Raw genomic sequence first — 57,057 nt, forward strand, 5'->3', positions numbered from 1 at the left:
AACCGATGATGATCAACTCTCCTCGGACCGGCGACCCGGTCAGGGAGGAGCCCATCGGTTCCACCGGTCGCGTCTACGTGGGTGCCACCCGCTTCCTCACCCGTTGACGCGAGCCCTTGGGCTGCCTGTTCCCACCCGGCGGTCTGGCCCGCACCGCCGCCGCCTTCGCGCGGACGCCGGTGTGTGACTGTCAGCGCCGACGTGCGAAGGGGCCCCGACCAGCCGGGGGGGGAAGGCTGGCCGGGGCCGGCCCTGGCACAGCCGGGGGGGATGGCCGGCCAGGGCGTATGGGGGCGAGGCGAACGCGGCAACGGATCTCGTGCTGCCAGCACGTCCACCGACCCTTGTCACGGTACTCCTCGCAGGCGAGATCACCCTCCCGCCGCACCCGGGCGTTCCGGCAGGATCCCGGCGGGCTGGCTCCGGGCAGGCCGGGCGGCAGCGAATCCGCACAACGCATCCGCGCACACCGCCGGCTCCGACGTACCCGCCAGAGCCGACGGCTACGGGCACGGGTACGGCGCTGCGGCTACGGCCAACGGCCCCGATTACGGCCGAACCGGTGCCCGCGCAGCGCACGTCACCCGACCGGCCGATCCCGGGAAGGCGGCAGCGGCCCGTCCGTGGCACCGTGGCAGGGCGAGGTGAGGTCCACGCACGCGGGGTCCGGCCGGTCGAAGAAGCCACCCCGGCCGGGCCCCGCACCGGACCGACCCCGCTCCCGGCCCGCGACATCACTGTCGCCCGCTCTCACCGGTGAGGGCCGGACAGGTTACCGACGTAAGGGCCACCGGCCGTGTCCCACTGCGGCCTGCCGTCGCCCGCGCGACGATGCCCGAGCCCGCCCCCGACCGCCTATGGCTGGAGAACATCGTGCTGGAACGCAAGACGGCCAAGGGCCGCACCAAGGTCACCTTCGTCCTGCCCGACACCGACCCGGACGGCCCGGTCAGCGTCGTCGGGGACTTCAACCACTGGAACCCCGCGGCCCACCCCCTCCAGTCCCGCGGTGACGGCACCCGCATCGCCGAGGTGTCCCTGCCCGCCCACAGCACGCACTCGTTCCGCTACCTCGCGGCCGGCGACTACTGGTTCAACGACGAACACGCCGACGGACACGACGGCACCAACAGCCGCCTGCACACCTGACCCGACAGGACTCGGCTTCGGCCTGTCGGCTATCGCTCGGCGGGCTTCCCGGCGTGGTCGCCGAGCGTGAGCAGGACGCGGCGCAGCAGGCCGGTCAGCAGGGTGCGTTCGGCCTTGGTGAGCCCGGCGAGCTGGAGTTCCTCGCCGGCGAGGTGGTGCTCGACGAGGCGGTGTGTCAGTTCCCGGCCGGTGTCGGTCAGGGAGATCAGCACTCGGCGGCGATGTGTCGGGTCGACGGCCCGTTCGACGAAGCCCTTCTTCACCAGGTGGTCGATGCGGTTGGTGAGCGCCGCGGAGCTGACCATCGCGGCCGAGCTGAGCTCACCGGCGCTGAGGACGTGCGGCGGGCCGGAGCGCAGCAGTGTGGCGAGGACGTCGAACTCCCAGGGTTCGACGCCGTGGGCGGTCAGGTTCTCCTTGATCCCGGCTTCGAGCAGGCGCGAGGCGCGGGAGAGGCGGCCGATCACGTCCATGGGTGAGGTGTCGAGGTCGGGGCGGACCGCGCGCCATTGTTCGGTGATGCGGTCGACGCCGTCGGTGCCGCCGACCCCGCCGTGCTTCTCTTCCGTCTCCGTCATACCCCCAGCCTAACATTTCGACATGGAACTATTTGACGCACGGGATCACCGGAGCTATAGTTTCGACATCGAAATTTTCGACGTAGGGGGATGCTGTGAAGGTCTTGCTCACCGGTGCCACCGGCTACATCGGTTCCGCCGTCACCGACCACCTCACCGGCGCGGGCCACCAGGTCATCGCCCTCACCCGCGGTACGCAGCCCCGGCCCGGCCGGTCCTGGCACGCCCAGGTGGCCGGCGACACCGCCGATCCGGCCTCGCTGACCGGTGCGGTGACCCCGGACATCGAGGCCGTGATCCATCTGGCCCCGCCGAGCGGCGAGGCCGACGTCGACGCCGCCGTCATCGAGGCACTCGCCGCTCCGCTGCGCGGTACCGGCCGCCCCCTCGTGTACACCAGCGGCATCTGGGTGCTGGGCGCCACCGGCGAGCGCCAGGAGGTCACCGAGGAGGCGCCGACCAACCCGATCGGCATCGTCGGCTACCGTCCGCAGATCGAGCGGCAGGTGCTGGCCGAGGCCGCCAAGGGAGTGCGGGCCGTCGTCATCCGGCCCGGGATCGCGTACGGACGCGGCGGCGGCATCCCCGCTCTCCTCGTCGCGCGGGCCGGCGAGCAGCAGGTGCCCGAGTACTACGGCAAGGAGGACGTGCGCTGGCCGATGGTCCACGTGGACGACCTGGCCGAGCTGTTCGTGGCCGCCGTCGAGCGCGCCGGGGCCGGCACCCTCTGGCACGGCGTCGGCGAATCGGCCGTCCCGGTCCGCGACCTCGCCCGGGCCGCCGGCCGCGCGGCCGGGGTACTCGCCGCCCCGCACGCGATACCGGCGGAGCAGGCGGCGCAGGCCTTCGGCCCGCTCTTCGCGGACGCACTCGCCCTCGACCAGAGCATCAGCGGCGCCACCGCCCGCACCGTCCTCGGCTGGAACCCGGACCGGCAGGGCGCGGTGGCCGAAGTCGCCTCGGGTTCGTACCGGCCCGTCGCGGTGTTCGGAGCCCCCGAAGGTCCGGAGACCGACGCCGAGGTGGCCTCCATCCGCCGCCTGGTCGCCGAGATCGAGCACGCCCAGCAGAACGAGCTGGTCGACCAGTTCCTGAGCCTCTTCCGGCCGCAGGACCCGGTGTGGACCACCGGCCACGGCAAGCGCCTGTCGGGCCTCGAAGAGATAGCGGCCTTCACCGGGCAGGTCCTGCCCGGGGCGACGGCGGATTCCACCGCCGTCTACGACGTCGAGCGCATCCTGTTCCTCCGGCCCGACGTCGCCGTGGTGAACGTCCGCCAGCAGCCGATCGGCCACGACGGCACCCGGATCGCGGACCGCCCCGAAGGCCGCCCCCTCTACATCCTCGTCAAGGAGGACGGCGTCTGGCGCGTCGGCGCGGCCCAGAACACCCTCGCCGTCAGCTGACCCCCCGCCCCCGCATACCCCCACCGACCGGTCCGGGGCACCCCGCCCCGGACCGGCGTGGGCGTGCGGGCCCGCACAGGGGTCGGGCCCGCACAGGCGGTTTTCCGGTGGGCGGTGGGTCAGGGGCAGGTGGCCAGGAGGACGGAGACGACCGTGCAGCTGGCGGTCGCGCTGTCGTTGAGGGGGTTGGGGTCGGCCGGGGCGGACACCGTGCGGGTGGCGGTGACCGAGACGCGGCCCAGCGAGAGCAGGCCCAGCGGTACCCGGAAGGTCTTGGCCGAGGCCGCGCCGGCGGCGATGGTTCCGTAGGCGCAGGTCACCGTGGCGCCCATGGCGGTGCATCCCGGCGCGAGGGAGGTGGCGGAGGAGCCCGGCGGCAACGTCGCGGTGAGGGTGGCCGAAGTGAGGCTGCCAGGGCCGGTGTTGTGGGCCGTCAGGGTGTAGGTGAGGTACGGGACGAGCAGGCTCAGGCCCGGCTGCGCGGACAGGTCCACGTCGATGTCGGCGGGCGGGAGCTGGTAGGTGTAGCGGCCCGCGGGGGACGCGGCGCTGGTTCCGCCGGGCGTGGTGACCTGGACGTCGACGGGGCCCGCGGCGTGCGCGGGTGCGGTGGCGGTGCAGGTGGTGGCGGTGCAGGACAGGGCGCCGGCCGGGTTGCCGGGGCCGAAGGTGAGCGCGGTGGCGCCGGCCAGGCCGGTGCCGAGGACCGTGACGACGGTTCCGCCGTCCGTGGTACCCGAGGTGGGGCTGAGCGAGGTCACCACGGGCACGGGGAGGTAGGTGTAACGGGCGGCCGGGGATGCGGCGCTGGTGCCGCCGGACGTGGTGGCCCGGACGTCGACCGTGCCGGTGCCGGCCGGCGCCGTGGCGGTGCAGGAGGTCGGGGTGCAGGTGACGCCGGTGGCGGGGTTGCCCGGACCGAAGGTGAGGCCGGCGCCGGCCAGGTTGGTGCCGGTGACCGTGACCGGCGTGCCGCCCGCGGCGAGGCCGGTGTCCGGGCTGATGCCGGTGACCGTGGGCGCGTCGGGGAGGAAGGCGAACACGATCCGGCCGTCCCCCGCGTTGGCCCCCTCGGTCAGGGTGAGCGGCGAACCGGGCACGGTGCCGGAGACCAGGCTGGATCCGCCGCCCCCGCCGCCTCCCCCACCGCCGGTGGTTCCGTACCGGCCGCCGGCCCCGCCCCGGCCACCGCCGCCGTACCCGGCGCCTCCGCGCCCACCCGCGCCGGTCGGGTTGAAGACGCCCTGTGCGGCGGCTCCGCCGGGGCCGTTCGGGTAGGCGCCGGGAGAGCCGTTCGCGCCCTCGTTGTCCGTGCCGAGCCCGCCGGTACCCGCCGCGCCGCCGGTGGTGGCGGTGCCCGGGCCGCCGCCCGTACCACCCTGTGCGTCCGGGACCAAGCCGTTGCCGTCGGCTCCCGCGCTGCCGCTGTCACCGCCGGCTCCGCCCCGGTAGGACGGGGAACCGATGCCCGGGCCGCCCGCGCCGCCGCCCGAACCCGCCGTCAGCAGGGGGGCGTTGGTGTCGGTGGTGACCGCGACGAGGGCGCCGCCCGAACCGGAGGCGCCGAACTGCGCGTTCGCCGTCGCGTTGGCGCCGCGTCGGCCGACGGTGACGTCGAACGTCTGCCCGGGGGTGGTGGGGAGCGTCGCCACCAGGTGCGCGCCCTTGCCGCCGGGTGTGCCGTCGTAGGCGTTGCCGCCTCCGGCTCCGTCGAGGGTGACCACGGCGCCTGAGGCGCCCTGGGGCACCGTGACGCTTCCGGAGCCGCCCGCCGTGCAGGTGATCGTGGTGACGCCGTCCGCGATGACCGGTGCGGCGCACACCCCTTCGGCCGCCGCCGGGAGCGCCAGGGCCGTCAGGCCGCCCGCGGCGAGCGCGGACGAAGCCGCGACGGCCAGCAGCCGGTCGCGCCACCGGGATCTCGGTCCGTGGAGTACCGCTTTCGATGCCATCGACGTCTCCCCCTCTTCGTTCCGCCCGGCGGCGGCCGGAGGCGAAGCCTCCCGGGGAACCGCTTCCGGACATTCCGGCACGACGAACCGGAGGCCGCACCCGTGGCGCCGCCGACGTTCGCCGTCATCGCCGAGCCGCTCGTGGGAGCGGGGCCCGGCGACGACGGCGGAAGCATCGCAGCGGGCGGCGCGCGGCGAGGGAGAAATACGAAATCGCCTCCGTGCCGGTGCCGGGAGAGGTACGGGAGGGGCGGCGCGTAGGGGTCGCACAGGCCGTGTACGGGCTCCGGCCGCCGGGGGCGCGCCGTCCGGGACCGGGGGCGAACCTGTGCCTCTGGCCTCCGGTGGCGGGGATCATCGGCCGGTGGGCGGTCGCCGGAGACTCGGACGGCCTGGGACACGTAACCTCGGCCCCATGGAGAGTTTCCTGCCGCTGCTGGTGATCTTCGGGGGCTTGGCTGCCGTCCTCGCCGCTCTCGTATGGCTGGCGCGCCACGTCCGCCGCCGGGGAACGGCCGGCGCGGCGATCGCCGGGGCGCTGGCCTCGTGGGAGGAGGCGTATCGCGTGACCGCCCACGAGTCCCACTGGGAGATCAAGGCGCAGGCGGAACGTCAGGCCCCGTCCCTCTCGCCCGATGGGCACTGGCCACAGAACGGCCATGGCGCGAGGAGCGTGAGCGCGAGGAGCCGACACCTCTCCGCTCCGCGCCCCCGCCGCGCAGGCACGAGCCTGCGCCGCCTGGTCCGCCGATGGCGGCAGCGAAGCTGAGCCCATGCCGCGCCGGGCAGGACTCGGTACGGAATGCGGGGTGCGGGCTGCGGGGCGCGGGGTGCGGCGATAACGCCCCTGCCAAGAGCCCGAGTTCACCCCGCGACGACGGCCGAGCCGGTGCGACGACGGCGGCACTCCGCCGTACGGCACGGGACGCTTGGCCGACGCCGGTCTCCCGGGCCTCGCCACGGCGTGGGAACTGCGCCTCCGACACTGGAGTCGACCGGGCCGAGCGCGCCCCCTTCGCTGCACTTCGCGCTGCGCGTGCTCGGCCATCCCGCCGGCCGGACGCGGCCGGGGGTACCCGGCCATCGCTTCCCCGGCGGCGGTCCGGGCGAACCCGTGCCGGAAGGTCGCTCCCGAAGGATCCCGCGTTCTCCGGCAGGCTGGATGTGCTGCGGGAGGGTCAGGCCATCGGCGATGAACCGGCCCGCGTCGGGTGCGCCCCGTCCGCCGCTTGCGCGGGGAGCGTCGGCAGCGCCTGAAGGTGCAGGCCGGCCTCGGCGGCGGTGTAGGAGGAGGCGAAGGTGAACGCCCGCGGTGAAGGGCCGTGTTCCCGGAGGTCCGCCAGCCGCTCCAGCGCCTCCTCGATGGTCGGGAGGTGACCGGCGGGCACCCACCAGAGGACCAGGTGTGCCTCGACGTGGCGTTCGAACCATTCACGGCGGCGCCGCATGACCTCCAAGTGCCCGCTGCGGTAGGCGAAGTCCCACAGTGCTTCCCGGGTCTCCCACACGGACATGTTGACGATGACGTCCTCGCCGGCCGGACGCAGTTCGGTCGCGTCGGCCGCCCCCTCCTCCACCAGCCGCCACACGAACCCCGGCGTGGCATCGGCGGCGGCGTTGACCGGGTCGAGCAGCTCGACGAACGCCGCCATGCGCGGGTCGTCGAGCGGGTACCTGAGCGTGGCGACGTTGAGCTGGGCGAGGTGAGCGGCGCGCGGAACGTGCTGGGATGCGGTCATGACCGCATCCCAGCACGCCACTTGTTTCTATGTCAATGGATATTGTTTTTAGAAGCCTCGACCACCACGCAGCACTCCCCCGGCCGGGCGTCCATCCGTGCGCGGACCGGACCGTCAGCGCCGAGCAATCCTTCGAGCAGCGCGAGGTTCATGCCGCAGACCAACGGCGGGAAGCGCTCCGCGACCGCGTGGAAGGGGCAGTTGCGCATACGGACGACGGGTGCGGCCGCCCCGCCCTCCCCCTCGGGGCCCTCAGGGCCATCGGCCACCTGGCCGCTCCCCGCTCCTTCCAGATGGGGTTCGTAGCCGCGGGCGGCCAGCACGTCCATGGCGTCGGCGAGGCCGGCGCAGGGCGCGGCCGACCCGCGCAGCACCTCGCCCCGACGCCGCGCCGCGGCACGGAGCCCGACGTCCAGCCCGGCCTCCTCGGCGGCCTCGGCGAGCAGCTCGGCGGCGGTGCGGTAGTCCCGGCCGGGCAGCGACACCGACCGCTCCGCCCGCGCCCGCGTGTACACCTTCGCCGGGCGGCCCGCGCCCGGCCCCGAGCGGCCCGTCAGGCGACGGCTGCCGCTCTCCAGCAACCCGGACTCGGTCAGCCTGTCCAGGTGGTGCGCGGCGAGCGTGCGCGCCACACCCACCGCCTCGGCGGCCTCGTTGCGGCCGACTTCACGGCCTTGCGCCGCCACGTACTCGTACAGACGGCGCCGCACCGGATCCTGCAACGCCGCGATCGCATCGATGTCCCTCACCCGGCCATTCTAGGAACAACACAGATTGGAGATAGAACGAGCGAGCTCAGCCGAGAGCGCGGTCGAGGTTGAAGGCGGCGCTGATCAGGGACAGGTGGGTGAAGGCCTGGGGGAAGTTGCCCAGTTGTTCGCCGGTCGGGCCGATCTCCTCCGCGAAGAGGCCGAGGTGGTTGGCGTAGGTGAGCATCTTCTCGAAGGCGAGCCTGGCCTCCTCCAGCCGCCCCGCGCGGGCCAGCGCCTCCACGTACCAGAAGGAGCAGATCGAGAAGGTGCCCTCGGGGCCGTGCAGGCCGTCCGGGCTGGCCGTGGGGTCGTAGCGGTACACCAGCGAGTCGGAGACGAGGTCCGTGGTGAGCGCGTCCAGGGTGGAGAGCCACTTGGGGTCGGTGGGCGAGACGAACTTGGCCATCGGCATCATCAGCAGCGAGGCGTCCAGCACGTGGCCGTCCAGGCCCTGTACGAACGCCCCGCGCTCGGCCGACCAGCCGCGCGCCATGATCTGCCGGTAGATCGCGTCCCGGGACTCCCGCCAGCGGGTCAGGTCCGCCGGCAGGCCGCGGCGGTTCGCCATGCGGATGGCGCGCTCCAGCGCCACCCAGCACATCAGCCGCGAGTAGACGAAGTTCCGCCGGCCGCCCCTGGTCTCCCAGACGCCCTCGTCGGGCTGGTCCCAGTGCTCGCAGAGCCAGTCCACCACGGCGCCGACCTCGTCCCAGCGGTCGCTGCTGATGGGCTGGCCCCACTTGTCGTAGAGGTAGACCGAGTCGATCAGCGCGCCGTAGATGTCCAGCTGGAGCTGGCCGGTGGCGGCGTTGCCCACCCGTACCGGTGCGGAGCCGAGGTGGCCCTCCAGGTGCGCGAGCTCGTACTCGGGCAGGTCGGTGCGCCCGTCGATGCCGTACATGATCTGCAAGGGACCGCTCTCCCCCGTGCCCCGCATGATCCCGCGCTCGGAGAGGAACGCCATGAACGCCTCGGCCTCCGAGGTGAACCCCAGGCGCAGCATCGCGTAGACGCAGAAGGCGGCGTCGCGGACCCAGACGTAGCGGTAGTCCCAGTTGCGCTCGCCGCCGATCTGCTCGGGCAGGCTGGTGGTGGGCGCGGCGACGATCGCACCGGTCGGGGCGTACGTGAGCAGCTTCAGCAGCAGCGCCGAGCGGTTCACCATCTCCCGCCACCGCCCGTGGTAGCGGGAACCGGCCAGCCATCGCCGCCAGAAGCGGACGGTCGCCTCGGCCTGCTCCTGGGCCTCGGCGCGCGGGCAGGACCGGGGCGGCAGGCCGTCGCCGATCCGGTCGAGGGCGAACACGTGCGACTCGCCCTCCAGGAGTTTGAACCGCGACCATACGTCCAGGCCGCCGGTGTCGGCTTCCAGGGGGACGGTGGCGGTCAACGCGAGCGTCAGGGACGGGGAGCGGAAGACCGCCGTGTGGCCTTCGACGTGCGTGGTGTGCGCTTCGGCGCCGTATCCGAAGCGGGGGGCGATCCGCGCCCTGAACGGGAGGGTTCCGCGGACGCAGACGACCCGCCGGATCAGCCGGTGCCGGTCCGCCTCGCGCGAGTCGTCGACCACGGGCATGAAGTCCTGGATCTCCGCGACACCGTCGGCGGCGAAGAACCGCGTGATCAGCACGTTCGTGTCGGGGAAGTAGAACTGCCGCGTTCGGGTCGGTACGTCGGCGGCCAGCTCCCACGATCCGCCCTTGTCGGCGTCGAGGATGGAGGCGAAGACGCTCGGTGCGTCGAAGCGCGGGCAGCAGTACCAGTCGATCGTGCCGTTGTTCCCCACGAGCGCGACGGTACGGAGGTCACCGATCAGGCCGTGCTCGGAAATCGGCAGATAGCGCGCGCCGTCCATGCCCCCGGACCAGGCCCCGAATTCCATGCCGGCCTCCCTACCGGTCCCCTGCCCTCTCGCCATGAGGAGGTGCGGGGGCCGAAAAGACCTCGGCTTTCATGGTAGAGCGCCCCGGGATTCCGGCGCGGCGACGAGGGGACCCGGGAACCGGGAGACCAGATGCGAACGATTGTTCGCATGAGGGGTGGCTGCACCCGGAGGTCGGCCGTCAGCTCCTCTTCAGCTCCTCGGCGAGCATCACCAGGATGCCGCTGGGGCCGCGGAGGTACGTGAGCTTGTAGACGTCCCCGTAGGTCGCCACACCGCGCAGCGGATGGCATCCGTGCTTCGCGGCCGTCTCAAGGGCTTTGTCGATGTCGTCGACCGAGAAGGCGACGCGGTGCATGCCGATCTCGTTGGGGCGGGTGGGCTGCGACTCGATCGCTTCGGGGTGGATGTACTCGAAGAGCTCCAGGCGACCGTGGCCGTCCGGCGTCTGGAGCATCGCGATCTTGGCGTGATTGCCATCGAGGCCGACCGCGATGTCGGTCCACTCGCCACTGACGGTGTCACGACCGATGACCGTGAGGCCGAGGTCGGTGAAGAAGGAGATCGCCGCTTCGATATCGCGAACGGCGATACCGACGTTCTCAAGTTTGATGGCCATGCGCGGCATGCTACCGAGCCGGGCGGATCTACCCCCGCGGGACGGCCACGTCCGTGAGCAGAGCCGTGCCCCGTCCGAGGTCCGACCACGGGCCCCGCAGGCTCAGTACGGCCACGGCCGACGTCGGGAACTTGGTGCGGACGCGCTCCAGGGCGTCTCCCACGGCCGCCCCCGCGAGCAGCAGCGCAAGCTCCTCCATGCCCGGGTTGTGCCCGACCAGCAGCAAGGTGCCCACCTCGGCGGGGACCTCACGGACGACGTCGAGGAGGTCCTGCGCGTCCGCCGCGTACAGGCGCGGGTCGTGCCTGACCCGCGGCATGCGGTCCAGCTCCGCGGCGGCCAGGTCCCAGGTCTGCCGGGTACGGCGGGCCGGGGAGCACAGTACGAGATCCGGGGCGCCGCAGGTGCGGGCGAGCAGCCGGCCCGCCTCGGGCGCGTCGCGCAGCCCGCGGGGGCCGAGCGGCCGGTCGTGGTCGGGAACCCCGTCCGGCCAGGCGCTCTTGGCGTGCCGCAGGAGCACGAGCCGGTGCGCCGCGCCCGCCGGTCCCGCATTGCGTACGTCCTGATCCTCGGGAACTCGGTCGCGATGCCTCATGCCCCGAGCGTAGGGCCCGGGGCTCGGTACTGCGGGCGGACCGGTTCGCCCTTCACGCACCGGCTTCCAGGATCTTCTGCAACGCGGCGAGTTCGACCGCCATCGCCGTTGGGCACCGGCCGTGGTCGAGGCGTCGACCGGCCGGTCGATCGTGACGGTCAAGGCATCGAAGCCCCGGGAGCAGGGACGGGCGGGCTCTCGGCGCCGGTGGTCGCGATGCGGCCGCGGACCGCGGACCGCGGACCTCGCCCGGGTCGCCCGAACGGCGCAGGGTGGCGGGGCAGGGTGGGGGGCGGCGAACTCCCTGTTCAGGGGTGGGTCACCGCGGTGGCCGGCTCGCTCCGCGCCCGGCCGTCCGGGAGGTCGGCCCGCCGGGCCGGTCCTACGCTCCGGTGCCATGAGCCCCGTACACGGCGATCCGCAGTCCCGGCCCACGCGTCGCGCCCTCCTCGCCGCCGGCGCGGGAGCCGCCCTTCTGGCGGGCTGCGCCCGGGGCGGTGCCCCGGGCGCACCGGCCGCGGCCACGGCCACCGGCAGCTCGACCGCCCCGGCGGCCGGCAACCTCACTCCGGGCGTCATGACGCTGTTCGAGGACCCCGCGTACAACTTCAACGGCCTCCTCGCGCTCGGCGGCTCGGGAGCCGGCTCCGCAGAGGTCGGCGAGGTCCTGACCGCCGTGAACGCGATCAACGGAGCCGGGCTGACCGCGCAGTCGTACGTCAAGACCTTCCGCGGCCTCGGCGACCGGCTCATGGCGGCGCCTCCCGGGGCCCCCGCCGACGGTCAGACCAAGCGGTTCCGGGCCCTGCGCGCGGCCCAGTACTACGGCCAGGCGCTGTTCTTCGTCCTCGGTTCGGACGACCCGGGCAGCGAGGAGCGGCTCTACAAGGCGGGGCGCGCCGCCTGGGACACCTTCTGCGACCTGTGCGAGCCACCCCCGGTGAAGGCGAAGGTGCCCTACGGGACCACGCCGCTGCCGGTGTGGTTCTTCCGGCCCGACACGTCCGCCACCCCGCGCCCGACGGTGATCCTGACCAACGGAAGCGACGGCCAGAACGTCGACATGTGGACGTACGGGGTCCCCGCCGCGCTGGAGCGGGGCTGGAACGCGCTCGTCTACGACGGTCCGGGGCAGGGGCAACTGCTCTTCGTGGACCGGGTGGTGTTCACCCCCACCTGGGAGCGGGTCGTCACGCCCCTCGTCGACTGGCTCACGGCCCGCTCGGACGTGGACTCCGCCAAGATCGCCCTGACGGGTCTGAGCATGGCGGGCGACCTCGCACCGCGGGCCGCGGCGTTCGAGACGCGCATCGCCGCCCTGGTGGCGATGCCGGGCTGCGTGGAGCCGTGGTTGGGCTTCCCGCCCGAGATCCGGAAGATCCTCACCCCGGACAAGCAGCAGACGAACGACATCTGGAACAAGGAGGTCGTCCCCGAACTGCCTCCGGACGCCGCCGACGTGATGAAGAAGCGGTTCGAGCCGTTCTCGATTCCCGCGATGCTCGAAGCGCGCCAGGGCAAGCTGTTCACCGACTTCTACACCCCGGCCAACCGCATCAAGGCGCTGTCCATCACGGACGTCGTGGGCCGCATCAAGGCGCCGACCCTGGTGCTGGATTACGAGGGCGAGCAGTTCTATCCCGGGCAGCCGCGCCGGATGTACGACGCCCTCACCTCGCCCAAGGACTACCTGAAGCTGACGGCGGCCCAAGGGGCACAACTGCACTGCTCCCCCATGGCGCCGCAGCTGCACTGCGAGGTCGTCTTCGACTGGCTCGACAAGACGCTGGGCCCGTAGCGTTCACGGCCTCGCACCGACCGCTCCCACCGGCGCGACCCGACCCGGCGCCGCCGCAGCGACACCTTCAGGCGCCGTCGTCGTACGTGCCCGCTTCCACTTCCAGGGCGAGCTGCTGGAGCACCTCGATCGAGGTGATGTCGGTGCGGCCGCTGTCGTGCGCCATGGCGAGGCTGGTGAAGGCCAGGCTGAAGCCCGCGACCATCGTGTGGAGGGCCGGGCCGAGGGCCTGCGCGACGAGGCGGGCCACCTGCTGCGGGGAGGCGTCGGCGGGGACGCTGATCGAGGGCAGCATCTCGTTCAGCAGCTGGGTGACGACCCCGGCTTCCGTTTCGGGAGCGTCGTCGTCCTCCCCCGCCTCGGCCGCCCGTCGGATCTCCTGGGCTTCGGTGAGGATGCCGATGACTCGCTTGAGGACCTCTGCGCGTTCCATCGTCGGAGCGTAACCGCCGCCCGCCCGGGCGCGGGCTCAGATGCGTGAGTCGGCCGCGGGGGCGGGAGTCGCGGATTCCTGCGGGACCGGCGGGGGGCACACCGCGCGGGCGCCGTCCTCCTCCGTGCGCGGCCAGTAACGCCCTTCGAGGGCCTCGGCGCTGCGGTTGAGCCGGACCAGGACGTCCTCCAGCTCCCGAACCTCCTCGGGGGACCAGCCCGCGACCACCCGGGCCAGGCAGGACCGGTTGACCTCGCGGTCTCCGGCGAGCCGGCGCCCGCCTTCGACGGTGATGCGCAGCTTGCGGGCCATGCCGCCGTCCGGGTCCGCGACGCGCTCGGCCAGTCCGCAGCGCAGCAGCGCGGCCGTCTGGCGGTTGACGGTCGAGGTGTCGAGGCCGAAGGCGTCCGCCAGCTGTCCGATGGACATGGGGCCCTGTGTCTCGATCCGGCTGAGCAGCAAGTACGCCGACCGCTCCAGGCGCTCGGGGTCACGCTCGCGGCGGCCGAGCACCTGGTGCCGCGAGAGCAGCATCAGCTCCCGCTCCAGTTTCTCCAGCATTGCGCCTCCCGCTCCTTCCGGCGCCCCATTATCGCCGACGTGGGGATGGGTGGACCCCTTCCGGGGGTGGCCGACAGGCACCGCAATATGCATGATACATAGCATGTGTACTATGCACTTCTGGTTGTCACCCTGACGAGCCACAGCTCCCATCCGGAGGACCCGCATGACCGCCACCACGTCCACCGCCTCCCGCGCCGCCGAGATCCTGTCCCGGCCCGTCACGCTGAACGGCCTGACCGTCCCCAATCGCATCGCGATGGCTCCGATGACGCGGATGTTCTCCCCGGGCGGCGTGCCCGGCGAGGACGTGCAGGCGTACTACTCCAGCCGGGCCGCCGCGGGTGTGGGCCTGATCGTCACCGAGGGCACCTACGTCGGCCACGATTCCGCCGGGCAGAGTGACCGGGTGCCGCGGTTCCACGGCGAGGAGCAGCTGGCGGGGTGGGCGAAGGTCGCCGCGGCCGTGCACGAGGCGGGCGGCACGATCGTGCCCCAGCTGTGGCACATAGGCATGGTGCGCAAGCAGGGCGAGGCCCCGTACGCCGACGCGCCCGCCGTGGGCCCCTCCGGCATCCGCGTCGACGGCACCGAGGGGACCGGCAGGGCGATGACCCGCGCAGACCTCGACGAGGTCATCGGCGCGTTCGCCGACGCCGCCGCGGAGGCCGAGCGGATCGGCTTCGACGGGGTCGAACTGCACGGCGCCCACGGCTACCTGCTCGACCAGTTCCTGTGGGAGCGGACCAACCGCCGCACGGACGCCTACGGCGGCGACGCGGTGGCCCGTACGAAGTTCGCCGCCGAGATCGTGGCCGCGGTCCGCGAGCGCGTCGCGGCCGACTTCCCGGTGATCTTCCGCTACTCGCAGTGGAAGCAGGAGGCCTACGACGCCCGCCTCGCGCAGGACCCGCAGGAGCTGGAGGCGATCCTGGCACCGCTGGCGGCGGCCGGAGTCGACGCGTTCCACGCCTCCACCCGGCGCTACTGGCTCCCGGAGTTCGAGGGCTCGGACCTGAACCTGGCGGGCTGGACCAAGAAGCTCACCGGTCGTCCGACCATAACCGTCGGCTCGGTCGGCCTCGACGGCGACTTCATCCGCGCCTTCGCCGGCGAGGGTGCGGCGCTCGGCGACATCGACAACCTCCTGGACCGCATGGAGCGCGAGGAGTTCGACATGGTCGCCGTCGGCCGGGCGCTGCTCCAGGACCCGCAGTGGGCGGCGAAGGTCCTCGGCAACCGCTTCGACGAGCTGAAGCCGTACGACCCTGCCGCGCTGAAGTCGCTCAGCCGGTAGTCGGCAGCCGGAAGCTCGGCGTCGTAGCCGGAGCGGGAACCGGAGCGGGAACCGGAGCCGGCCACCCGAAGCAGGATGCTGATATTTGCCCCGAATAGGCGTGAATCGGCTCAGATGGGTATAAGCAGGGGGTCCCCGTTCCGGCAGGACATGGAGGTTCTGATGATTGTCCTCGGCGTCATTCTGCTGATCCTCGGCTTCGTCTTCGGGATATCGATCCTTTGGACGATCGGCCTGATCCTCGTCCTGGTGGGCGTCGTGCTGTGGATACTCGGCGCGGTGGGGCACTCGGTCGGAGGCCGACGGCACTATTGGTGACCGCACCGAGCGGTGCGCGCCCCGGTGACGGTGGCCGCTTGCGGGCCGGGGAGCCGCACCGGACAGGAGCCTGAGCCATGTCCCCCTCGCCCCCGCTCACCGCGGGGAGTGCCGGTGCCGGCCGCTTCCACATGGCGGCCGGCCGGCTGCTGTCGTTCGGGCGGCTGGGCAGCACGCTCCGCCGTGTGCGGGCCGGCCGCCGCTGGGTGCACGTACGGGACCTGGACCTGTGGCAGCGCTCGCTGGGTTTCGCCGCGCTCGGGTTCCTGACGCTCGTACCGCTGCTGATCGTCGTGACCGCCGCCGACGCCCGCGGGGGGCACGGGTTCGCGCAATGGCTCGCAGACGGGCTCGGCGTGTCCCCGGCGGCAGGAGCCGAGATCCAGCGGCTGTTCGCCCTGCCCGGCCAGGCATGGCGGACGACGACCGCGTTCGGCCTCGCGCTGCTCGCCGTATTCGGCCTGTCCTTCGGCACCACGCTGCAGAGCGGATACGAGAGGGTCTGGAACCTGGCTCCGGGCCGGTGGTGGGCGAGCTGGCGTCACGTGCTGTGGCTGGGGGTGCTGGTCGGCGTCCTCTACGTTTCGGCGATCTCGTCGCCGTGGCGCGAGTCCCCGGCCCGCGGCTTCGTCACGGTGGCGATCGGCACCCTTTTCTTCTGGTGGTCGCAGCGGCTGCTGCTCGGCGGCCGGGTCCCGTGGAGCGCGCTGCTTCCCGGGGCGGTCGCCACCATGATCGGACTCCTCGGACTGCGGATCTTCTCACGGCTCGTCTTCTCGCCGCTGATCGCGTCCAATGCCGTCACCTACGGCCCCTTCGGAACCGTTCTCGTCATCCAGAGCTGGCTCGTCGGGATCGGCGTCGTCGTGTTCGGGGGCGCGCTCGTCGGCCGGCTCCTCCACGACGAGCTAGGGCGCCGGACACTCCCGGCGGAGGATCCCAGGCCGAGTCCGAGCGCCCCGGTGGACCCCGGCCGGTGAGGCCGCAGGCCCGCGGGCCGCAGGCCCGCGGGCCGCAGGCCCGCGGGCCGCAGGCCGCCGACAGGCGCGTCGGTTCCTCACGACCGTGGCTGCCCTGTGCGAACGGCGCAGGCCGGGCGAGTCGTACGCGGCCGGGTCCGCGCGCCGTGGTACGGGATAGCAGAAGCCGATTCCGGCCATGATCGCGAAGGGTGCCGCCCGTGTCCCAGGAGCAACACAAGCGCTGGCAGAGGCAACGGCTGCCCGTGAAGGCGGCCCTGCCCGGCCGGCATCCGCAGGAGGACAGACCACCCGTCACCGACCGGGTGGTCTTCGGTGTGACGGCCGTGCTGACCCTGGGTTTCGTGGTCTGGGGCGTCACGGCCACCGGCTCGCTGGAGAGCGTCTCCGACACCCTGCTGAACGGCCTGATGCACAACGGAGGCTGGGCGTTCGTCCTGGCCGCCTCGGGGTTCGTCGTCTTCGCGCTCTGGCTCGCCATCAGCCGGTACGGACGGATCGAGCTGGGCCAGGAGCACGAGAAGCCCGAGTTCAGCACCGTCTCCTGGGTCGCCATGATGTTCAGTGCCGGCATGGGCATCGGTCTGATGTTCTACGGCGTCAGCGAGCCCCTCGCGCACTTCACCACCCCGCCTCCCGGCACCGACCCCGCCGACGCGGCGGACCGCATGCAGACGGCCCTCGCCACCACCTTGTTCCACTGGACGCTGCACCCGTGGGCCATCTACGCGGTGGTCGGCCTGGCCATCGCGTACAGCACCTTCCGCCGCCGCAGGCGGCAGACGATCAGCGCCGTCTTCGTCCCGCTCCTCGGCAAGGAGCGCGCCGAGGGCGCACCCGGCCGGGTCATCGACATCCTGGCGATCTTCGCCACGCTGTTCGGCTCCGCCACCTCCCTGGGACTGGGCGCGCTCCAGATCGGCAGCGGCATGCACGAGGTGGGCTGGCTGGACAAGGCCGGGACGGGGCTGCTCGTCACCATCATCGGCGTGCTGACCGTCTGCTTCGTCTTCTCGGCCGTCTCGGGCGTGGAGAAGGGAATCCAGTGGCTGTCCAACATCAACATGGTGCTGGCCGTCGTCCTCGCGGCCTTCGTGTTCGTCGTCGGCCCCACCATCTTGGTCCTCGACCTGATCCCCACCTCCCTCGCCGCGTACTTCGAGGAGCTGCCGCAGCTGGTCGGCCGTACCGAGGCGTCCACCGGCGGCGGTGACGTCGCCGAATGGCTGAGCAGCTGGACCGTCTTCTACTGGGCCTGGTGGATCTCCTGGACACCGTTCGTCGGCATGTTCATCGCCCGCATCAGCCGGGGGCGTACGATCCGCCAGTTCGTCGGCGGTGTCATCCTGGTGCCCAGCACGGTGAGCCTGGTCTGGTTCGCGATCTTCGGCGGCACGGCCATGCGCCTGAAGGAACAGGGGAGCCTCGGCGGGGCGACCACGCCCGAGGCGCAGCTCTTCGGCGTGCTCCAGGAGTTCCCGATCACCGGCGTGATGAGCCTGCTCGTGATGGTGCTGGTCGGCATCTTCTTCGTCTCCGGCGCCGACGCGGCGTCGATCGTGATGGGCACCCTCTCCCAGAAGGGCAGCTTCGAACCCGCACGGGTCATCGTCGTCTTCTGGGGAGTGGTGACCGGCGGGGTGGCGGCCGTGATGCTGCTCGTCGGCCAGGGCAAGGGCGACGCCCTCGCGGGACTGCAGCACTTGACGATCCTCGTCGCGGCCCCGTTCGTCCTCGTGATGATCGGCATGTGCTGGGCCCTGTTGCGGGACCTCCGCCAGGACCCGCTGATCGTCCGGGGCCAACTCGCCGAGGAGGCGGTCGAGGACGCCGTCATCGCGGGCCACGAGAAGTACGCGGGCGACTTCGAGATCCGCATCGGCCCGGCGCAGGACCAGGTACAGGGGAGGACGGGGGGCGACGGCGAGACGGACGGCCCCGCGAGCGGCGACGCGGGGACGGAACGCGGGCCCCGGGGCTGAGCGCCGCCTGCCGCGATACGGCGGGGCGCCCGCGGCCCGACGCCGGCGACAGGGCCGAGTGGCGCAGTTCCGGGTGCCGGGTCGGTCGCGGGCGGGCACAGTGGGCGCGGAGGGGGGAAGGCGGCGCGGGCGGTGCCGGATGCGCGCCACGGCGCGCGGCGCGGGCTCGTGACCGGGAACGCGAGAACGGGAGCAGGGCGATGGCATCGGACGCACCCATGCAGCTCGGAATGGTCGGACTGGGCCGGATGGGTGCCAACTTGGTGCGCCGGCTCATGCAGGACGGCCACCGCTGCGTCGTCAACGACGTCAGCCCCGACGCCGTACGGGCAGTGGAGGGCGAGGGGGCGACGGCCGCCTTCTCGCTGGAGGAGCTCGTCGAGCGGCTGGAGCGGCCCCGCGCCGTGTGGCTCATGGTGCCGGCGGGCGTGGTCCAGGAGACCCTGGACCGGCTGGTCGGGCTCCTGGAGCCGGGCGACACGGTCATCGACGGCGGCAACTCCTACTACCGGGACGACATCACCCGGGCCCGGGAGCTCGGCGAACACGGCATCCACTACGTCGACTGCGGCACCTCGGGCGGTGTCTGGGGCCTGGAGCGCGGCTACTGCCTCATGATCGGCGGCGAGCAGGACCCCGTGGAGCGGCTCGCCCCCGTCTTCCGGACCATCGCGCCCGGCACCGGCAGCGCCGAACCCACCCCCAGCCGGACCCGAACGGAGGGCACCGCGCCGCACGGCTACCTCCACTGCGGGCCCAGCGGCGCCGGCCACTTCGTGAAGATGGTCCACAACGGCGTGGAGTACGGGATGATGGCCGCCATCGCCGAGGGCCTCGCGATCATCAAGCACGCCGACGCCGGCCTGCGCACGCGTACGGCCGACGCCGAGACCGCGCCCCTCTCCGATCCCGAGGCCTACCGGTACGAGATCGACGTGGCCGAAGTCGCCGAGGTGTGGCGCCGCGGGTCGGTCGTCGGGTCGTGGCTGGTCGACCTCACCGCCGACGCCCTGGCCCGCTCCCCGCAGCTCGACGACTTCTCGGGCCGCGTGTCCGACTCCGGCGAAGGGCGCTGGACCGTGCTGGCGGCCATCGAGGAGAGCGTGCCCGCCCCGGTGATCAGCGCCTCCCTCTACGAGCGCTACGAGTCCAGGGGACTCGGCGAGTTCACCGCGAAGGTGCTGTCCGCCATGCGCAGCGAGTTCGGCGGCCATGCCGAGAAGCGCCCCGGCGCGGACGCGTGAGGAGGCCCGCCGTGGACAGCGATTCCGACACCTCGCAGCAGCGGCCCCGCCCCGCGGACCACGTCGTCGTGCTCTTCGGCGCGACGGGTGACCTGGCCCGGCGCAAACTGCTGCCGGGCCTCTTCCACCTCGCCAAGGCGGGCCTCCTGCCGCAGCGCTACCGCATCGTCGGCTCGGCCCCGGCGGCCGAGGCACTGAGCGACGAGCGGTTCCGCGCCCACGCGCGGGACGCCGTGGCGGAGTTCGGCCGCTCGCGCCCCGAGGGCCCCGCGTGGCAGGAGTTCGAGGCCGCCCTGTCCTTCGGCGCGGCCGACACGGGCGCGACCGAGCCGCTGGAGAGGGCGGTGGGCGAGGCCGAGCGGGCCATCGGCGGCACTCCGCGGCGGCTGTTCCACCTCGCCGTCCCGCCCGTGGCGTTCGCCTCCGTCATCGAACTGCTCGGGGCCACGGGCCTGGCCCGGGACGCCCGTGTCATCGTCGAGAAGCCCTTCGGGACCGACCTCGCGTCCGCCCGCGCGCTCAACGCGACCGTCCACTCCGTCTTCGACGAGTCCCGGGTGTTCCGCATCGACCACTTCCTCGGCAAGGAGGCGGTGGACAACATCCTCGCCCTGCGGTTCGCCAACGGTCTCTTCGAGCCGCTGTGGAACCGCGAGCACATCAGCCACGTACAGATCGACGTGCCCGAACAGATCGACATCCAGGGCCGCGCCCGCTTCTTCGAGGGCACCGGGACCTTCCGCGACATGGTCGTCACGCACCTGTTCCAGCTGCTCGGGTTCGTGGCGATGGAACCGCCGGTCTCCCTCGAAGCGCAATCGCTCCGGGACGAACAGGTCAAGGTCTTCCGCAGCATGCGGCCCCTGGACCCCGCCCAGGTCGTACGTGGCCAGTACTCCGGCTACCGCGCCGAGCCGGGAGTGGATCCGGACTCGGACACCGAGACCTTCGTCGCGCTGCGCGTCGACATCGACACCTGGCGCTGGGCCGGCGTGCCGTTCCACCTGCGGTCGGGCAAGGCGCTGGCCGAGGGCCGGCACGTGGTCACCCTCGGCCTGCGCGAGCCCGTGCTCGGCATGTTCCCCCTGGACGCCCGGGAGGCGGCGGACGGCCGGGCCAACGAACTCGTCATCGACTTCGCCGACCCCGGCTCCATCACCGCCCGCTTCCTCGCCAAGGAGCCCGGCCCCACCATGCAGCTCGCCGAAGCCGACATGGTCTTCACCTACCAGAGCTCCTTCACGACCGAGAACGCCCTGGAGGCGTACGAACACCTCATCCTCCTGGCCATGCTCGGCGACCAGTCCCTCTTCACCCGCTCCGACGGCATCGAACGCCTGTGGGAGGTCTCCGCGCCGCTGCTGGACGCGCCGCCGCCCGTCGTCCCGTACGCCCCCGGCTCCTGGGGCCCCAAGGCCATCGACTCCCTCGCCGCGCCCTACCGGTGGCACCTGCCCGACCGGGGCCTGCCCCGCGGGCGGTGAGGCGACGGGCGCGTTGCTCCGAACGCCACACCCCCTCAGCCGTACGGGGTACCGCGCCCCTCCCACGGGCGCCGCGGTGCCCGACGGCCGCCGCGTCCTCCTAGCCTCGACGGCATGCTGGGACTCCCCGACCACGTCAGCGCCTGTCTCTTCGACCTCGACGGCGTGCTCACCCGGACCGCGAAGGTCCACGCGGCCGCCTGGAAAGAGATGTTCGACGACTACCTGCGCCGGCGGGCCGACGGAGACGGCTCGCCCTTCGTCCCCTTCGACGCGGTGCACGACTACGACGAGTACGTGGACGGCCGCCCCCGCGAGGACGGCGTCCGCACCTTCCTCGCCTCCCGCGGCATCACGCTGCCCGAGGGCACCGGGAGTGACGGCCCCGACCGGGAGACGGTCCACGGCCTGGGCACCCGCAAGAACGACCTCGTGCTGCGTGCGATCCGCGAGCAGGGGGTGGAGTCCTACGAGGGCTCGGTGGCCTACGTGCGCGCGGTACGCGACGCGGGCCTGCGCCGCGCCGTCGTCTCCTCCAGTGCCAACTGCCGCGACGTGCTGGTGGCGGCCGGCATCGAGGACCTCTTCGAGGGCCGTGTCGACGGCATCACCGTCGCCGAGGAGGGTCTGCGCGGCAAGCCCGCCCCCGACAGCTACCTGGCGGCCGCCCGCCTCTTCGGCGTCGACCCGCGTGACGCCGCCGTCTTCGAGGACGCGCTGGCCGGGGTGGCCGCCGGCAAGGCGGGGGGCTTCGGTTTCGTCGTCGGCGTCGACCGCACCGGCCAGGCCGGCGAACTGCGTGCGCACGGTGCCGATGTCGTGGTCAGCGACCTCTCCGAGCTGCTGGACCGCGGATGATCACTCACGAGAACTTCGCGACCGAGCCCTGGCAGCTGCGGGAGACCGCCCTCGACCTCGACGTCCTCGCGCAGAGCGAATCCGTGTTCGCCCTGTCCAACGGCCACCTCGGCTGGCGCGGCAACCTCGACGAGGGGGAACCGCACGGCCTGCCCGGCTCGTACCTCAACAGCGTCTACGCGAGCCGTCCCCTGCCCTACGCCGAGGCCGGGTACGGGTATCCGGAGTCCGGACAGACGGTCATCAACGTCACCGACGGCAAGATCATCCGGCTGCTCGTCGACGACCACCCCTTCGACCTGCGCTACGGCGAACTCATCTCGCACGAACGCGTCCTGGACTACCGCAGCGGGGTCCTGAGCCGGTCCGTGGAGTGGACCACGCCCTCCGGCCGGACGGTGCGCCTGACCTCGCAGCGCGTGGTCTCCCTCGCACAGCGGGCCGTCGCGGCGATCTCGTACACCGTCGAGACCCTCAACGGGCCGGCCACCGTCGCCGTGCAGTCCGAGCTCGTCGCCAACGAGCAGCTGCCCACGGCCTCCGACGACCCGCGCATGGCCGCGGCCGTCGACTCCCCGCTGCTCCCCGAGGAGCACTACGCGCACGGCACCCGGCTGCGCCTCATCCACTGCACGTCCACCAGCGGGCAGCGCGTCGCGGTGGCGGCCGACCACTTCGTGGACGGCCCCGCGGGCACCGCGTGGGCCGCCGAGAGCGAACCGGACGTCGCCCGCCTGACCGTGACCGCCACCCTCGAACCCGGGCAGCGGCTCGAACTCGTCAAGTTCGTGGCCTACGGCTGGTCGGCGCAGCGCTCCCTGCCCGCCGTCCGCGACCAGGTGGAGGGCGGGCTGGCAGGGGCCCGGAGCACCGGGTGGCAGGGGCTGCTCGACGCGCAGCGGGCCTGCCTGGACGAGTTCTGGTCCCGTGCCGACGTCGTGGTGGAGGGGGACGAAGAGGTCCAGCAGGCCGTCCGGTTCGGCCTCTTCCACCTCTTCCAGGCCTCCGCGCGCGGCGAGCGGCGCCCCATCCCGGCCAAGGGACTGACGGGCACCGGCTATGACGGCCACGCCTTCTGGGACACCGAGTCCTTCGTCCTGCCCGTCCTCACGCACACCGCGCCGTACGGCGTCGCCTCCGCACTCGCCTGGCGGCACTCCACCCTTCCCAGCGCGCTGGAGCGGGCCCGTCAACTGGGCCTGGAGGGGGCGGCCTTCCCCTGGCGCACGATCAACGGCGCCGAGTGCTCCGCCTACTGGCCCGCCGGTACCGTCGCCTTCCACGTCAACGCCGACATCGCCGCGGCCGTCGAGCGGTACGTCTTCGCCACCGGCGACCGGGACTTCCTCCGCGGTCCCGGACTCGACCTGCTGGTGCACACCGCGCGGCTGTGGCGCTCGCTCGGCCACTTCGACGCCGACGGCGTCTTCCACATCGACGGGGTCACCGGCCCCGACGAGTACAGCGCCATCGCACGCGACAACCTCTACACCAACGCCATGGCCCGGCGGAACCTGCGCGCCGCGGCGGACGCCGTCTCGCTCCACCCGGACCGGGCACCGGACCTCGGCGTGAGCGCCGAGGAGGTCGCGGACTGGCGTAACACCGCCGCGCGGACGGCCATCCCGTACAACGAGCGGCTCCGGGTGCACGAGCAGTCCGACGGTTTTACCGACCAGGAGCCCTGGGACTTCGACGGCACCTCCGAGGAGCAGTACCCGCTGCTCCTGCACTTCCCGTACTTCGACCTGTACCGCAAGCAGGTCGTCAAGCAGGCGGACCTGGTCCTGGCGATGTTCACCTGCCCGGACGAGTTCACCGCCGAGGAGAAGGCCCGCAACTTCGCCTACTACGAGCAGCTGACGGTCAGGGACTCCTCCCTCTCCGCCTGCTGCCAGGCGGTGCTCGCCGCCGAGACCGGGCACCTGCGCCTGGCCTGGGCCTATACCCGCGAGGCGGCGCTGATGGACCTGGACGACCTCGAACACAACACGCGGGACGGCCTCCACATGGCCTCGCTCGCCGGGACGTGGATCGCCCTGGTCCAGGGCCTCGGCGGGCTGCGCCGCATCCGTCCGGCCCCGGACGCACCACCGCAGGACCGGCCGTCCGGGAGCCCGCGGGCCGGGGAAGGGGGGGCCGGGGAAGTGCAGGCCCCGGTCCTCTTCGCGCCCCGTCTGCCCTCCTCGCTGACCCGGCTGGCCTTCAACGTCCGTGTCCAGGAACGGCTGGTCCGCGTCGACATGGGCCAGTCGACGGCCCGCTACACGCTCCTGTCCGGTGAGCCCCTCACCGTGATGCACCACGGCACCCCGGTCGCGCTCGCCCCGGACGCACCGGCGGAACTCCCCGTCCCGCCCGCGCCCGACTCCCCCGAACCCCGCCAGCCCAAGGGCCGGGCCCCCGGCACCTGAGACGGGCGGGGCGTACGGAGCCGCCGCCTCAGGGCCGCTCCGGACCCGCCGGCGCGGCACGCGGAGGCCACGCGGCGGGCTCCAGCAGGCCCAGTACGTAGGCGCGGGCGATCAGAGCGGGGCGGTTGGGTACGCCGAGGCGTCGGCACAGGCGGGTCACGTGGTAGTTGACCCCGTCGACGGTGAGGCCCACCTCGCGGGCGATGGCCGACCCGGACGCCCCGGCCGCGACCAGCGGCAGGATGCGCGCCTCCTGCGGACTCAGGCCGCCCGCCGCGTCCTGTGGCGGCTCCGGCCGGCCCGCGTCCGTCTCCTCGGTCAGTGAGACCAGCAGGCGGGGGACGTCGTCCTGCGGGTCGGAGACCGGTTCGACGGTGACCTGGCCCTGCCGGGCCGTTCCCCGTACCTGCCAGGTCACCTCGACCGGGTAGCGGGACCTGCGGCGCGAGCGCAGGGCCTCGTCCAGTCGGCGCAGCTGCCGGTCATTGGTCGGAGTGAGGAGGTCAAGGAGCCGGCGGCCTTCCAGCTTGCCCGGCTGGAGCTGCCATGCGGAGGCGAACGCCGGGTTCGCGCCGAGGATCAGGCCGTGGGCATCGCTGATCGCCAGCGCCACCGGCGCCCTGTCGAAGAGGCTGACGAATCGTGAGCGCCAGGCCGCCGCCGCCTCGTCCTGCGCGTGCCGTGACGGCTGTGTCACGGGCTCCATGGGCCCTCCTCTGCCACGGCCAACTGCCCCCGATCAAGACCCTGAACGCAATACACCCCTACAAGAATAGGTAGTCCTCGTCCGCGATCGGCCCGGCGGCCGCGTCACCGTGGAGACACCACGGATGACGTGACCAGAAGAGGCGGACGCCATGAATGAATCGCACACCACCGGCACCGGGCCCCTCGACGACGGCGCCGCGCACCTGCCGGTCGTCGACGTGAGCGACACGGGAATGACGAGCACCCCGCTGCAGACGGCCATGGGGCACGCGCGCCGGCTCGGTCCGGTCTTCGTCCAGCGCTTCCACGACCGGGAGACCGTGTTCGTGAGCTCGGCGGCGCTCGTGGAGGAACTCTCCGACGAGGAGCGCTTCGTGAAGGGCATCGGCCCGGCGCTGGAGAACGTGCGCGAGGTCGCCGCCGACGGGCTGTTCACCGCGTACAACGACGAGCCCAACTGGGCCAAGGCGCACGACATCCTGCTGCCGGCCTTCGCCCTCACCTCGATGCGCACCTACCACCCGCACATGCTGCGGGTCGCCAAGCGGCTCATCGGCTCCTGGGACGCGCGCTTCGCCGCGGGCTCCGGCGTCTCCGCCCCGGTGGACGTCGCCGAGGACATGACCCGGATGACCTTGGACACCATCGGTCTGTCCGGCTTCGGCTACGACTTCGCCTCCTTCGAGCGTGAGCAGGCGCACCCCTTCGTCCAGGCGCTGGTGCGGGCCCTCGCCCACAGCCAGGCCAAACTCGGCCGGGTGCCCGGCGCGGACCACACCGCCGAGGACGAGGCCTTCGCCGCGGACGCCGCCTACCTGGCCCGTGTCGTGGACGAGGTGATCGAGCGGCGCAAGGCCTCGGGAGACACCTCCACAGACGACCTGCTGGGCCTGATGCTGGGCTCCCCGCACCCCCGCTCCGGCGAGGTGCTCGACGAGGCGAACATCAGGAACCAGGTGATCACCTTCCTGATCGCGGGCCACGAGACGACCTCGGGCGCCCTCTCGTTCGCGCTGTACCACCTCCTGAAGAACCCCGCGGTCCTGCACCTGGCCCAGGCCGAGACCGACGCGCTGTGGGGCGACGACCCGGACCCCGAGCCCGCCTTCGAGGACATCGGCAAGCTGCGCTACGTGCGCCAGGTCCTGAACGAGACGCTGCGGCTGTGGCCGACCGCCGCCGCGTTCGCACGCGAGGCGCGCGCCGACACCGTGATCGGCGGGCGCCACCCGGTCAGGGCGGGGCAGCGGATGCTGGTGCTGACCCCGATGCTGCACCGCGACCCGGTGTGGGGCGACAACGTGGAGGAGTTCGACCCGGACCGGTTCGCCGCCGAGGCGGAGGCCGCCCGTTCCCCGCACGCGTACAAGCCGTTCGGCACCGGGGAACGCGCCTGCATCGGGCGCCAGTTCGCCCTCCACGAGGCGACGATGCTGCTGGGCATGCTGGTCCACCGCTACCGCTTCCTCGACGAGGCGCGGTACGAGCTGCGCATCAAGGAGACGCTCACGCTCAAGCCGGACGGGTTCACGCTGGCCCTGGCCCGGCGCACCCCGGCCGACCGCGCCCGGGGCCGTGCGGCCCTCGGGGCGGTCCTCCCGGCCGGACACGGGGTGGAAGCGGAGGCGCCGGCCACGGGGGCCTCCCCCACCCGGGCCGTTCCCGGTACGAGGCTGACGCTGCTGCACGGGTCCAACTTCGGCACCTGCCGCGCCTACGCGCAGGACCTGGCCGACATGGCGGCGGAACTGGGCTTCGAGACGCGGGTCGCGCCCCTCGACGACCACCGTGACGGCGGCCTGCCGGCGGACGGGCCGCTGGTCGTCGTCGCCGCGTCGTACAACGGACGGCCCACCGACGACGCGGCCGGATTCGTCTCCTGGCTGGCGCAGGCGGGCCCCGGCGCGGCGGAAGGCGTCCACTACGCCGTCCTGGGCGTCGGGGACCGCAACTGGGCCGCCACCTACCAGCAGGTGCCCACGCTCATCGACGACCGGCTCGCCTCGGCGGGTGCGGCGCGGCTGATGGCCCGGTCCGAGGCGGACGCCTCCGGGGACCTCGCGGGAGCGGTACGCGGCTTCACCGCGGGCCTGCGCCGTACGCTGCTGGAGCGCTACGGCGACCCGGCGTCGGTGGCCCCCTCCGGGGAGGCGGAACCCCCCGGCCCGGCGTACGACGTCATCGAGGTCACGGGCGGGCCGCTCGACGCTCTGGCCCGGCGGCACGACCTGCGGCCGATGACGGTGACGCACACCGGGGACCTCGCCGACCTCGGCCACCCGGCGGGCAGGTCGAAGCGCTTCCTGCGCGTCAGGCTCCCCGAAGGCGTCGGCTACCGCACCGCCGACCACCTCGCCGTCCTCCCGGCCAACGACCCCGGGCAGGTGGAGCGGGCGGCCCGGGTCCTGGGCGTGGACCCGGACGCGGTGCTGGACGCCCGGACCCGCCGCCCCGGCCGGACCGCCCTGCCGCTCGACCGGCCCGTCACCGTACGGGAACTGCTCACCCGGTACGTCGAACTCCAGGCGCCGGTGACGGCCGGGCAGGCGGCCGTCCTCGCGGCGCACAACCCGTGCCCGCCGGAGAAGGCCGCGCTGGAACGCATCGCGGCGGGGGCCGGCGAGGCCGCGGGGGCCGATGGAGCCCGCCCGGGAAGCCTGGTGGACCTCGTCGGGGAGCATCCCGCGCTCCAGGGCCGTCTGCCGTGGCCCGTTCTGCTGGAACTGCTGGAGCCGATGCGGCCCCGCCACTACTCCATCTCCTCGTCCCCGTCGGCGGGGCCGGGGCAGGCGGACCTGATGGTCTCGCTCCTGGAAGCCCCCCACCGCTCCGGCCGGGACGGCGTGTTCCGGGGAGTGGGCTCCTCGTACCTGCACCGGGTGCGTCCCGGCGACACGGTCCTCGCCCGGGTACAACCGTGCCGGGAGGACTTCCGCATTCCGCACGACGAGCGGACGCCGGTCATCATGATCGGCGCGGGTACCGGCCTCGCGCCCTTCCGGGGTGCGATCGCCGACCGCCGCGCGCTGTACGCCTCCGGGGCCGAACTCGCCCCCGCGCTCTGCTACTTCGGCTGCGACCACCCCGATGTGGACTACCTCCACCGGGCGGAGCTGGAGGAGGCCGACCGCGAGGGCGCCGTGTCGATGCGTCCCGCCTTCTCGCTGGCGCCCGAAGGCGAGGTCCGCTTCGTGCAGCACCGGATCGAGGCGGAGGGCGAGGAGGTGTGGCGGCTGATCGGGGCGGGTGCCCGCGTCCACGTCTGCGGTGACGGCTCCCGCATGGCCCCGGGCGTCCGCGAAGCCTTCCGGAAGCTGTGCGTCAAGTACGGCGGGCAGGACGCGTCGGCGGCCTCGCAGTGGCTCCAGGACCTGGTGGCACAGGGCCGCTACGTGGAGGACGTCTACGTGGGCGGCTGAGGGCGGCTGTCGGCTCCGGGCGGGCGCCCCTTCCTCGGGTGGCCCGCCCGGAGCCGCCGTCGCACGTCCTCAGTGCCGTGGATGCGCCTCCTGGCCCGTACGCGGCCGGTCGCCGACCGGTCGCATTCACCCGCGGCCACCAGGCGGCCGGGGCCCGGGGCGCGACGTGTCGGACACCGGCCCTTCGGATGGCGGCACGAGGGGGGTGACGAGGCGCCCTACCGGGACCGTCCGGTTTCGGGGAGGATGACGCGGCGCACCGGAGGTCACCCGCGGCCGGTGACCCCCGCCCGGTCCCGACCGTGATCCGGAGGCTCCCGTGGCATCGCACGACGACCAGGCGCGGCGCGACGAGCTGTACCGCGATCCGTACCCGCTCTACGCACGCGCCCGGCGCGCCGAGGGGCTGCTGTACGTACCCGAGTTCGACGCGTGGCTGGTGGCGCGCGACCGGAACGTACGGGAGGTGCTGCTCCGCGCGGAGGACTTCTCCTCGGCCAACGCCCTGCTGCCGGACGTCCCCCTCTCGGAGGCGGCACTGGGCGTCCTGCCCCGGGGCTTCGGACCCCGCCCCACCGTCGTGTCCAGCGACGGCGGCGCCCACAGGCGCCTGCGGGCCCCGTTGAACCGGGGGCTTTCCGGCGCGCGGGTGGCGGCGCTGCTGCCGTACGCCCGGGCCTGCGCCGAAGAGCTGGCGGACGGTATCGCGGCGGACGGGTCCGCCGACCTGGTGGAGGCGTACGCCCGGCGGCTGCCCGGGATGGTGGTCGGGCGGCTGATCGGGCTGGACCCGGCCGACGTACCCGCCGCCGTCCACGGCGGCTACCGGGCCGAGGAACTGCTGTTCCGCCCGCTGCCGCCCGAGGGGCAGGCGGCCGCCGCCGAGGACGTCGTCGCTCTCCAGCACCTGCTGGACCGGTACGTCCGCGACCGCCGCGCCCGGCCCCGCGAGGACATGTGCTCGGCCATGGTGGCCGCCCTGGCGCCCGGTGACGCCGAGCTCACCCTCGAACAGCGCCACGAACTGGTGACGAACCTGCAGAACCTGCTGATCGCCGGATTCCTCACCACGAGCGCCCTCATCGGCACGACGCTGCTGCACCTGCTCGGCGACGAGGGGCGGCAGTGGCGGATGCTGCGCGACGACCCGTCCCTGGTCCCGGCGGCGGTGGAGGAGGCCGCCCGCCACGACACGGCCATCCAGGCGTTCCGGCGGACCACCACCCGGCCGGTGACCCTCGCGGGGACGGAACTGCCCGCGGGGGCCACCGTCATGGTCGCGTACGCCTCGGCCAATCGCGACGAGGAACGGTACGAGCGGGCAGCGGAGTTCGACATCACCCGGCCCGGAAACCGGCAGCACCTCGCCTTCGGGTACGGGCCCCACGGCTGTCCCGGCTCCCGGCTGGCGCGCGAGCAACTGCGCCTGACACTCGATCTGTTCCTGCGCCGCATGCCGGAGCTGCGACTGGACGAGGGCCGGCCGCGGCCACGGATGCGGCCCACGCTGATCCACCGCTCACCGCAGGCCCTGTACGTCACCTGGTGACGCGACTACGCCGGCGCCGCACCACGCCACGCCTCCAGCAGTTCCCGCTCGCGCCCGGCGCTGAGTCCGGCCCGGCGGGGCCGGTCCAGGCCTTGCTCCCGCTCCCAGCGCAGGGTGTCCGCCAGCAGCTCCGCCCGGGGCCGGTGCCGAAGGCCCGCCGCGGCGGCCGCGCGGCCGCCGCGGGCGCTGAAGCCGGCCCAGTCGGGGTCGGCCATCCACATCGCGAGCGACTCGGGGCCCATGAACTGCCCGACCCCCTGCCCGAGCAGCCAGTCGGCGTCGGCCTTCACCAGTGGCCCGGTGTGCCCGCCGATCTCCCGCGACAGGGCGACCCACGCGTCGAACGGCACGATCGGGCCGACCGCGTCGTAGGTCCCGGTCGTGCCCATCTCGGCGCAGTCGAGCAGCCACGCCGCGAGGTCCCGGGCGTCCACCGCCTGCGTCGCGACCTCGGGCGGTGCGGGGACCAGCAGGGGCGCCAGCGGCTCGCGCGCCGCGCGGGCGGCCCAGTACCCGGTGCGGCCGCTGTGGTCACCTGGGCCGCCGATCAGTCCGGCGCGCGCGATGAGGAGCCGGTCCCCCACCGCGGCCGCCGAAGCCTCCTCGCAGGCCACCTTGGCCTGTCCGTACTCCTCTCGGTCCACCTCGTCCCGCTCGGCCGCCGGGAGCAGCGGCGCCGACTCGTCCGCGTCCACCCGCCCGTGCGAGGCGTACGCGCTGACCGAGGACACGTACGACCAATGGCCCGCCCTCGCGCCCAGCGCCGCGAGTGCCCCGCGGACGAAGCCCGGCTGCCACGACACCTCCACGACGGCGTCCCAGTCCCGGTTCGCCAGGCCTTCGTACGCCGAAGGGTCCCGCCGGTCCGCGGCGACGAGCACCGCGCCCTCGGCCACCTCGCCGCTCTTCCCGCGGGCGAGGCAGGTCACCCGATGCCCGCGCTCCAGTGCCTGCCGCGAGACCTCGCGGCCCACCCACGCCGTTCCGCCCAACACCAAGATGTTCATCGGATCACTGAAACACGGACCACGGGCCTGTCCGCCCCGGCTTCGCCGAGGGCAGACAGACCCGCCCGGGAACGGGCCTCCCTCCCGGCCGGCCGCCGGATCAGTGATGCGGGGAACTCATCGGTGGCACGGAGGTCGCACCGATGGCCGCGGGGGCGCGGTCCCGGGCCGCCAGCTCACGGAAGCGGTCCCACTGCACCTTCGGCCGGCGCAGGCCGCGGCGGTCCAGGTACCGGTCGGTGGAGCGCTTGGCGCGGCGCAGGACCCGCAGCGCGTCGGTCGCCCTCCCCGAGCCCATCGGCTCCACCACGGCCGACGGCACCAGGGTCCAACCCGTATCGGTCCGCCGCAGGTCCCCGCGGACGAGAGCGTTGTACATGTGGTTGAGCAACTCGTCGTGACGGTGCACCAGCAGCGCCGCCGGGCCCGGTGCGGGTGCGCAGTCGGACGGAACCTCCACGAGGTAGCCGTCCGCGCTCGGCATCGGCCTGGTACGGGCGAGCACCGGCGCCCCGGAGGCGTCCCGGGCCGACAGCACCGCCGTGGGGAAGCGGGCGAGCTGCGCGGCTCCGGGCAGGGGGGCCGCCCCGGTCACGGGCACCGGCGCGCCCTGCGGCGTCAGCGCGCTCAGCGGCGGCCGAACGGTCACCTGCTCCGGCTCGACGGTGATGAGCAGCCGCAGGTAGTACCAGGACATCAGCGGCCTCATGGCGGGCGAGAGGTACGCGCGGCTGTGCGGTTGCCGTTCGAACAGTGTCCGCCAGTACTCCTCGGCCCCGCGCGGGCCCGTCATGACCTGGTCGGGGCACTCGGCCCGGCCGGCCACGAACAGCTGGGGGGCCGGGTCGAGTCCGCTGCCCGTCGGATCCGAGAGGAGCAGGGCGACGCGGCCGTCGCGACGCACGTTCAGCGCCTTCTGCGAGAACGCGAGGGACGTGGTCAGCAGAAGGGTGCCGTCCTCGCGCCGCGCCACCGCCGTCGGCCACGCGAGGGGGGTCCCGTCCTTGGCGAGGGTGGCGAACTCGCAGGTGCGGTAGGCGTCCAGGACGTCGAGGGGAGCCCGGTCCAGTACCGTCATCGGGCCGTCCCGCCGTCGATCGGGGCCCGCAGGGCACGGCGGTAGGCGGCGTACTGCCGGCGGCCGATCGCCTTCCACAACAGGCGTCCGATGAGCGGGGCCTTGGCGAGGAAGTAGGCCTGCTCCTGGGGTGTCGCCTCTTCGAGGAGCGAGCCGAGCGCGAGCATGAGCTTGTCCCTGGGTACGGTCTCCATGCCGCGCCGTCCGACCTCGTCCCACTCGGCTACGGTCAGGTGTTCCGCGACCAGCGGGAGGACCAGCCGCTCCTCGTCGTCGAGGTGTTCGAGGAGCGCCGAGCGGTGCTCGTCGAGCGCCAGGGCGAGTTCCGTCGCGGCCGCCCGGTCGGCGGTCCGCTGCCACTCGGGAAGCCGGTCGGTCACCGCCGCCAGACTCCGGTCGATCCGTGCGTGCTGTTCCTCCATCCGCGCCACCAGTGCCTCGTCCGCGGCGCGTTCGCGCAGCAGCGGCCAGATCGTCTCGTCCTCGACGGTGTGATGGTGGTGCAGCCCGGTCATGTACTCGGACAGGTGTGTTCCCACCTCGACGGCGCGGGCCGTCCGGCCGTCCGGGACGGCACGGACCAGGCGTGGCAACAAGGCCGACTCGCGGCGGAAGACACGGTGGACCACGACCATTTCGTGGGTGTGGGGACGTGCGGAGGAACTGCTGGGGGTCACGCTCTCTTGCTCCAGTGATCGCATGCGGGCAACGGAGGCCCCAGGCTGCCCGGCGCCACTTGGCGTGGACTTGCCCGACCGCTCGCGGCGCGTGCAAGTGCGCTGCAAGCGGCGGCGCGGACCGTGCCCAGCGGGCTTCGGTTCGGCGTTTACGATGTCCTTGTCATGGTCACATTGAAGGTTCTCGGCTCGTTCCGGGTCGAGGTGGACGGCCGCGCCGTCGATGCGGGCGGCCGGCTCGCCCGGATGGTTCTGGTCCAACTGCTGCTCGCCCGTGGGGCGGTCGTGCCCACGGAGCGGATCATCGAGCGGTTGTGGCCGGCGCACGTCCCTTCGAGCGCGCAGGCATCGCTGCACGCCTACATCGCACGTCTGCGGCGCGTCCTCGAACCGCAGCGGGCACCGCGGACTCCTGCGCGGGTACTGGTCAGCGCCCCCTACGGGTATGCCCTCGCCGTGGAGGAGGCCGCGGTGGACGCCTGGGTGTTCGAAGCCCGGGTCGCGGCCTGCTCGCGGGAGGAGCTGCCCGCCCGCGTCGCCGCCGAGGGCCTGGCCGAGGCGCTGGCATCGTGGGGCGGGCAGCCGTACGCGGAGTTCCTCGACGAGCCGTGGACGGCCGGGGAGCGCACCCGCCTGGAGGAGGTGCACCGCACCGCCCGGGAACGGCTCACCGCCGCGCGGCTGGGCTGCGGGCAGGCCGCGCAGGCCCTTGCCGACGCGAGCGCGCTGACGCGGGAGCAGCCGTTGCACGAGGAGGGCTGGCGACTGCTGGCCCTGGCGCTGTGGGCCCGGGACCGGCAGGGTGACGCGCTCGCCGCTCTGCGACAGGCCCGGCGCGTCCTCGACGAGGAACTCGGGATCGAACCCGGCGTCGCCCTCCAGGAGCTGGAGCGGGCCCTGCTCCACCAGCGCCTCGGCGTGCTCCACCGGGCGACCGGGGCATACGGTCCGGCCACCGGACCCTCCGCGGTGCCCGCCTCCGGGACGGCGACGGAGCCTGCGCTGCCCGCGGCCGGCGGTGGCAAGCCGACCGTGCTGGCGGCCGACCGGCTGCTGGGCCGTGACGAGGAGCTGGCTCGGATCGCCGCCGCGGCGGACCGGGCGCGGGTCGGCCGGGCCCAGGTGGTGCTGGTTTCCGGTGAGGCCGGCATCGGCAAATCGAGTCTCCTGGAGACCGCCGTCCGTCAACTGCCTAAGCAGGGCTGGCTGGTCGGGTCCGGGCAGTGCCCGGAGACCGATGGGGCCCCGCCCGGCCGGGCCTGGTTCGACATGCTGCCGAGTCTGGCGCGGTCCGCCCCGCCGGGTCCGTACGCCGACGAGCTCGCCCCCCTGCTGGCCCCGGGCACCGCGAGCGGCTCCGGGCAGCCCGACGGCAGCCCGGCCCGGCGCTTCCGCCTGCACAGGGCGCTGCTCGCATGGCTGCGCGACACGGCCGGGCGGCGACCGCTGGCGATCGTGCTGGACGACCTGCACCGGGGCGACCAGGAGAGCATCGAACTGTTCCTGCTCTGCGCCGAGCGGCTGCCCGACGTCCCGCTGCTCCTGGTGGGCTCGTACCGCACCGGCGAAGGTGATCTGACCGGGGCATTGGCGCGCCTGGCCGCCCGCTCGCCGCTGCGGCTGGCGCTCGGCGGTCTGTCGGACGCCCATGCGAAGGAGCTGCTGCGGTCCGCCGCGACCGACATGAGCGACCGGGCCGCGGTGACGCTGGCCGAACGGGCCGGGGGAAACCCCTTCTACCTGCGCGAGAGTTCGCTCCTGCTGGCCGGTGAGGGCGAGGAGCAGGCGCTGGCCCGCGTCCCGCAGGGGGTCCAGGACGTGCTGCGCCGACGGCTGGCCCTGCTCGCCCCGACCGTCACGGCCGGGTTGCGGCTGGCCGCCGTCGCCGGGCGCGAGGCTTCCGTGGCCCTCCTCGTCCACGCCGCGGACGGCGATGGCGATCAGCTCCTCGACGCCCTGGACGCGGGGGTCACCGCCGGCCTGCTCACCGAGCCGCGTCCGGGTACGGTCCGCTTCAGCCACGCCCTCGTACGGGACGCCCTGGAGGCCGACCTCACCCGACTGCGGCTGGCCCGCATCCACTCCAGGCTGGGCAGGAGCCTGATCGCGCTCGGTTCGGACGACGTCGCCGCCACGGCCCACCATCTCCTGCGGGCGGCCACGGTCGTGACCGCCGATGCCGGGCCCGCGGTCCACCACGCCCGGCTGGCCTGCGAACAGGCCGTGCGCCGCTACGCCCCGCAGAACGCCGAAGCCCTCCTGAACGCCGCGCTCGGCGTCCTCGCCGACCATCCGGCCGCCTTCGCCGGCCAGGACCCCGCCCTGCTGCGCGTGGCGCTCCTGGGACAGCTGGTGGACTGCCGGATCCGGATGGGAGCCGTGGTGCCCGCCCGCGAGGCGCAGCAACAGGCCGTGCAGGTCGCCCGTACGGAGGAAAGGGCCGATCTGCTCACCGCCGCCTACACCACATGGACCGAACCGACGCCCTGGCGCGTGCGCGCGTACGCCGCCTCCGACCCCGCGGCCGTCGAAGAGCTCGCAAAGCTGCTGGAGGGCGGCGGCCTGGCCGACCGGCAGCGGTGCCTGCTCCTCGATCAGCTCTCCGACGCACTGGACGACGCCGACCCCCGCGCCGTGGCCACGGCGCACCGGGCCGTGGAACTCGCCCGGAGCGTGGGCGAGCCCCGTCTGCGGGGTCTGACGCTGACGTCTCTGCTGCGCCGCACGGACGCCGAACTCGAACCCGACGCCTACCTCGCGCTCCATACGGAACTCGCGGAGGTGGCAGCGGCCCAGGAGGGCCCCGAGTACTCCTGGATGGCCGCCTACACCGCCGCCCGGATCGCCGCCGCCCGCAACGATCCGGCGGAGATGGAGCGGTGCCTCGTACGGGCCGACGAGATCGCCCGCACGTACGAGCTCCAGGGCGCCTTCGCGGTGGCCAGGCTGCGCCGCCCCATGCTGGCCATGGCCCAGGGGCGCTTCGAGGAGGCGGAGCGGGCTCTGGGTTCGGCGGTGGCGGAGCTGCGCGAACGCGGCGCCGTGGATCTCAGCGGGCTGGCGGGCCTGGCTGTCGGCTGCATCCGGTTGCAGCAGGGACGGCTCGCCGAGGTCCTGCCCGTACTGCTCGCGGTGTGGGAGCGGTACCAGCCGCACAACGAAGCCCTCACCGCGCTCGCGCTGCTGGCCGCGGACCGCCCCGAGGAGGCCCGCGAGGTCTTCGAGCGGCGCGTGCCGCTCCTGCCCGACTTCGCCTACCCCATACTCGCCGGACTGCGCGGCACGGCCGCCATCGCCTTCGGCGACAGGGCTGCGGCGGCCGAGGTCTACCGGGACCTGCTGCCCCTGCGCGGGCTGGCGGGCGGGGCGAGCAGCCTCAGCCTCGTCTTCCGGCCCGTGGCGCAGACCCTGGGCGAGATCGCCCGGTTCCTCGGCCGCCCGGAGGACGCCCGGACCCACTACCTCGAAGCCGAGCGGGTGGCGGACGCGTGGAACTCCCCCCACTGGGCCGATGCCGCCCGGGCCGGGCGGGCCGCGCTCGCACCGGCGTCGGCGTAGAGGTACCCCTCACGCCGGGGGCGCCGGCGGTGGGGAGGGTGCGGCATCGGCCAGTTCGGCCGTGAACGCCGCCGCCAGGTCGAGGAACTCCTCGGGCGAGTCCGTCGTCAACTGCAGGTCCACCAGCACCTCGTCGGTCTCCGCGGCGCACATCAGCCGCAGGTGCTCGCAGATCTGGCGTACGGTCCCGCGCTGGTACGTCCCCGCCGGGTCGGCTTCGGCCCTGGTGACGTCGGCGTTCACGCGGAACACCCGGCGCAGCCCGGCCGGGTCCCTCCCCGCCCGCTCGGCGGCCTCCACGGCGACCGCCCACAGGCCCTGGAAGTGGGGCAGCGGCATCGAGGCCCCGAGCCAGCCGTCCGCCCGTCTGCCGACCCGCTCCAGGGCGGGCCAGGTGAAGCCGCCCAGCAGGATCGGCGGCCTGGGGTCCTGAAGGGGTTTGGGCAGGACGGTCGACTCGGGGATCGTCCACAGCCTGCCGGTGTGGACGACCGTATCGGAGCGCCACACGGCGTCGAGGACGTCGAGGGTCTCCTCCAGCCGGGCGCCGCGGCCTTGCCAGGGCACCCCGGCGGCCTGGTACTCCTCGCGCATCCAGCCCAGCCCGAGGCCCACGTCCAGGCGTCCGCGGCTGATGAGGTCGAGGGTGGTCAGGGCGCGGGCGAGCACGAGGGGCGGTTGCCACAGGGCGTTGAGCGTGCTGCTGCCGAGGCGCACCCCCTCGGTCGCCGCGGCCGCCACGCCCAGGGCGAGCAGCGGGTCGAGATGGGTGGCGTACCGGGCCGGCATCTCCTTCCCGCCGACGTAGCCCTCGGGTGGGGCGAGCGGGGCCAGGAGCCGGTCGGCCACCCAGAGGCTGTGACAGCCCAGTGCTTCCAGGGCCGCACACATGTGCGCCGTGCGGTCGGGGTCGGCGAACGGGCCGAACTGGGGCACGGAGAATCCGATGCGCATCGGTGGAGGTTCCTCGATCGGTACGGGCGCGGGCAGGGGTGCCCGCGCGGGAGGGCGGGGAGGGCGGCACGTCAGGCGGTCGTGCGGCCGCCGCGGATCCGGTTGGTCGTACCGTCCAGTCTTCGGAGCCCCGTTGCGCGGCACTTGCACCCGTCTTGCCCCGCCCTGATCCGAAGGACACGGCCTAGGCTTGAGGGTGGCCCTGCTCACCGGCATCGGGAGTGGATGTGGGAGCGACTCTCGTGGTCGCGGCGATCGTGATCGCCGCCCTCGTCGTCAGGAGCGCCCTCGCCGAGCTCAGGGAGCCCGGCAGCGGCCGCCGGCAGTGGATGTTCCTCACCGACCGCCGCGCGGTCTCGGCGGGGGCGTTCACCGCCCTCGCCCTCGGACTGCTGGGCTGGCGGCAGGCGGGCACCGAGGGCGCCGTATGGGCCGCACTCGCCGGGATCCTCGTCGCGTTCGTCATGGGGCAGGGCCGTCGGCCGCAGTGACCCCGGCCCCGGCGTGCCGCGCGGCGGTGATCACCCGTAGAGCGAGCGGGCTCCGGGGCTGTCGCCCCTGAAGCGCTGGCCCGCGGCGATCTCCTCGCCGACGACCGACCAGAGCGTGTCCTCGTCCCGGAAGGGGAGCGGGTCGATGCCGTCGGTCTCCTGACGGATGCGCTCGACCTCCCGCTCCAGACGCTCGAACTCGGCTTCCCCGTCGGCGTCGGCGCCGCTGAAGGTGAACTCGTCGAGCAGGCGCTGGAACCGGAGGGTGACCTGGACGAGGGAGGAGACGTCCGTGTGGAGCACGTGCGCGGTCTCCTCGTCCGGGTCGAAGGCGTGCACCGTGCCGGATCCTGGGTCGAGGGCGAGGTGGGCGTTGAGCAGCCAGCCGATGACCGGCCATCCGCCCGCGTCCTCCGGAGCGTCCTCGAACTCCTCCGCGTCGACGACCTCTTGGACGAGGGCCAGTCGGCCGGAGTCCTCGTCGGGGTCACGCAGGAAGAGCGTCCCCGTGGGGACGCCGACGGTACGCAGGAGACGCGCGCCCTCGGTGTCGGCGGCGTCGGGCGGGAAGGCGGTGGCGGGCAGGCTCGCGAGCCTGTCCTCGCCGAAGATGCAGGCGAGTTCACCGCGGTCCACGTCGAAGAGCATGAGCGGAACCTCCGTTGCGTGGTGGCGAGAGGTGCCGCCACCGGGACGGCGTCTCAGTAGATCACGGTCGCGGTGAATCACGGTCGCGGTGGATCACGGTCGCGCCGATCGCCCCCGGGTGCGGGCCCGGGGCAGTTTGACGGTCGCGACGAGCAGGGCGACGACGAGGACGCAGCCGGCCATCAGGAACGCGACGACGGCGGCCGAAGCGGTGATGACGCCCGCCTGGTCCGACGCGTCGGCATTGGCTCCCAGGACGGCGGCACCCACGCCGGCCAGCCCGATCGCGCCGCCCAGCTGCCGGAACGTCTGCCGTACGACGGACGCGTCGGTGCGCTTGTCGGCGGGGACGCTGCGCATCATCTCCGCGCTCAGGGCCGGAACGGGCAGGCCCATCCCCAGCCCCGCCAGGACCATCCCGGGCACCTGCGGGCCGTACTCGCCGCCGGGCAGCGCGAGCGTCCAGGCCACGGCTCCCCCTACGGCCAGCGTCAGGCCGAGCAGGGCGGGCACGCGGATCGATCCGGAGCGGTCCAGCAGGTATCCGGAGAGGAAGGTGCCCGCCGCGAGGGAGGTGACCAGCGGGAGCAGGCAGAGCCCGGTGTCCCGCAGCGACAGACCCATCGCCTGGCGCAGGAACAGCGTGCCGTGCACCAGCAGGACCAGTTGGGCGGCCTGCAACAGGAACGTCAGCGCCACCTCCACGGCATAGGGCCCGATGCGCAGCAGCCTGAGGTCGACGATGGGGTGGGGGGAGCGCAGGACGAAGCGCGCGGTGAGCGACAGCGCGAGCGCGCCCAGCAGCAGCGCGGTGATGGTCCTGCCGTCGGTGATGCCCCAGACGCCGCACTGGTAGAGGCCGAAGATGAACGTTCCCAGGGAGAGGACCACGGCGACGGGCTGCCCCAGGGTGAAGGTGCCGCCCGGGGCTTCCTTCGGCACGCGGGCCCGGGCGATCGCCCACAGGGTCAGGGCGCCGACGGGCACATTGGCGAGGAACACCGAGCGCCATCCGAGGGACTCGATGAGCACCGCCCCGAGGACGGGCCCCAGGACGTAGAAGACCTGGGCCAGGCCGGCGTAGCGCGCCAGTGCGCGGCCGCGCTCGTGCTCCTCGTACACGTTGGAGATGAGCGTCGTGGCCACGGGCAGCATCAGGGCGGCGCCCAAGCCCTGTACGACGCGCATCGTGAGCAGGTACGGTTCGGCGGCGTCACCGCCGGGCGCGAGCCCGCAGAGTCCCGATCCGAGCGTGAAGACCACGGTTCCGAACCGGAAGGTGCGCAGGAGGCCGAACCTGCGCGAGGCCATCGCCCCGACCGGCGTGCACGCGGACATCTCCAGGCTGTAGACGAGCACGATGGCTTGCATGACGAACGTCGTCAGGTCCAGGCTCCGGGCCACCGGGTCGAGGGCGAGCGCGACGACGGTCTGGTCGAGCATCACCATGCCGCCGGCGCAGCCCATGGCGATGACGACGTAGTGCTTGCGGGGCACGGGAGGACGGCCGCGCTCTACCGTCGTCGGGGCCCGGCGTCGCGCCACATGGGCCACAGGGTCGGCCCGCCGCCGGGCAGCCGGATCTCGCCCGTCACGCGGAAGCCGAGACCCTCGTAGAACGGGATGTTCGAGATCATGCTGGACTCCAGGTAGGCGGGCTCCCCGAGCCGGTCGCAGTGGGCCAGCTGCTCCCGCACCAGCGCCGAGCCGACTCCCGCTCCCTGGAACCCGGGGTCGGTCCCCAGGGTCGGCAGGTACCAGTGCGGTGTGTCCGGGTGGGCGTCGTGCAGGGCGTTCTGGACCGCCGCCGCCCGCGCCAGTCCGCGTACGCCGAACACGTACGCGTAGCGCGGCATCGTCGCGAGCTCCCGCGCGGCGGAGGGCTGCCAGCGCCCGGGCCCCGACCACAGGGCGGCCGCCAGCAGCTGCCCACCGCTCGTCGCGGCCACCCGTACGGCGCCCGCCCGCGGCCGCTGCTGGCGCTGGAGCAGCGCGAAGAAGCGGGCGGTCCTGCGCGCCCGGCCGCCCGCGTCACCGTCGGCGATGGCGTCGGCGTCGGCGTCGGCGTCGGCATCACCGTGGGGGAACATCCAGGCCATGACCGCGTCCTCGGCGAAGGCACGGGCCAGGAGCGCCGCGATCGCGTCCGCCTCGCCCGGCCGGGCGCACCGGATGCCGTACCCGGCGGTGGGTCGTGCGGTACGTGCGTTCATGGGGCCACCGTAGGCAGGCCGCCCGCTCGTCCCCGGCGACCGGGCCGCGGCCCCAGGTGATATCTGCCGGAATAGGCCCTACCTCCCCCCGATTCCGGTCATTTCCGGTCCTGGGGCGATGGTGCGCCTTGTGGTCGTCGTCGCCCCGTGAGGGAATGCCGCGACGTTGTCGCCTCAGGACGAGGAGTGGTGAACGTGTCTTCCCGATTACGCGTAGCGCAGCACGGAGCGAGCCAAACGATCCGGCGGGGGGCGGCGGCAGCGGCCGCCGCCGCACTTGCCATGGCCGCGGCGGTCGCGGGCGTGGCCGCCCCCGCGCAGGCCGCCGCACCGGTCTGCGAGGGGACCAAGATCGACACCCTGGACTTCGCGACCGGATACACCTACCTGTACTACAGCTCGGCCACGGGCCGGAACTGCGCCTACACCGTGCCCAAGAGCGGCACGGGCACGCCCCAGCTCATCGCTGTCGGACTGTTCCGCGCCGGCGACAACCAGGGCGTCTGGGACAGCCGTGCCGACTACAAGTACTACGCCGGGCCCGTCTACCTCGACGCCCGCGGGACCTGCGTCCTGTTCAACGGCCAGGTCCGCAGCACGTCCGCCTCCTCGGGCTGGGGCCACTGCGGCGCCCTGACGGCAGGCGCGCGATGAACGCGGTGCGGCGGCGCTCGCGCTGACGGCCGCCGCGGCCCTCACGGCCACGGGCACGGCCGAACCCGCGGCCCCGGCCCGCTCCTCGCCGCCGGGTCAGGGGCGGGGCGACCCGGGCTGGGTCGCGGGGATGCGCTGGGTGAAGAAGAGAGCGGTCAGTGCGGCCAGGGCGAGGATCCCGAGGGCGGCCCGCAGGCCGTCGATCCGTGCGGTGGCGTTCGCGTCGAGCGCGGCCTGGGTCACGTCCGATTTCGCACCCGCGTCTTCGAGGGCGGCGGTGAGCTGGGCGTCCGAGAGGAAGGGCGCGCCTGCCGTGAGCCGGACGTTCGCCTGGCTCTTGACCTCTTCCGGGATCACCGTGCTGTGCTCGATGGTCGCGAGGAACGACGCGGTCAGTACGGTGATGAGGATCGACCCGGCGACGGCGGTACCGATCGACGCGCCGAGGTTCGTGACGGTGTTCTGGATCCCGCCGACCTCGGCGCTCTGCTCGTCCGGGACGGCCGAGACGGTGACCGCCCCGAGCTGTGAGGCGAGCGCCCCCATCCCCAGTCCGATCAGCAGCAGTGGAACGGTGACGACGGCCGCACCGGAATCCTCGTCAAGCAAGATCAGCAGGACGACGGCGCCGGCGAACATGGACAGGATCCCGAACTTCACCACACGCCGCGGTGAGGCCTCGGGACGGAACCGGGGGATCCCGATCGCGGCGGCCAGCAGCGAGATGGAGAGCGGCAGGATCAGCACGCCGGTCTTGACGGCGGACAGGCCCAGCGCGACGGACAGGTAGAGCGGGACGACGAAGAACACGCCCATCTGCACGAGGTACTGGAAGAGGAACATCGTCAGGCCTCCGGTGAGCTGCCGGTTGCGCATGAGCTCCGGATCCACGAGCGGTTCGCTGCCGCGTGCGACCTGGCGGGCCTCCCAGCGGAAGAAGAGCCAGACGAGGAAGAGACCGGCCAGCATGAGCCAGACGACGGGTGAGAGGCCGCACCAGGACGGGGCGCCGGCCTTGGGCACGAACCAGCCCCATTCGCTGGTGCGCAGCACGCCGAAGACGAACAGGCCGATGCCCAGCGCGGACAGGACCGCGCCGAGGACGTCGATGCGCGGTCGGTGGCCGGGGGGCGCGTCGGCCATCCGGCGGCCCAGCACCAGGATGGCCAGTACGAGCACGACTTCACCGGCGAACACCCAGCGCCAGGAGAAGAACGTGGTCGCCACACCACCGATGAGCGGCCCGACCGCGATCGCGACCGCCCCCGCGGCGGCCACCAGCCCGTACGCGGCGGGCCGGCGCTCCACCGCGAAGTTCGAGGCGACGAGCGCCACGATCGCCGGCAGGATCAGCGCCGCTCCCACGCCTTCCAGGAAGGACCAGCCCAGCAGCAGCACGGGCAGGTTAGGGGCGAGCGACGTGGTGAGGGATCCGCAGCCGTAGATGACGCAGCCGATCATGAAGGCCCGTCTGCGGCCGACGAGCGCGCCGACCTTGCCGCCGATGATCATCAGCATCGCCATGACCAGCGTGTAGGCGGTGATGGCGCCTTGCAGACCGCTCACGGTGGTACCGATGTCCTCCGCCACCGTGGCGATCGACACGTTCATCACCGAGCTGTCCAGGGCCATCAGGAACTGCCCGGCGGCCAGCGTCAGCAGGACGAGCTGTGCGTCTTTCGCCTTCCCGCCCGTGGGGGTCCCGGGTGCTTTGGCTGTCATGGACGGAGCGTCCCACGGCGGCGGACGGGGCCGTGTCGCCTCGCCGCGCAGGTCAGCCGAGTGGCGGGAACGCGGCGACGCGCCCCTCAGTCGAGGCGTACCGCCACCAGGCACGTGTCGTCCTCCAGGCACGTGTCGTCCTCGTTCTGCTCGGGCGTGAACGCGGCCATGAGCCGGTCCATGGCCTCTTGCGCGCCGAGTCCCGCGCAGGACACCAGCACCCTGCGCAGCGTTTCGATCCCCTGGCCGATGTCCTCCCCGCGCCGCTCGACCATGCCGTCGGTGTACAGCAGCAGGAGGTCGCCCCGGCGCAGCGGGACGGTGGCGGTCGCGAACTCGTGTCCGGGCAGGAGGCCGAACAGGGGTCCCCGGTGGGAGGTGTCGAGCTCCGACGCCCGACCGTCACGGAGCAGCAAGGGTGCCGGATGGCCCGCGCAGGCCCAGCGGAAGTGGCGCTCCCCGTCGATGTGGCCGATGATCCCGGTCGCCGTTTCCGCGGCGTCGTCGCCGCACACCAGCTCGTTGAGCCAGGTCGTCAGCTGTCCCGCGTGGGTTCCCGGAGCGTGCGCGAGGCCGGCGAGGGCGTGGCGCTGCTGTGCCATCCGTGCGACCGCGCCCAGGCCGTGGCCGCACGCGTCACCGATGGCGAGGAGGATCCGCCCGTCCGGCAGCCGGCGGCATTTGTACCAGTCACCGCCGACGGCGTCCGACTCCGCGGGCAGGTAGGCGGCCGCCACGGACAGTCCGAGTTCGGCGAGCTCCGCCGAGTGCGTCGGCAGGAGCGCCTCCCGCAACGCCGTGGCCACCAGGCGCTCGGCCGCCGCCTCCTTGCGCAGTTCCTCCCTCTGGCGGCGGGTCGCCGCGAGCCGCTGACGGCTGTGCACCTGGGCGGTCAGGTCGCGTGCGATGAGGTGCAGGGCCCAGGGAAGTCCGTCCCTGGCGATGACGGGGTGGCCGACCAGGTGGAGGGTGCGGATCTCCCCCAGCACGCTGAAGCGGACCTCCGCACCCGCCGGCTCCTCGCCTTCCAGGAGGGCGGTCAGCATCTTGCCGAAACGCGGTACGTCGTCCAGGAGCACGGCGTCGCACAGCTCCACCAGCGACAGCGCGCGCCCCTCCTCGGTGCGGAAGATCGCGTGCAGCCCCTCCGACCAGGTGGTGTCGCCGGACAGGAGGTCCCACGTGCCCCAGCCCATGGAGGCGATGTACTGCGCGTCGAGCGACAGCATCTCCGTACGGTTGCGGGCGGGCCGCCACGTGACCAACACCTGGTCCCCGCACGACGCCGCGTCGTACAGCAGACGGGCGCGGTGCAGGCCGTCGCCGCGCTGCTCGGTGTAGTCGACGGCATGATCGTGCAGGGCGCGGCCGGTGGTCAGGACCTCGGCCAGGGCCTCGATCAGCCCGCCTGCCGCCGCTCCGGGCTGGACCTCCAGCAGCCGCCGCCCGATGTGCCGGTCCGGGGCGTCGAGCCACTGGGCCGAGCGGACGTGGTTGCCCGCCCGGACGGTGAAGTCCCCGGTGCGCCCGTCCTCGTCCCGTACGGGGACCAGCAGCGCGGCCGACACGGGGATCGCGGGCAGCGTGGCGCAGACGCAGGCCCACGGGTCGTGGCCGTCCTGGTCCGCGCACGCGTGCCCGGGTCCGCCGGCCGCGCCGCACGGGCAGGCCCGGGCCGTTTCGCCGTCCTGCGGACCCGGCGCCGTGGGTGCGGGGTCAGGGCGTACGCCCGCGTCCCGGCGGGCGGCGGTGCGCAGGGCGGCAACCTCGCTCGCGACGACCTGCTTGAGCGTCTCGGGATCCTGCGCAATCACTGGTTTCATCGGTCCTCACCGGTCGGGATCCCTCCGGGGCCGCGCCCTCTTCCCAGGGCGAGCGGGCCGTCTTCCTAGGGCAGCGGGCCGTCTTCGGGGTCCTCGATGACGTGGACGGCGGCTTCCTCGGCCGAGGCGGCGCCCGCGTCGATGCCCACGTCGTGGGCGAGGACGGAGTTCGCGTGGGGTGTGCCGGCGACCGGCGCCAGGCGACCGGCACGCCGGCCGCCCGCCTCCGGGTCCACGGGCTCGCCCTCGCCGTCCACCAAGTCCCCGATGCCGTCCCCCGCCGGCGGTTCCTGGTCCGGCTCCTCCCTGGCGAGACGCTGGTCAAGGCTTTCCCCGGTCCGTTGCGCCCCTCCGGTGGTGTCGTCCCCCTGCCTCGCGTGGGGCCGCTCGGGCGGCGAGTATCCCTGGTCGAGCACGGCGTCCGTGCCGGGCTCGCCGAGGCTGTCGTCCATGTCGGGCTGCAGCTCGGACGGCTCGTCCTCCGGCTGGGGCTGGTACACGTCGTCGCCGCGGGCGCCGGTGTCGCTCATGGCCTGTCCTCCCTCTCCTCGCGGCGGCTGTCGGCCAGCACCGCGTGCTCTTCCCGCCCCTCCCCGGAAAAGGGCCGATCACGCGACCGGTACCCCGGCTTCCGGCTCAGACGTTCAGGTTCAGGATGATGGCGTAGGCGAGGAAGAACAGGGCGAACACCAGGGCGACCAGCCAGATCAACACGAGTGGCGCTGTCCCCCAGCCGCGCGACAGGGGCCTGTACGGGCCCGTCTCGGAGCCCGTGCTCGATTCCCCGGGCGGCGTTTCGCCGGGCGGAACCCATCGGCGCGGGTCAGGGCCGGAGACCGGGTTCGGTGCGGACATGGAGTACCTCCTCGTACCCCCCTCGCCTCGCCCGCGAAGGCACCGGGGCAGCCCGGCTCGCAGACGCAAGAACGCGTACTCGGCACCTACCCACGCCCTCACCCCTCACTCCTCACGGGCCCGACGAGCCGTCGCCCTCGTCCGTGCCTGCGAAGACCTGGCCCGCGCCCGTGGTTCCATGGCCGCGTGGAGAGCGCCTCGCAGTACCTTCCGACCAGGGGACTCGGCCTGCCCGGCGGGCTGGAAGGCGGTTGCGGGGCGCGGGCGCGGAGCGGGGGATGAGCGGTCCTCCCCTGTCCGTGCGCGGCCGTCCGTCGCGCCGCGACCGGCTGACCGGGCTGCTGCCTCCGGCCGTGGCATGGCTGATGAGCAACCTCGTCACCTGGCTGGTCGCGAGGGCTTCCGTCGCCGGCGACGGGTCCGAGGTGGCGTACTGGTCCACCGCCGGTCGGCGCCGATGGGACGCGGAGCACTACCTGTCGATCGCCAAGACCGGCTACGAGATGTTCCCGTGCCGGGAGCGCTACCCGGACTATCCCGATGTGATCTGCGGGAACGTCGCCTGGTTCCCCGGGTACCCGATGTCGGTCCGCGCCGTCTCCGCCACCGGACTCTCCTACGAGATCTCCGCCGTCGTCGTCTCCGAGGCCTCCCTCTTCGGGATCTTCGCGGTGCTCTGGTACCTGCTGGGCGCCCGGCTCACCTGGGCCACCGGCCTCACGCTCGCGATCGGCGCGGTCTTCCCGGGCGGTGTCTACTTCCATGCGATGTTCCCGATCGCCACCGGAACGCTGGCATTGCTCGTCTGCGTCGCCGGGGTGAGACGCGGCTCCTGGGGCCTTGCCGCCGCCGGTGGTTTCGTGGCCACCGCATGCCACCTGGTCGGCGCGGTCGCGGTCGGCATGCTGCTGCTCAGCGCGTTCTTCGCGTGGCAGCGGGACACGTGGAGCGTGCGGCTCGCGAAGGCCGGGGCGTCGGCCGCCCTCGCCGGGTGCGGAGTCCTGTGGACCAAGTGGCTGATGTGGCAGGCGACGGGCCGGTGGGACGCGTACGAGACGATCCAGCAGTCCAGCTACGGGCAAAGCGGTGTGCGGCAGCCGTTCGACGAGATGCGGAAGGCCTACGGTTTCCCGTTCAGCGATTGGTACCGGCCCGAGGGGCACCTGCCGTGGCTGGTGGAGCACAGCCTCGGCGCGCACCGGAGCCAGCTCTGGCTGAACGCGGCGTTCGTGCTGCTCGTGGTGGCCACGGCCGCCGTCCGGCTCGTGCGCGACCGCCGGCTCGCCGCCGAGGAGTGGGCCGCTGTGACCCTGACGGTGGCGATCTTCCTCGTACCGTTCTTCGCCGGGGCGGAAATGTCGTGGTACCGCAACCACGCGCAGATGTTGGTCGGGCTCGTACTCGTCCGGCACACGTCCCGATGGGTCCAGGTACCGCTGCTGGCGTGGTGCTCGGTCCAGTACGCGCTTCTGGCGTCGATGTTCTTCGCCGGAGTGCTGGTCTGACCCGGCCGCCCCGGGCCGCCCCCTACGGACCGCTCCGCGCCCGGAGCGGTGCTCCGGGCGCGAGCGGTCGGCGGGAGGCCGGCGCGTGGTCAGCGGTTCTGCAGGGATTTGACGTTGTCGCCGAAGGTCCAGCCCTTGGAGCCGTCCCAGTTGACCGACCAGGTCATGAGCCCCTTCAGCGAGCCGCCGTAGGCGTTCCACGCCTGACCGACCAGGCTCGGCGCCATGTGGCCTCCGCCGGCGCCGGGCTGGGCGGGCAGGCCGGGCACCTGCTTGTCGTAGGGCACCTTGACGGTGGTCCCCTGGATGGTCAGGCCGTTGTTCAGGCACGTGGTCTGCGCGGTGAAGCCCTGAACCGTGCCGGCCTGGTAGGAATCGCCGGAGCAGCCGTACATGCTGCCGTTGTAGTACTGCATGTTCAGCCACCACAGGCGGCCGTTGTCGGCGTACTTCTTGATGATCGGCAGGTACGCACCCCAGATCGACCCGTAGGTGACGCTTCCACCGGTGACGTACGCGGTCTCGGGGGCCATCGTGAGGCCGAAGCCGGCCGGCATCTGCGCGAGGACGCCGTCGATGATGCGGATCAGGTTGGACTGGGAGGCGGACAGCGTGTTGATGTCGCCGCTTCCGGACAGGCCGGTCTCGATGTCGATGTCTATGCCGTCGAAGTTGTACCTCTTGAGGATCGGGACGACCGTCGCGACGAACTTGTCGGCGACGGTGCTGGAGCTCAGGTCGATGCCGGCGGCTGCGCCGCCGATCGACATCAGGAGCGTCGCCCCGGCCGCCTTGGCCCGGCACATCTCGGCGGGGGTCGAGACCTTGACTCCGGCGTCCATGCCGTCCTGCCACAGGACGGTGCCGTCCGAGAGGATCACCGGGAAGGCCGCGTTGATGACGTTGTACCCGTGCGCGGCGATCCGGCTGTCCGTGATGGGGATCCAGCCCATGCCGGGGTGGACCCCGTTGGAGGCGCCGTCCCAGTTCTCCCAGTAGCCCTGGAGGACCTTGCCGGACGGCCTGGGCTTCGTCGGGCAGGTGTCACCCGGCGGAGTGGTGGGCGGCGGGGTGGTGGGCGGGGCGGTCGTCGGCGGCGCCGTCGTCGGTGGGGTGGTGGTCGGCGGGGCGGTCGTCGGTGGGGTCGTGGTCGGCGGGGCGGTGGTCGGCGGCGGGGTGGTGCCGCCGGGGCCGCTGAGCGACACGTCGTCCGCGTAGTACGCGGGCTGCCCGTACCAGCCGTGGAGGTAGACGGTGACCGAGGTGGTGTTCGGCCCGGTGGTGAAGGTGAGGCCGAGCTGGCTGTACGAGGGGCTGTTCGGCGTCCACGTGGACGTCGTGCCGGTGAGGCCGGAGCCGGTGGCGCCCAGGTAGACGTAGCTGCCCTGGACGTAGGCGCTCAGGGAGTACTGGGAGTTGGGCTGCACGCTGACGGTCTGGCTGCACTGGGCGGTGTCCTGGCCGGTCGGCGCCGCCTTGAGCGCGGAGGCGCCGGAGCGGACCGGACTGCCGACGGCCGCGGCGCCGCCTCCGGCGCACGTCCAGTCGGTCAGCCCGTTCTCGAAGCCGGAGTTGGCCACGAGGTTGGCCGGGGCGGCCCCGGCCGAGACGGAGCCGGCCACCGCGAGGCCGGTCGCGATGACGGCGACCGCGCTGACCGCGGCGAGTACGCGCCTGAGGACGGCCGGTCCCGGCGGGGTCCGGTCCGGTCCGGGGCGAGGGGGGAGACCGCCCGGCGGGCGTGAAGTACGCGACCTACGACGGATCATGTGGTGCTCCCTTCCCGCCGAAGTGTCATGGGCATGACGATACGTGGGGGCATGACGCCCGGCTGGGGTGAGGTGGGGACATGGGGGGACTGCGCCGGACCGGATCGTAGGAGCGCCGGAAAGCCCCGTCAATAGGTCTGGACCAATGACCCGCGATTTCGCGGCGACCCGAGGCCGGACAAGGGGTGCACAATCGTTTACCGTGGGGGGTGAACGGTTGTGCACCCCTGGGTGTCCAGCCCCCTCCGCACCCCTGGAGCACCATGGCCCCCGCGATACCGGCACCCGGCCCGGCCCCCGACGACCGAGCCGCCCTCTCCCCCGCCCCCGGCACCCCCCGCAGCCGTCGCCCCGGGCTCGTCATGCCCGTCCTCGCCTTCTGCGGCATGGTCGTCGCCGTCATGCAGACCCTCGTGGTCCCGCTGCTGCCGCACGTCCCCGACCTGACGGGGGCGAGCCCGGGCGCCGCGGGCTGGCTGGTCACCATCACGCTGCTGACCGGCGCGGTCTTCACCCCCGTGCTCGGCCGCGTCGGTGACATGTACGGAAAGCGGCGCGTGCTGCTGGCCTCGCTGGGCGTGCTCACCGCCGGCTCCGTGCTGTGCGCGGTCAGCTCCGACATCGGCGTCCTCATCACCGGCCGGGCCCTGCAGGGAGCGGCGCTCGCGGTCATCCCCCTGGGCATCAGCATCATCCGCGACGAGCTGCCGGCCGAGCGGGTGCTCTCCGCCATAGCACTCATGAGCTCGACGCTCGGCATCGGTGCGGCCATCGGCCTGCCCGTCGCCGCGGTGGTCATGGAGAACTTCGACTGGCACACCATGTTCTGGGCGTCGGCGGCGCTCGGCCTCCTCGACCTGGTGCTGGTGCTGTGGATAGTCCCCGAGTCCCCGGTGCGTTCGTACGGCCGCTTCGACCTCCCCGGCACCCTGGGGCTGACCGCCACCCTCGTCGGGCTGCTGCTCGCCATCACCCAGGGCTCGGACTGGGGCTGGAGCTCCCCCCGCACGCTCGGCCTCCTCGGCGCCTCCGTGGCCGTGGGCCTGCTGTGGGGCTGGTACGAGCTGCGCACCGACTCCCCGATGGTCGACCTGCGGGTCTCCGCCCGGCCCGCCGTCCTGCTCACCAACGTGGCCGCGCTGCTGATCGGCTTCGCGTTCTACGCGAACTCCCTGGTCACCGGGCAGATGGTGCAGGAGCCCACCAGCACCGGGTACGGCCTCGGCGCGTCCATCGTGGTGAGCGGCCTGTGCCTGCTGCCGGGCGGCCTGGCCATGGTGGCCCTCTCCCCCGTCTCGGCACGGATCTCGGCCGCCTACGGGCCGCGCACCGCGCTCGCGCTGGCCTCCGTCGTCATGGCCGTGGGCTACGCGGTCCGCTTCTTCACCAGCCACAGCCTGTGGCTGATCGTGGCCGGCGCCACGGTCGTGGCCTCGGGCACCGCCATCGCGTATTCGGCGCTGCCCGCGCTCGTCATGCGGGCCGTACCGGTGGGCGAGACGGCCGCGGCCAACGGTCTCAACACCCTGATGCGCTCGGTCGGCCAGGCCTGTTGCAGCGCCGTCGTCGCCGCCGTGCTGGCCCACGTGACCTTCGTCGTCGGCGGGCGCACGGCACCGACCCTGCACGCCTACCTGCTCATCTTCCTGATCGCCGGGGGGACGGCGCTCGCCGCCCTCGTCGCCACGCTGTTCCTGCCGTCGGACCGTTCGTCCAAGCGGTCGCCGGGCCGCCGCGGGGGCGGCCGTGGTCCGCTGCGCGGCCGCGCGGGCGGTACGGTCACGGTGTCAGCGTCCGTGACCGCCGCCCGGGAGAGCGCATGAGCAGCACCGAGGACTCCCTCACCGCCGTGCCCGCCACGGCTGGTGCGGGAACGGGCGGGGAGGCGAGTGGGGAGGCTGCCGCCGAGACCGCCGCCGAGACGGGACGCGAGGCCATCGTCCGCGCCGCCCGCCGCGCGTTCACGCTGCGGCCGTACGCCGAGGTCACGATGCGCGGGATCGCGGCCGACGCCGGGGTGAGCCCCTCGCTGATCGTCAAACGCTTCGGCAGCAAGGAAGCCCTCTTCAACACGGTCGTCGACTTCCGGGCGGCCGCCGACGAACTGTTCGCCGCCCCGCGCCCCGGCCTCGGCCGGCACCTGGTCCTGACGATGGTCGACCTGCGGGACCGGCTGCGCGGGGACCCGCTGCTGCGGGTCGTGTTCTCCCTGGGCATCGAGGACGAGCGCACCCTGCTGCGGGCGCGTTTCCGCGAGCAGGTCACCGACCGGCTGGCCACCTCCCTGACGGGGCCGGACGCGCAGCTGCGGGCCGAGCTGATCGCCGGTCAGCTGCTGGGCCTCGGGGCCACCCTGAGCCTGCACCGCCCCGACGGCGCCGGCTCCCACGCCGGCCCCGAACGCCTGGCGGACCTCTACGCCCCCGGCCTCCAGCGCCTCATCGACGGAGCCTGAGGACGTCGCCCCGGTCCGCCGGGACCGGGTACACCGAGCCGTCGTACGAGGCCGCGAGGAAGGTGTCCGCCTCCGGCGCGTAGTGGAGGGCGGAGATGCCGGCGGTGGTCGGCTTGCCGACGTACGGCCAGGTCCCGGTGCGGGTGTCGTAGACGGCGACCGTGCCCCCGTAGGAGCCGGTGGCCACCAAGGCCCCGTCGGCGGAGGCCGCGACGCACTTGACGGAGTGGTCGTGCGGGGTGGGCACGGCCGTCGCGCCCTCGCCGTCCCACAGCCTCAGGAGCAGGTCGCGGCTGACGCTGGCGAAGCGGCCGCCCGGCAGCGGTGCGCAGCCGTTGGCGATCCGGGTGTGCGCCTCCTCCACGCGGGCGGTCTCCTCAAGGGTGCGGGTGCTGAACCAGCTCGCCGAGGCGTCCGCGCACACCGCGAAGATGCTCTCGCCGGAGACGGCCAGCCCCTTCACCGCGTTGGCGAGCAGCGGGAGCGTCGCCACGTGCTCGACCGTCCCGTCCGCCCGTACGGCGAAGACGAGGCCCTCGCCCGTGTAGGCGCCCACGACGACGTGCGGTACGCCGTCGCGCTGGAAGGCGGCCGCGCAGTTCAGCGGGGAGCGGTGCTGGTGGAGCGTCTCGCCCGTGTCGGCGTCGAAGACCCGGCCCAGTTGCCCGCCGGTGAGCACCCGGCCGCCCACGGGGACCAGGAAGTTGCACAGGCTGTCCGGGCGTCCGCCCTCGGCCCCGTCGACGCGGACGACGCCCGCGTCCCCGACGGTGTAGGTGCGCCCGTCCGGCAGGGTGGTGACGGCGTTCACGCAGCGGGTGCCCTCCACCAGGTCCAGGTTCCAGGTCGCGGAGGCGGTGTCGTACGTCGCGTACGTGGAGCCGAAGGTGGCGAAGGCGAGGGTGTGGTCGTCGAGGAAGGCGCAGGAGCGGGCCCAGATCTCGGCGGGGAACTCGGCGGTGTGCAGCGGACGCAGTCCCTCGGCGGTGTCCCAGACGCGCAGGGAGCGGTCGTAGCTGAGGCTGACGAGGGCGCCGGTCGCGGAGTTGAGGACGAGGCGCTTGATGCCGGCGTCGTGGGCCGGGAAGTACTCGGTCGCGCCGTCCTCGATGCGGATGATGGCGCCGTCGTCGTTGCCGGCGAAGACCACACCGCCGCGTGTGATCGCGATGGTGTCCGTCTCGACGCCGTCGAGGTCGATGTCGGCGGTCATCTCGCCGGTGGCGAGCGACCAGCGCTTGATCGTCCCGTCGTCGCTGGAGGAGATCAGCTCGCCGGTGGCGGGCAGCCACTCGACGGAGATCACGTCGGCGGTGTGGCCCTCGAAGCGGCGGACCACGGCGCCCGTGAAGTCGTAGACGCGGACCGTGTGGTCGCGGGAGGCGGTGGCGACCAGTTCCCGCTCCGGGTGGAAGACGGACATCTCCACGTCGTCCTTCTGGTCTCCCAGCACCGCGCGCAGGCGCAGGTCGGGGACCGACCACAGGCGCGCGGTGTAGTCGCTGGAGGAGGTGACGAGCAGCGAGCCGTCCGGGCTGAACGCGACCTGGTTGACCAGATGGTCGTGGACGCCGCGGGCCAGGAACGTGTGCTCGGCGGCGTCCCAGAGGATGACCTGGTTGTCGTAACCGGCGGTGGCCACGTAGCGGTCACCGAAGGTGGCGACCCCGCTGATCGGGCCCTGGTGCTTGATCACGCGATCTTCTCCTTCAAGCTGATGGTGTGCAGCGTCTTGTCGGCCTTCGCCGTGAGGTAAGAGATGTTGTGGGGGTTGGCGAACACCCCCGTCCGCACGGTGTTGCGGACGGCGATGCCGTGCCGGGTCAACTGGCCGCACTTGTCGGGGTTGTTCGTGAGCAGATCGACCTCGGTGATCCCGAGCGTCCGCAGCATCTGCGCCGCGGCCGTGTAGTCCCGCAGGTCGTCGCCGAGGCCGAGGGCGCGATTGGCCTCGTACGTGTCCAGGCCGTCGTCCTGGAGCCGGTAGGCGTCGAGCTTGTTGTAGAGGCCGATGCCGCGCCCCTCCTGCCGCAGGTAGAGCAGCACCCCGCCGACGCCCTCGATCATCCGCAGCGCCTCGTGCAGCTGCGGGCCGCAGTCGCACCGGGCGGATCCGAACACGTCACCGGTCAGGCACTCCGAGTGGAGGCGGACCAGGGGGACTCCGTCGGCCGGGCGGACACCGAGTTCGAGGGCCAGGTGCTCCTTGCCGTCGGCCAGTCCGTCGAAGGTCGTCACCCGCGCGTCGAACTGGGGTCCGGTCCCGGAGCCGATCGGGACGCGCACCTCGGAGCGCACCGTGGCACGGGACCGGAGGGGTCCGAGGCGGACGGCCGCGCGGGATGTTCCGGTTACTTCTTGCATGGTGGTTCCTCCTGGACGTTCGATGCGGGGGCGACCGGCGCGGACGGCCGGGCCCAGTCCGTGCGGCCGCGCCTCAGGTACCAGAGGGCGGAGCACGCGCCGAGACCCAGCACGAGGAAGGTCCCCCGTGCTCCGACGGTCTCGGTCAGCGCCGGGGTGACGGCGGGCGAGAGCAGCGCGGCGCCGCCGGTGATGAGCCACATCAGCCCCGAGGCGCGGCCCAGCACCGGGCCGGGCAGGTACTTGACCCGCATCATCACGACGGTGCTCAGGACGGCGCCCTCGCCGAGCGCGCCGAGCGCGACCGCCGCGAGGAACACCTGCCACCACGGGAGCGCGAGGAGCAGCAGCGACAGGCCGCAGGCCGTCATGCCCAGCGTCAGGGAGATCCGCGGGCGGATCCGCTTGCGCTGGGCGACGAGCAGGTTGCCGGCGAGCATGCACGCGTTCATCAGGGTGACGACGGCGCTCACGGAGCGGTCGGAGAGGTGCCAGGTGTGGCCCAGCGAGTAGACGACCAGGGCCTGGAAGCCCGCGCCACAGGTGACGGCGAGCACCACCTGCACGATGAGCATGTCGAGGACGCGGCGGTCCGCGACGATCGCCTTCCAGCCCTCGGAGAGCTTCCAGTTGCGGCCCGCGCCCGGGGCGCCCGGCAGGACGCGGGGCGGGTGCACCCCCATCGCCCAGACGGCGACCGGCGCGAAGAAGGTGGCCAGGTTGAGCCACAGCAGACCCTCGTAGCCCAGGAAGGGCAGGCACAGGGAGAAGACCACGGGGCCGACGAGGGTGGCGGCGAAGAAGAGGCTGTTGAGCGTCCCTCGCGCACGCACCGGGCAGTCGGGGAACATCCCCGGCACTCCGGTCATCCAGCCCGTCCGGTACGCGGCTCCGCCGATCGCGACGAGCAGCGCGCAGACGAAGAGCGCGGTCGTGGTGGGCGCGCCCGCGTGCAGGACGAGGTTCATCACCAGGGCCGCGGCCGCCTGCAGCAGCAGACCCGGTACGACCAGCGCCCGCGGTCCCCACCGGTCGGCCGCCCAGCCCAGGGAGGGTGCGAGGAGCATGCCGAGGGGGACCGCGGCGGCCAGCAGGGTCATGACGGCGAGCGAGCCGGTCAGCCGGTAGGCGAGCAGCGGCAACGCCGTGGCGTACATCGCCTCGCCGATGTTGTTGAGGGCGTTTCCCGCGGCGAACACGGTGAACCGCGGGTTCTGGAAGGGCGAGGGTTCGACCACCGCATCCGAACCGGGGCCGGGTCCGGCCTTGGGCGTGGTGGCCGCGGGAGGGCTCATCGTGCGCCGGCGTTCGGGTAGTCGCCGGTGGAGGCGGGCAGCCACAGGTCGCGCACGGCGGTCAGGACGCTGTCCTCGCGCTCGCGGTCCAGCCGGTAGAGCCGGAGGAATCCGCCCCGGCCGCCGATGACGACGTACGCGGTGCCGTCCTGGCCGCGCAGCAGGGCCATGCCCTTGGGGAAGTCGGGCAGATCCTCGTGGAGCCCGAGGAGTTCACCGGTTGCGTGGTCGTACGCCGCGACCTGGAGGCCGTACGTGATCGCGACGAGGACGCCGTCGGCGATGACGCAGTTCTCACTGGTGTTGTCGAGCAGTTCGGTGAAGCGCTGGTCGAGTTGGGGCTCACCGACCTTGAACTCCTTGATGCCGCCGCCACCGGTGGCGCGTACCCGGTCGCCGTCGGTCAGGAGGCGCTTGGGGTAGCCGCCGAGTCCGGTGGTCCAGGTGGCCTCGCCGTCCGCGGAGTAGGCGGTCATCACCCCGTTGCGGGTGGCGATGAGCCGGCTGCCGTCCTCCAGGTAGGCGCTCGCCCAGGCGCTGGCGGGCAGGTCGTCGATCCGGGACAGCTCTACACCGGTCGCGGCGTCGAGCTCGATCGCGCCGGCGTTGCAGGCGACGAGCAGCCGGCCGCCGTCGGGGGACCGGCTGAGCGTGTGCGAGACGGCGGGCATCCGCCGCTCCCACAGCACCTGGCCGGCGGCGGAGACGCGGCGTACGGTCCCCGGCCAGAAGACTCCCGCCCAGCCGTCGTCGAGGGTGACGAGGCGGCGGGTGAAGCCGAGGCCCGAGAACTCCTGTCCGGTCAGGACGAGCGCCGGGTGGCCCGGGACCTGTTCGACCAGGCGCAGTACGGCGGTGCCGTCGTCGGTGGCCGCCAGCAGGGCGCGGTCGTCACCCGGGACGGGCTGGAGGTCCCACACGCACTGGCGCTCGTAGCCGAGCCGGGTGCGTACGGCGCCGTCCGCCGTCAGCGCGGTCACCTCGCCGTCCTGGGTGAGGGTGTAGACGTCTCCGTACTCGTCGACGGTGATGTCGATGATCTGGTGGCTGAAGCCGCCGACCCGCTTGGCCACGCGCAGTTCGGGGTCGGTGTTGTCGAAGATCAGCAGCTCGCCGTCGAAGCCGCCGGTGTACGCGGTGGAGAAGTCGGGCGAGAAGACGAGGCCTTCGACGTCGTTGCGCGCGTAGTCGAAGCGTTCGCCGACGGTGCCGTCGAGACCGACCGTGATCACGCCGTTGGCGATGTTGCGGGTCTCCCCCAGGCCGGCGTCGCCGAGGGCCCACAGGCGGTTGTGGCGGGCGTCGTAGACGACCCGGTGGACGTTGGACGTGTCGACCTGGACGACCGTCGGGAAGGAGAGCTCCGGCAGCGAGCCGAGGTGGATGCGGCCGGAGCGGTCGGAGACGGCGTGCACGCCGGGGGCGTCGGTGCAGAACCATTCGAGCATGTCGTAGCCGTGCGGCCACTCGGTGATCCGCTCGACGGTGAAGGTCTCCAGATCGATGACGACCACCTGGAAGTACCCGTTGTTCGTGTAGAGCTTGCCGTCCCAGACGCCGATGCCGCGGAGCATGGTGGGCGCGGGCTGCTCGCCTTCGAGGAGCAGCGAGGCGTCGGCGGTCGCGGCGGCGTCGAGGCGGTCGGAGAGCCGCAGGGTGTCGGCGTGCCAGCGGGAGATCGTGCCCGTCTTGTCGCGCGTGACGATCCAGTCGTCGACGAAGGTGACGGCGTAGATCGGGTCGCCGGCCGGGTCCTGCGCCGGGGCGGAGGAGTTGGACGAACGCAGCACGTTGAGATCGCGGTCGAGCCAGTGCAGACCGCCGCGGGCGTCCGCGCCCAGGAGGCCCCGGCCGGGACTGTTCACGATGCGGGTCAGGCGCTCCAGGTTCGCCATGGAAATACCCCCTGTTTTCGTTGGGTGGGCTGGATGGGACAGCCCCCGGGGAAAGCCGTCGGCTTTCCCCGGGAGACAGGTGCCCGAGGGGGTTCACCCCTCAGCTGTAATGCGGATTCCGCATCAGATGTCGTGACGGACGACACGGCGAATGATCTTCTTCACGCACATCACCTCCTCCGGCACGGGGAATTTCGGGATCGATCCCGTCCGGGACGGTAATCAGATCTCGTTGCGGATGACGCGACGCACGATGCTCTTGGTCATGGAAGTCACCTCTCTCCTGGCTTCGCCGATATACGGGGGAAGTGATCGATCCGGCCTGGCAGGGCTCAGATCTTGTTGTTGACGACACGACGGACGACGTTCTTCTTCAT

The 57,057-nt window shown here is 73.0% G+C and carries 47 protein-coding genes (1 of these 47 cut by a window edge); 21 read left to right on the forward strand and 26 right to left on the reverse strand.

Annotated features, from left to right (window positions below; genetic code table 11):
* Positions 1–107 carry the 3' portion of a C40 family peptidase gene (locus CP980_RS01070; protein WP_150492307.1) on the forward strand. It extends 1,000 nt beyond the left edge of the window, so only the last 107 of its 1,107 coding nucleotides appear in the window; its start codon lies off the left edge, out of view; it ends in the stop codon at positions 105–107.
* A gap of 724 nt (positions 108–831) precedes the next feature.
* Positions 832–1,149, forward strand: a complete 318-nt coding sequence (locus CP980_RS01075; protein WP_229907281.1) for an isoamylase early set domain-containing protein — start codon at positions 832–834, stop codon at positions 1,147–1,149.
* Positions 1,150–1,178: 29 nt separating this feature from the next.
* Here CP980_RS01075 and CP980_RS01080 read toward each other — a convergent pair whose 3' ends face one another.
* Positions 1,179–1,727 carry a MarR family winged helix-turn-helix transcriptional regulator gene (locus tag CP980_RS01080; RefSeq protein ID WP_150492308.1) on the reverse strand — a complete coding sequence of 183 codons (549 nt, stop codon included), beginning with the start codon at positions 1,725–1,727 and terminating at the stop codon, positions 1,179–1,181.
* Positions 1,728–1,822: 95 nt separating this feature from the next.
* Between CP980_RS01080 and CP980_RS01085 the strand changes: the two genes are divergently transcribed.
* Positions 1,823–3,133 (forward strand): SgcJ/EcaC family oxidoreductase, encoded by a 1,311-nt coding sequence (locus tag CP980_RS01085; protein ID WP_132753125.1) that lies wholly within the window; start codon positions 1,823–1,825, stop codon positions 3,131–3,133.
* A 119-nt stretch (positions 3,134–3,252) separates the two neighbouring features.
* Here the strand turns inward: CP980_RS01085 and CP980_RS36300 are convergent, their stop codons facing one another.
* The gene (locus tag CP980_RS36300; RefSeq protein ID WP_189999009.1) at positions 3,253–5,085 is read right to left on the reverse strand and encodes an IPT/TIG domain-containing protein; all 1,833 of its coding nucleotides are present in this window, start codon (positions 5,083–5,085) and stop codon (positions 3,253–3,255) included.
* Positions 5,086–5,500: 415 nt separating this feature from the next.
* Here CP980_RS36300 and CP980_RS35480 point away from each other — a divergent pair, with 415 nt between their 5' ends.
* Positions 5,501–5,854: a hypothetical protein gene (locus tag CP980_RS35480; RefSeq protein ID WP_189999011.1), complete on the forward strand. Its 354-nt coding sequence runs from the start codon at positions 5,501–5,503 to the stop codon at positions 5,852–5,854.
* A 409-nt stretch (positions 5,855–6,263) separates the two neighbouring features.
* Here the strand turns inward: CP980_RS35480 and CP980_RS01110 are convergent, their stop codons facing one another.
* The 5 genes from CP980_RS01110 to CP980_RS01130 form a co-directional block, all read right to left on the reverse strand.
* The gene (locus CP980_RS01110; protein WP_150492309.1) at positions 6,264–6,824 is read right to left on the reverse strand and encodes a DUF3291 domain-containing protein; all 561 of its coding nucleotides are present in this window, start codon (positions 6,822–6,824) and stop codon (positions 6,264–6,266) included.
* Positions 6,825–6,856: 32 nt separating this feature from the next.
* Positions 6,857–7,573 carry a helix-turn-helix transcriptional regulator gene (locus CP980_RS01115; RefSeq protein ID WP_150492310.1) on the reverse strand — a complete coding sequence of 239 codons (717 nt, stop codon included), beginning with the start codon at positions 7,571–7,573 and terminating at the stop codon, positions 6,857–6,859.
* Between the two features lie 46 nt (positions 7,574–7,619).
* A complete protein-coding gene (locus tag CP980_RS01120; protein ID WP_189999013.1) occupies positions 7,620–9,458 on the reverse strand; it encodes a glycoside hydrolase family 15 protein in 1,839 nt (612 codons plus the stop codon).
* Positions 9,459–9,639: 181 nt separating this feature from the next.
* Positions 9,640–10,077: a VOC family protein gene (locus tag CP980_RS01125; protein WP_150492311.1), complete on the reverse strand. Its 438-nt coding sequence runs from the start codon at positions 10,075–10,077 to the stop codon at positions 9,640–9,642.
* 28 nt (positions 10,078–10,105) lie between these two features.
* Positions 10,106–10,672, reverse strand: coding sequence for a SixA phosphatase family protein (locus tag CP980_RS01130; protein ID WP_132753135.1), 567 nt, complete (start codon positions 10,670–10,672; stop codon positions 10,106–10,108).
* Positions 10,673–11,069: 397 nt separating this feature from the next.
* Between CP980_RS01130 and CP980_RS01135 the strand changes: the two genes are divergently transcribed.
* The gene (locus tag CP980_RS01135; protein ID WP_150492312.1) at positions 11,070–12,470 is read left to right on the forward strand and encodes an alpha/beta hydrolase family protein; all 1,401 of its coding nucleotides are present in this window, start codon (positions 11,070–11,072) and stop codon (positions 12,468–12,470) included.
* A gap of 67 nt (positions 12,471–12,537) precedes the next feature.
* Here the strand turns inward: CP980_RS01135 and CP980_RS01140 are convergent, their stop codons facing one another.
* Together CP980_RS01140 and CP980_RS01145 are read right to left on the reverse strand one after the other, a co-directional pair.
* A complete protein-coding gene (locus CP980_RS01140) occupies positions 12,538–12,903 on the reverse strand; it encodes a hypothetical protein (RefSeq protein ID WP_132753139.1) in 366 nt (121 codons plus the stop codon).
* Between the two features lie 36 nt (positions 12,904–12,939).
* Positions 12,940–13,464, reverse strand: coding sequence for a MarR family winged helix-turn-helix transcriptional regulator (locus CP980_RS01145; RefSeq protein ID WP_229907283.1), 525 nt, complete (start codon positions 13,462–13,464; stop codon positions 12,940–12,942).
* A gap of 166 nt (positions 13,465–13,630) precedes the next feature.
* Here CP980_RS01145 and CP980_RS01150 point away from each other — a divergent pair, with 166 nt between their 5' ends.
* From CP980_RS01150 to CP980_RS01180, 8 genes are all read left to right on the forward strand, one after another.
* The gene (locus CP980_RS01150; protein WP_132753141.1) at positions 13,631–14,761 is read left to right on the forward strand and encodes an NADH:flavin oxidoreductase; all 1,131 of its coding nucleotides are present in this window, start codon (positions 13,631–13,633) and stop codon (positions 14,759–14,761) included.
* A 162-nt stretch (positions 14,762–14,923) separates the two neighbouring features.
* Entirely contained in the window at positions 14,924–15,079 is a 156-nt protein-coding gene (locus CP980_RS34950) for a DUF6131 family protein (protein ID WP_165937182.1), read from the forward strand.
* A gap of 131 nt (positions 15,080–15,210) precedes the next feature.
* Positions 15,211–16,059: a YhjD/YihY/BrkB family envelope integrity protein gene (locus CP980_RS01155; RefSeq protein WP_132754585.1), complete on the forward strand. Its 849-nt coding sequence runs from the start codon at positions 15,211–15,213 to the stop codon at positions 16,057–16,059.
* A 200-nt stretch (positions 16,060–16,259) separates the two neighbouring features.
* Positions 16,260–18,041, forward strand: a complete 1,782-nt coding sequence (locus CP980_RS01160; RefSeq protein ID WP_373312955.1) for a BCCT family transporter — start codon at positions 16,260–16,262, stop codon at positions 18,039–18,041.
* A 200-nt stretch (positions 18,042–18,241) separates the two neighbouring features.
* Positions 18,242–19,285 (forward strand): phosphogluconate dehydrogenase (NAD(+)-dependent, decarboxylating), encoded by a 1,044-nt coding sequence (gene gnd, locus CP980_RS01165; RefSeq protein WP_150492313.1) that lies wholly within the window; start codon positions 18,242–18,244, stop codon positions 19,283–19,285.
* An 11-nt stretch (positions 19,286–19,296) separates the two neighbouring features.
* A complete protein-coding gene (gene zwf / locus CP980_RS01170) occupies positions 19,297–20,769 on the forward strand; it encodes a glucose-6-phosphate dehydrogenase (protein WP_150492314.1) in 1,473 nt (490 codons plus the stop codon).
* Positions 20,770–20,883: 114 nt separating this feature from the next.
* On the forward strand, positions 20,884–21,627 hold the full coding sequence (locus CP980_RS01175) for a beta-phosphoglucomutase family hydrolase (RefSeq protein WP_132753147.1): 744 nt from the start codon (positions 20,884–20,886) through the stop codon (positions 21,625–21,627).
* On the forward strand, positions 21,624–24,041 hold the full coding sequence (locus tag CP980_RS01180; RefSeq protein WP_150492315.1) for a glycoside hydrolase family 65 protein: 2,418 nt from the start codon (positions 21,624–21,626) through the stop codon (positions 24,039–24,041). The genes CP980_RS01175 and CP980_RS01180 overlap by 4 nt, the downstream gene beginning before the upstream one ends.
* 28 nt (positions 24,042–24,069) lie before the next feature.
* Here CP980_RS01180 and CP980_RS01185 read toward each other — a convergent pair whose 3' ends face one another.
* Positions 24,070–24,747, reverse strand: a complete 678-nt coding sequence (locus CP980_RS01185; RefSeq protein ID WP_150492316.1) for a PAS domain-containing protein — start codon at positions 24,745–24,747, stop codon at positions 24,070–24,072.
* A 151-nt stretch (positions 24,748–24,898) separates the two neighbouring features.
* Between CP980_RS01185 and CP980_RS01190 the strand changes: the two genes are divergently transcribed.
* Both CP980_RS01190 and CP980_RS01195 read left to right on the forward strand, forming a co-directional pair.
* Complete coding sequence (locus CP980_RS01190) at positions 24,899–28,168, forward strand: bifunctional cytochrome P450/NADPH--P450 reductase (RefSeq protein ID WP_150492317.1); 3,270 nt, start codon at positions 24,899–24,901, stop codon at positions 28,166–28,168.
* 319 nt (positions 28,169–28,487) lie between these two features.
* Complete coding sequence (locus CP980_RS01195) at positions 28,488–29,717, forward strand: cytochrome P450 (RefSeq protein ID WP_150492318.1); 1,230 nt, start codon at positions 28,488–28,490, stop codon at positions 29,715–29,717.
* A 5-nt stretch (positions 29,718–29,722) separates the two neighbouring features.
* Here CP980_RS01195 and CP980_RS01200 read toward each other — a convergent pair whose 3' ends face one another.
* From CP980_RS01200 to CP980_RS01210, 3 genes are all read right to left on the reverse strand, one after another.
* On the reverse strand, positions 29,723–30,724 hold the full coding sequence (locus tag CP980_RS01200; RefSeq protein WP_150492319.1) for an NAD-dependent epimerase/dehydratase family protein: 1,002 nt from the start codon (positions 30,722–30,724) through the stop codon (positions 29,723–29,725).
* 100 nt (positions 30,725–30,824) lie between these two features.
* On the reverse strand, positions 30,825–31,802 hold the full coding sequence (locus CP980_RS01205; protein WP_132753161.1) for a pyridoxamine 5'-phosphate oxidase family protein: 978 nt from the start codon (positions 31,800–31,802) through the stop codon (positions 30,825–30,827).
* A complete protein-coding gene (locus tag CP980_RS01210; protein WP_229907284.1) occupies positions 31,799–32,479 on the reverse strand; it encodes a hemerythrin domain-containing protein in 681 nt (226 codons plus the stop codon). Before CP980_RS01210 ends, CP980_RS01205 begins: the two co-directional genes overlap by 4 nt.
* 165 nt (positions 32,480–32,644) lie before the next feature.
* Here CP980_RS01210 and CP980_RS01215 point away from each other — a divergent pair, with 165 nt between their 5' ends.
* Entirely contained in the window at positions 32,645–36,037 is a 3,393-nt protein-coding gene (locus CP980_RS01215; RefSeq protein ID WP_150492320.1) for an ATP-binding protein, read from the forward strand.
* A gap of 9 nt (positions 36,038–36,046) precedes the next feature.
* Here the strand turns inward: CP980_RS01215 and CP980_RS01220 are convergent, their stop codons facing one another.
* A complete protein-coding gene (locus tag CP980_RS01220) occupies positions 36,047–36,991 on the reverse strand; it encodes a TIGR03619 family F420-dependent LLM class oxidoreductase (RefSeq protein ID WP_132753165.1) in 945 nt (314 codons plus the stop codon).
* A 227-nt stretch (positions 36,992–37,218) separates the two neighbouring features.
* Between CP980_RS01220 and CP980_RS01225 the strand changes: the two genes are divergently transcribed.
* The gene (locus tag CP980_RS01225) at positions 37,219–37,482 is read left to right on the forward strand and encodes a hypothetical protein (protein WP_229907285.1); all 264 of its coding nucleotides are present in this window, start codon (positions 37,219–37,221) and stop codon (positions 37,480–37,482) included.
* A gap of 30 nt (positions 37,483–37,512) precedes the next feature.
* On the opposite strand, the gene CP980_RS01230 is transcribed toward CP980_RS01225, so the two are convergent.
* The 3 genes from CP980_RS01230 to CP980_RS01240 form a co-directional block, all read right to left on the reverse strand.
* Positions 37,513–38,130 carry an SUKH-4 family immunity protein gene (locus CP980_RS01230; protein WP_150492322.1) on the reverse strand — a complete coding sequence of 206 codons (618 nt, stop codon included), beginning with the start codon at positions 38,128–38,130 and terminating at the stop codon, positions 37,513–37,515.
* A gap of 93 nt (positions 38,131–38,223) precedes the next feature.
* A complete protein-coding gene (locus CP980_RS01235) occupies positions 38,224–39,627 on the reverse strand; it encodes an MFS transporter (RefSeq protein WP_150492323.1) in 1,404 nt (467 codons plus the stop codon).
* A gap of 17 nt (positions 39,628–39,644) precedes the next feature.
* Positions 39,645–40,343 (reverse strand): GNAT family N-acetyltransferase, encoded by a 699-nt coding sequence (locus CP980_RS01240; RefSeq protein WP_150492324.1) that lies wholly within the window; start codon positions 40,341–40,343, stop codon positions 39,645–39,647.
* Between the two features lie 282 nt (positions 40,344–40,625).
* On the opposite strand from CP980_RS01240, the gene CP980_RS01245 reads away from it, so the two are divergent.
* Positions 40,626–40,997, forward strand: coding sequence for a hypothetical protein (locus CP980_RS01245; RefSeq protein WP_150492325.1), 372 nt, complete (start codon positions 40,626–40,628; stop codon positions 40,995–40,997).
* Between the two features lie 96 nt (positions 40,998–41,093).
* On the opposite strand, the gene CP980_RS01250 is transcribed toward CP980_RS01245, so the two are convergent.
* The 4 genes from CP980_RS01250 to CP980_RS01265 all read right to left on the reverse strand — a co-directional run bounded on the left by CP980_RS01250 (position 41,094) and on the right by CP980_RS01265 (position 45,397).
* A complete protein-coding gene (locus CP980_RS01250; RefSeq protein WP_150492326.1) occupies positions 41,094–42,719 on the reverse strand; it encodes an MFS transporter in 1,626 nt (541 codons plus the stop codon).
* An 86-nt stretch (positions 42,720–42,805) separates the two neighbouring features.
* On the reverse strand, positions 42,806–44,542 hold the full coding sequence (locus tag CP980_RS01255; RefSeq protein ID WP_150492327.1) for a PP2C family protein-serine/threonine phosphatase: 1,737 nt from the start codon (positions 44,540–44,542) through the stop codon (positions 42,806–42,808).
* 65 nt (positions 44,543–44,607) lie between these two features.
* A complete protein-coding gene (locus CP980_RS01260; protein WP_132753181.1) occupies positions 44,608–45,072 on the reverse strand; it encodes a DUF5709 domain-containing protein in 465 nt (154 codons plus the stop codon).
* A gap of 106 nt (positions 45,073–45,178) precedes the next feature.
* A complete protein-coding gene (locus CP980_RS01265; protein WP_132753183.1) occupies positions 45,179–45,397 on the reverse strand; it encodes a DUF6480 family protein in 219 nt (72 codons plus the stop codon).
* Between the two features lie 278 nt (positions 45,398–45,675).
* Here CP980_RS01265 and CP980_RS01270 point away from each other — a divergent pair, with 278 nt between their 5' ends.
* Entirely contained in the window at positions 45,676–46,902 is a 1,227-nt protein-coding gene (locus tag CP980_RS01270; protein ID WP_150492328.1) for a hypothetical protein, read from the forward strand.
* An 89-nt stretch (positions 46,903–46,991) separates the two neighbouring features.
* Here the strand turns inward: CP980_RS01270 and CP980_RS36650 are convergent, their stop codons facing one another.
* A complete protein-coding gene (locus tag CP980_RS36650) occupies positions 46,992–48,671 on the reverse strand; it encodes a carbohydrate binding domain-containing protein (protein WP_150492329.1) in 1,680 nt (559 codons plus the stop codon).
* A 263-nt stretch (positions 48,672–48,934) separates the two neighbouring features.
* Here CP980_RS36650 and CP980_RS01280 point away from each other — a divergent pair, with 263 nt between their 5' ends.
* Both CP980_RS01280 and CP980_RS01285 read left to right on the forward strand, forming a co-directional pair.
* Positions 48,935–50,494: an MFS transporter gene (locus CP980_RS01280; RefSeq protein WP_189999017.1), complete on the forward strand. Its 1,560-nt coding sequence runs from the start codon at positions 48,935–48,937 to the stop codon at positions 50,492–50,494.
* Positions 50,491–51,126 carry a TetR/AcrR family transcriptional regulator gene (locus CP980_RS01285; RefSeq protein WP_150492330.1) on the forward strand — a complete coding sequence of 212 codons (636 nt, stop codon included), beginning with the start codon at positions 50,491–50,493 and terminating at the stop codon, positions 51,124–51,126. The genes CP980_RS01280 and CP980_RS01285 overlap by 4 nt, the downstream gene beginning before the upstream one ends.
* Here the strand turns inward: CP980_RS01285 and CP980_RS01290 are convergent.
* The 4 genes from CP980_RS01290 to CP980_RS01305 are packed head-to-tail and all read right to left on the reverse strand — an operon-like array spanning position 51,110 to position 56,680.
* Positions 51,110–52,822: a WD40 repeat domain-containing protein gene (locus CP980_RS01290; RefSeq protein ID WP_150492331.1), complete on the reverse strand. Its 1,713-nt coding sequence runs from the start codon at positions 52,820–52,822 to the stop codon at positions 51,110–51,112. The genes CP980_RS01285 and CP980_RS01290 overlap by 17 nt on opposite strands.
* The gene (locus tag CP980_RS01295; protein ID WP_150492332.1) at positions 52,819–53,490 is read right to left on the reverse strand and encodes a GTP cyclohydrolase II; all 672 of its coding nucleotides are present in this window, start codon (positions 53,488–53,490) and stop codon (positions 52,819–52,821) included. Before CP980_RS01295 ends, CP980_RS01290 begins: the two co-directional genes overlap by 4 nt.
* Positions 53,478–54,785, reverse strand: a complete 1,308-nt coding sequence (locus CP980_RS01300) for an MFS transporter (RefSeq protein ID WP_150492333.1) — start codon at positions 54,783–54,785, stop codon at positions 53,478–53,480. Before CP980_RS01300 ends, CP980_RS01295 begins: the two co-directional genes overlap by 13 nt.
* A complete protein-coding gene (locus CP980_RS01305; protein ID WP_150492334.1) occupies positions 54,782–56,680 on the reverse strand; it encodes an outer membrane protein assembly factor BamB family protein in 1,899 nt (632 codons plus the stop codon). Before CP980_RS01305 ends, CP980_RS01300 begins: the two co-directional genes overlap by 4 nt.
* Between the last annotated feature and the right edge of the window lie 377 nt (positions 56,681–57,057).

The organism is Streptomyces vinaceus, from assembly GCF_008704935.1.
In the GTDB taxonomy this organism is placed as follows: Bacteria; Actinomycetota; Actinomycetes; order Streptomycetales; family Streptomycetaceae; genus Streptomyces; species Streptomyces vinaceus.

Bases quoted from the DNA above. Each gene is read 5' to 3' on its own strand.
- CP980_RS01145 (WP_229907283.1), bottom strand. From the start codon at position 13,464: ATGCTGGAGAAACTGGAGCGGGAGCTGATGCTGCTCTCGCGGCACCAG.
- CP980_RS01140 (WP_132753139.1), bottom strand. From the start codon at position 12,903: ATGGAACGCGCAGAGGTCCTCAAGCGAGTCATCGGCATCCTCACCGAA.
- CP980_RS01230 (WP_150492322.1), bottom strand. From the start codon at position 38,130: ATGCTCTTCGACGTGGACCGCGGTGAACTCGCCTGCATCTTCGGCGAG.
- CP980_RS01200 (WP_150492319.1), bottom strand. From the start codon at position 30,724: ATGAACATCTTGGTGTTGGGCGGAACGGCGTGGGTGGGCCGCGAGGTC.
- gnd (WP_150492313.1), top strand. From the start codon at position 18,242: ATGGCATCGGACGCACCCATGCAGCTCGGAATGGTCGGACTGGGCCGG.
- CP980_RS01255 (WP_150492327.1), bottom strand. From the start codon at position 44,542: ATGAAACCAGTGATTGCGCAGGATCCCGAGACGCTCAAGCAGGTCGTC.
- CP980_RS01185 (WP_150492316.1), bottom strand. From the start codon at position 24,747: ATGGAGCCCGTGACACAGCCGTCACGGCACGCGCAGGACGAGGCGGCG.
- CP980_RS01190 (WP_150492317.1), top strand. From the start codon at position 24,899: ATGAATGAATCGCACACCACCGGCACCGGGCCCCTCGACGACGGCGCC.
- CP980_RS01245 (WP_150492325.1), top strand. From the start codon at position 40,626: ATGGCCGCGGCGGTCGCGGGCGTGGCCGCCCCCGCGCAGGCCGCCGCA.
- CP980_RS01285 (WP_150492330.1), top strand. From the start codon at position 50,491: ATGAGCAGCACCGAGGACTCCCTCACCGCCGTGCCCGCCACGGCTGGT.
- CP980_RS01120 (WP_189999013.1), bottom strand. From the start codon at position 9,458: ATGGAATTCGGGGCCTGGTCCGGGGGCATGGACGGCGCGCGCTATCTG.
- CP980_RS01150 (WP_132753141.1), top strand. From the start codon at position 13,631: ATGACCGCCACCACGTCCACCGCCTCCCGCGCCGCCGAGATCCTGTCC.
- CP980_RS01155 (WP_132754585.1), top strand. From the start codon at position 15,211: ATGGCGGCCGGCCGGCTGCTGTCGTTCGGGCGGCTGGGCAGCACGCTC.
- CP980_RS01280 (WP_189999017.1), top strand. From the start codon at position 48,935: ATGGCCCCCGCGATACCGGCACCCGGCCCGGCCCCCGACGACCGAGCC.
- CP980_RS01080 (WP_150492308.1), bottom strand. From the start codon at position 1,727: ATGACGGAGACGGAAGAGAAGCACGGCGGGGTCGGCGGCACCGACGGC.
- CP980_RS01260 (WP_132753181.1), bottom strand. From the start codon at position 45,072: ATGAGCGACACCGGCGCCCGCGGCGACGACGTGTACCAGCCCCAGCCG.
- CP980_RS01305 (WP_150492334.1), bottom strand. From the start codon at position 56,680: ATGGCGAACCTGGAGCGCCTGACCCGCATCGTGAACAGTCCCGGCCGG.
- CP980_RS01175 (WP_132753147.1), top strand. From the start codon at position 20,884: ATGCTGGGACTCCCCGACCACGTCAGCGCCTGTCTCTTCGACCTCGAC.
- CP980_RS01180 (WP_150492315.1), top strand. From the start codon at position 21,624: ATGATCACTCACGAGAACTTCGCGACCGAGCCCTGGCAGCTGCGGGAG.
- CP980_RS01250 (WP_150492326.1), bottom strand. From the start codon at position 42,719: ATGACAGCCAAAGCACCCGGGACCCCCACGGGCGGGAAGGCGAAAGAC.
- CP980_RS01300 (WP_150492333.1), bottom strand. From the start codon at position 54,785: ATGAGCCCTCCCGCGGCCACCACGCCCAAGGCCGGACCCGGCCCCGGT.
- CP980_RS01130 (WP_132753135.1), bottom strand. From the start codon at position 10,672: ATGAGGCATCGCGACCGAGTTCCCGAGGATCAGGACGTACGCAATGCG.
- CP980_RS01265 (WP_132753183.1), bottom strand. From the start codon at position 45,397: ATGTCCGCACCGAACCCGGTCTCCGGCCCTGACCCGCGCCGATGGGTT.
- CP980_RS01270 (WP_150492328.1), top strand. From the start codon at position 45,676: ATGAGCGGTCCTCCCCTGTCCGTGCGCGGCCGTCCGTCGCGCCGCGAC.
- CP980_RS01215 (WP_150492320.1), top strand. From the start codon at position 32,645: ATGGTCACATTGAAGGTTCTCGGCTCGTTCCGGGTCGAGGTGGACGGC.
- CP980_RS36300 (WP_189999009.1), bottom strand. From the start codon at position 5,085: ATGGCATCGAAAGCGGTACTCCACGGACCGAGATCCCGGTGGCGCGAC.
- CP980_RS01125 (WP_150492311.1), bottom strand. From the start codon at position 10,077: ATGGCCATCAAACTTGAGAACGTCGGTATCGCCGTTCGCGATATCGAA.
- CP980_RS01240 (WP_150492324.1), bottom strand. From the start codon at position 40,343: ATGAACGCACGTACCGCACGACCCACCGCCGGGTACGGCATCCGGTGC.
- CP980_RS01110 (WP_150492309.1), bottom strand. From the start codon at position 6,824: ATGACCGCATCCCAGCACGTTCCGCGCGCCGCTCACCTCGCCCAGCTC.
- CP980_RS35480 (WP_189999011.1), top strand. From the start codon at position 5,501: ATGGAGAGTTTCCTGCCGCTGCTGGTGATCTTCGGGGGCTTGGCTGCC.
- CP980_RS01135 (WP_150492312.1), top strand. From the start codon at position 11,070: ATGAGCCCCGTACACGGCGATCCGCAGTCCCGGCCCACGCGTCGCGCC.
- CP980_RS34950 (WP_165937182.1), top strand. From the start codon at position 14,924: ATGATTGTCCTCGGCGTCATTCTGCTGATCCTCGGCTTCGTCTTCGGG.
- CP980_RS01295 (WP_150492332.1), bottom strand. From the start codon at position 53,490: ATGCAAGAAGTAACCGGAACATCCCGCGCGGCCGTCCGCCTCGGACCC.
- CP980_RS01220 (WP_132753165.1), bottom strand. From the start codon at position 36,991: ATGCGCATCGGATTCTCCGTGCCCCAGTTCGGCCCGTTCGCCGACCCC.
- CP980_RS01205 (WP_132753161.1), bottom strand. From the start codon at position 31,802: ATGACGGTACTGGACCGGGCTCCCCTCGACGTCCTGGACGCCTACCGC.
- CP980_RS36650 (WP_150492329.1), bottom strand. From the start codon at position 48,671: ATGATCCGTCGTAGGTCGCGTACTTCACGCCCGCCGGGCGGTCTCCCC.
- CP980_RS01075 (WP_229907281.1), top strand. From the start codon at position 832: ATGCCCGAGCCCGCCCCCGACCGCCTATGGCTGGAGAACATCGTGCTG.